The sequence below is a fragment of the Gordonia sp. AC31 genome (assembly GCF_031844505.1).
In the GTDB taxonomy this organism is placed as follows: Bacteria; Actinomycetota; Actinomycetes; order Mycobacteriales; family Mycobacteriaceae; genus Gordonia; species Gordonia hongkongensis.
The window spans coordinates 1-57485 of sequence record NZ_JAUZVK010000016.1 but is presented as its reverse complement, the minus strand read 5'-3'; the positions used below and the strand labels follow the sequence as shown (position 1 = coordinate 57485).

Genomic DNA, 57485 nt, shown 5'->3' with positions numbered 1-57485 from the left:
GTGGACATGCACGGGCGGCGCAGTCGCGACATCGTCGACAAGGCGATCATGGCGCTGGTCAATCTCGAGCACCGCGGCGCCGCGGGTGCCGAGCCCAACACCGGCGACGGTGCGGGCATCATGATCCAGGTCCCGGACCGTTTCCTGCGGGAGACCGTGGACTTCGAGCTGCCCGCGGAGGGCAGCTACGCGACCGGTATCGCCTTCCTGCCCCAGGGCTCGGAAGACGCCCGCCTCGCCTGCGAGGGCGTGGAGAAGGTCATCGAGGCAGAGGGCCTGACCCTGCTCGGCTGGCGCGAGGTGCCCACCAACGAGAACTCGCTCGGAGCTCTCGCCCGCGACGCCATGCCGACTTTCCGGCAGGTGTTCGTCGGCGGCGCGGAGGGCATGGAACTCGAGCGCCGCGCCTACGTCGTGCGCAAGCGGGTTCAGTACGAACTCGGCAACAAGGGCGCCGGCGCCGACGGGCCCGGACGCGAGACCGTCTACTTCCCCAGCCTGTCCGGCCGCACCTTCGTCTACAAGGGCATGCTGACGACCCCGCAGCTGCGGGAGTTCTACGTCGACCTGCAGGACTCGCGTGTCGAGAGCGCGCTCGGTCTGGTGCATTCGCGCTTCTCCACCAACACCTTCCCGTCGTGGCCGCTGGCGCATCCGTTCCGCCGCGTCGCCCACAACGGCGAGATCAACACCGTCACCGGCAACGAGAACTGGATGCGAGCCCGCGAGGCGCTCATCGACACCGCGGCCTTCGGGGCCGACGCGGCGTCGAAGATCTTCCCGATCTGCACCCCGGGTGCGTCGGACACCGCCCGGTTCGACGAGGTGCTCGAGCTGCTCCACCTCGGTGGACGCTCCCTGCCACACGCCGTGCTCATGATGATCCCGGAGGCATGGGAGCGTCACGAGTCGATGAAGCCCGCGCACCGGGACTTCTACCGCTACCACTCCGCGCTGATGGAGCCCTGGGACGGACCGGCGTCGGTGTGCTTCACCGACGGCACCGTCGTGGGTGCCGTGCTCGACCGGAATGGCCTGCGGCCCAGTCGGATCTGGGTCACCAAGGACGGGCTCGTCGTGATGGCCTCCGAGGTCGGCGTGCTCGACATCGATCACTCCGACGTCGTGCAGAAGATGCGTCTTCAGCCCGGCCGCATGTTCCTGGTGGACACCGCTGCCGGCCGCATCGTCGACGACGAGGAGATCAAGGACGAGCTCGCCGCCGAGCACCCCTACGGTGAGTGGCTCGAGCAGGGACTGGTCGCGGTCGACGACATCGAGGCGCCGCCGCATCAGCACATGCCGCACGACCGGGTCGCGTTGCGCCAGCAGGTGTTCGGTTACACGCGTGAGGAACTCGACCTGCTGGTCGCGCCGATGGCGAAGACCGGTGCCGAGGCACTCGGCTCGATGGGTACCGACACCCCGATCGCGGTGCTCTCCAAGCGCCCGCGCATGCTGTTCGACTACTTCCAGCAGCTGTTCGCCCAGGTGACCAACCCGCCGCTCGATGCGATCCGCGAAGAGATCGTCACCAGCGTCGGCGGCACCATCGGCACCGAGGCCGACCTGTTGAACCCCGGCCCCGAGTCGTGCCGTCAGATCGAGCTGCCGTCGCCGGTCCTCGACAACGACACGCTCGCGAAACTGGTGGAGATCAACTCCAACGACGCACTGCCCGGTTTCCGCAGCGTCCACATCCACGGCCTCTACCCGGTGGCCGAGGGTGGCGCCGGTCTGCGCAAGGCCCTCGACGAGGTGCGTGCGAAGGTCAGCGCCGCGATCGACGACGGCGTGAACCTGGTGATCCTGTCCGACCGCGAGTCGGACGAGACCTACGCACCCATCCCGTCGCTGCTGCTGACGGCTGCGGTGCACCACCACCTGGTGCGGGAACGCAAGCGCACCCAGGCCGGTCTCATCGTCGAGTCCGGTGACTGCCGCGAGGTCCACCACGTGGCCGCACTCGTCGGTTTCGGTGCGGCAGCGGTGAATCCGTACATGGCCTTCGAGTCGATCGAGGACATGACCGAGCGCGGTGTGCTCGGCAACCTCGACTTCGCCACCGCGCAGAAGAACTACATCAAGGCTGCCGGCAAGGGCGTGCTGAAGGTGATGAGCAAGATGGGCATCTCGACCCTCGCCTCGTACACCGGTGCACAGCTCTTCCAGGTCATCGGTATCTCGCAGGAGACCGTCGACGAGTTCTTCACCGGGCTCAACAGCCAGCTCGACGGCATCGGTCTCGACGAGATCGCCGCCGACGTCGCGACCCGCCACGCGCTGGCGTTCTCCGATCGCCCGTCCGAGCGCGCCCACCGCGAGCTCGAGGTCGGCGGCGAGTACCAGTGGCGCCGCGAAGGCGAGTACCACCTGTTCAACCCGGACACCGTCTTCAAGCTCCAGCACTCCACGCGCACCGGCCAGTACCAGGTGTTCAAGGAGTACACGAAGCTGGTGGACGACCAGTCCCGCCAGATGGCGTCCCTGCGCGGCCTGTTCGACTTCAATTTCGGTGACCGCGACCCGATCCCGATCGAGAAGGTCGAACCGGCCCGCGAGATCGTGAAGCGGTTCTCGACCGGCGCGATGAGCTTCGGTTCGATCTCCGCGGAGGCGCACGAGACCCTCGCGATCGCCATGAACCGGCTCGGTGGTCGCTCGAATTCCGGTGAGGGCGGCGAGGATCCGCGGCGCTTCCATCACGACGAGAACGGTGACTGGCGCCGCAGCGCGATCAAGCAGGTCGCGTCGGGCCGCTTCGGCGTCACCTCGCACTACCTGTCGAACTGCACCGACATCCAGATCAAGATGGCGCAGGGTGCGAAGCCGGGTGAGGGCGGGCAGCTGCCGCCGCACAAGGTGTACCCGTGGGTCGCCGAGGTCCGTGGTTCGACGCCGGGCGTCGGCCTCATCTCGCCGCCCCCGCACCACGACATCTACTCGATCGAGGATCTCGCGCAGCTGATCCACGACCTGAAGAACGCCAACCCGCAGGCCCGCATCCACGTGAAGCTGGTGTCCGAGGTGGGCGTCGGCACCGTCGCGGCCGGTGTCTCGAAGGCGCACGCCGACGTCGTCCTCATCTCAGGGCACGACGGCGGTACCGGCGCAACGCCGTTGACCTCGGTCAAGCACGCCGGTGCGCCGTGGGAGATCGGCCTGGCCGAGACCCAGCAGACCCTGCTGCTCAACGGACTCCGCGACCGGATCGTCGTGCAGGTCGACGGCCAGCTCAAGACCGGTCGCGACGTCGTGGTCGCCGCCCTGCTGGGTGGCGAGGAGTTCGGTTTCGCCACCGCGCCGCTGGTGGTCGCGGGTTGCATCATGATGCGGGTGTGTCACCTCGACACGTGCCCGGTGGGTGTCGCCACCCAGAACCCGCTGCTGCGGGAGCGTTTCGCGGGCAAGCCGGAGTTCGTCGAGAACTTCTTCCTGTACATCGCCGAAGAGGTCCGGGAACTGCTGGCGCGCCTGGGCTTCCGCACCCTGCAGGAGGCCGTCGGTCACGTCGAGGCGCTCGACACGACCAAGGCGCTCGCGCACTGGAAGTCGGAGAAGGCGGGCAAGCTCGACCTGTCGTCGATCCTGGCGATGCCCGAGTCGCCGTTCATGAACCAGGACCTGTACTGCTCCGGCGTGCAGGACCACGGCCTGGACAAAGCGCTCGACCAGCAGCTCATCGCGCAGAGCCGCGAGGCCATCGACCACGGCACGCGGGTGTCCTTCACCTCGAAGATCACCAACGTGAACCGCACCGTCGGCACCATGCTGGGCCATGAGGTCACCAAGGCCTATGGCGCACAGGGTCTTCCCGACGGGACGATCATCGTCGACTTCACCGGATCGGCCGGCAACAGCTTCGGTGCCTTCGTTCCCAAGGGCATCACGCTGCGCCTCGAGGGCGACGCCAACGACTTCGTCGGCAAGGGTCTCTCGGGCGGTCGCCTCGTGGTCCGTCCGGCACGCAACGCGCCGGACGACTTCGTCGCCGAGCACAACATCATCGCCGGCAACGTGATCGGCTTCGGTGCCACCGCGGGCAAGATCTTCCTGCGCGGCATCGTGGGTGAGCGCTTCTGCGTTCGCAACTCGGGCGTCACCGCGGTGGTCGAGGGTGTGGGCGACCACGGCTGTGAGTACATGACGGGTGGACGCGTCGTCGTCCTCGGCGAGACCGGCCGCAACTTCGCGGCGGGCATGTCCGGCGGTATGGCGTTCGTCTTCGACCCCGAGGGCAAGCTGGCCGACAACCTCAACACCGAGCTCGTCGACCTCGAGCCGCTCGAGGACGAGGACATCGAGTTCCTCGCCACGATCATCGAAGAGCACCGCGCCGAGACCGAATCCCCGGTCGCGGCAGCGCTGCTCGGCGATTGGGACACCGCCCAGACCAAGTTCGCCAAGGTCATGCCGCGCGACTACAAGCGTGTGTTGCTGGCCATCTCCGAGGCGGAGAAGACCGGGCGAGACGTGAACGAAGCGATCATGGAGGCCGCACGTGGCTGACCCCAGAGGATTTCTCAAGCACCCCGAGCGGGAGCTGCCCGACCGCCGCCCGGTGGAACTGCGTCTGCTGGACTGGAAAGAGGTCTACACCGACTTCGACAAGGGCCATCTGAAGACGCAGGCGAGCCGCTGCATGGACTGCGGTATCCCGTTCTGCCACAACGGCTGCCCGCTGGGGAACCTGATTCCCGAGTGGAACGACCTGGTCTACAAGGACCAGTGGCGCGACGGCATCGAACGTCTGCACGCGACGAACAACTTCCCGGAGTTCACCGGCCGCCTGTGCCCGGCTCCGTGCGAGGCGTCGTGCGTGCTGGGGATCAACCAGCCGCCGGTCACCATCAAGCAGGTCGAGGTCGAGATCATCGACAACGCCTTCGACAACGGCTGGGTGACCCCGGTCATGCCGTCGGAGAAGACCGGCAAGTCGGTGGCCGTCGTCGGTTCCGGGCCCGCGGGACTCGCTGCGGCGCAGCAGCTCACGCGTGCCGGACACGACGTGACGCTGTTCGAACGGGCCGACCGCATCGGTGGCCTGCTCCGTTACGGCATCCCCGAGTTCAAGATGGAGAAGCGCCACATCGACCGTCGTCTCGCGCAGATGGAGGCCGAGGGCACCGTCTTCCGCACCGGCGTCAACGTGGGTGTCGACGTCACCGTCGAGCAGCTGCGCGCCGACTTCGACGCGGTGATCCTCGCCAACGGTTCGACCATCGGTCGCGATCTGCCGATCCCCGGGCGTGAGCTCGACGGCATCCACCAGGCCATGGAGTTCCTGCCGCAGGCCAACCGGGTGCAGCTCGGCGACGAAGTCGAGGGCCAGATCTCGGCCAAGGGCAAGAAGGTCATCATCATCGGCGGTGGCGACACCGGCGCCGACTGCCTGGGCACCTCGCTGCGTCAGGGCGCGGAGATCGTCCACCAGTTCGAGATCATGCCGAAGCCGCCGATCGAGCGTGCCGAGTCGACCCCGTGGCCGACCTACCCGCTGATGTACCGCGTGTCGTCGGCCCACGAAGAGGGCGGCGAGCGCGTCTTCTCGGTCAACACCGAGCAGTTCCTCGGCGAGGACGGCAAGGTCACCGGACTCAAGGCGCACGAGGTCGTCATGCGCGACGGCCGCTTCGAGAAGGTGGAGGGTTCGGACTTCGAGCTCGAGGCGGACCTGGTGCTGCTGGCCATGGGCTTCGTCGGACCCGAGCGCGAGGACCTCCTCGACAAGATGGGCGTCGAGTACGACCCCCGCGGAAACGTCAAGCGCGACGGCAACTTCGCGGCTGTCGGTCAGCCGGGTGTCTTCGTCGCCGGCGACGCCGGGCGTGGACAGTCGCTCATCGTGTGGGCCATCGCCGAGGGGCGCTCGGCCGCTGCGGCCGCCGACGCGTTCCTCACCGGGGCGTCGGACCTGCCCGCACCGATCGTGCCCACGCAGGTCGCGCAGCGCTGATCGCGCGTCGCACTCAGCAGTACTCGACTCCCGCTCACCCGCTCAGGGTGGGCGGGAGTTCTGCGTAGGCAGATCCGTCGTTCCACGGGAGTTCCGCAGGCGGCAACACGCCTGCCGGATGCCCGACCTAGACTCGGCGGTAAAGCTGCCTCCTCGGCGTGTACGAAGGGAACGGACCATGCGTCGGATCATCGCGACCGTATGCGCCCTGCTGTGTGCGATCCTGGCCGGCGGTGTGCTCGCCGTCCCGACGGCGACCGCCGCGCCCCGGGGCTGCCCGGAGATCTACGTGCTCGCGGTCCCCGGGACCTGGTCCAACGGTGCCAGCCCGGGTGTGCTGGGGGAGGTCACCGCCGGGCTCGGACCGGAAACCCGCGTGCAGTACGTCGGATACGACGCGACGGCGTTCCCGTGGGAGAAGGCGATCTACGGCAAGTCCAAGGCACAGGCGGTTGCCAACACCACGGGGCTCGCCCTTCAGATGCTCCGACGATGCCCCGGTACCCGGATCGCGCTCGTCGGCTACAGCCAGGGCGCCGACGCCGCCGGTGACCTCGCATCCGAGATCGGCACCGGTCGCGCCGCGATCCGTCCGGGTCAGGTCGCGGGGGTCGTGCTGATCGCGGACCCGCGGCGGTCGAAGCGGGACAATCTCATCGGCCCCGCCCTGAGGGGTGAGGGAAGTGGCGGACCGCGCCTCGACGGCATGGGTTGGGTCCTGCCCAGGGCGTTCACCCTCTGCGAACCCACCGACGTCTACTGCAACGTGCCACGCGACTACTACGTGACGCGGATCGTCGGCTACCTCGCCGAGACCAGCGACCCGACGCCGAGCCAGATCGTGCAGTATCAGGCCGAGGCGGGCGCGATCTTCTCCGAACTGCTCACCCTCGGCGGCCCCGGCGAGATCGTGCAGGAGCTCGGTGACGCGCGCGCTCGCGAGCAGATCAGGTCGTTCAACCAATTCCTCCAGTCCGGGTCGCACGGCACCTACCGGGACTTCGAGGTCCGTCCCGGCGTCACTGCGGTGCAGTGGGCCAACCGGTTCCTCGCCGGCCTCGCGTGACGACGCCGGTCGGCTGACCTGCACGAGAACCGGATGAATCGGACGTCCGACTAGAGTGGCGGCCGAAGTGGTCACCGATCCCGGGGACCAGCCGCCCGCCCTCGGACAGACGGAACATCTCCTTGCCAACGCAGCTCGCCGCCGTACTCGCCCAGACTGACCCGTCGCAAGGTCACAGCGGTTTCATCGGCTGGATTCTCGACCTCATGGACACGCTCGGCGAGCTGGGCGTCGGGGTGGCGATCCTTCTCGAGACCTTCCTGCCGCCGATCCCATCAGAAGCCGTTCTCCCCGGCGCCGGGTTCCTCGCCTACGAGGGCCGCATGAACGTCTGGCTCGCCTGGGCCGCGGCGACCATCGGGTCGCTCGTCGGGGCCTGGCTCTGGTACTGGATCGGTGCGGCTCTGGGCCGCGATCGCACCCGGCGACTCGTCGGCCGGATGCCGCTGCTCGACTACGACGACTTCGACAAGGCGGAGGAGTACTTCGTCCGCTGGGGCGGAATGGCGGTTCTCCTCGGTCGGTGCGTGCCGCTCGTCCGGTCGTTCGTCTCCATCCCGGCGGGCATCGAGAAGATGCCGTTCTGGCGCTTCACCGCGTACACGACGCTGGGGTCGGGGGTGTGGAACGCGCTGTGGATCGGGATCGGCTTCGGCTTCGGTCCGGCGATCGCCCCCGCACTCGAACGGTGGAGTGGCGTGCTGAGCAACATCGTGATCGCCGTGCTGGTTCTCATGGTCGCCTGGTTCGTCGTGAAGCGGGTCCGCCGACGCCGCGCCAGTGCCGCGGGATAGCGGGCCGGGAGAGTGGGACGACCCGTGGAATACCTCGTGCGGAAGCGCGGTTGTACCCCGCGACGGTGACGGACTCAATGCCCCGGGTCCCACCCTTTGCCGCTTCGAGCGGCCTGTTTGCCGGGAGGCGCACTGACCGCCATCGTCGTCCATCACACCGAAGCCGCCGGCCCGAATCCCGGGTCGGCGGCTTCGGTCGTTCGACGGCGACCCGCGGGGGCGAGTGAACGCCTGGCCGCGCCCGGGTCATTCATGCAGGTGAGGGGCGCGTCGCTACGCGCGAGGTAACAGTTCTCGTGCGACGATCGATCTAGCCGTCGTGTGCGGCACTCGCCGTTTCGGGAACCGGAGCTGCGGGATTCACACGTGTCGGCAGTCGCGGGGGCGTGGCGAAAGCCACTGAGAAGTCCGGCGACACGACCGGAAACAGCCGCTACAGTAAAACAAAGTTCCAGTCCGTTGTAACGAATGTGAAGTATCAGGAAGTGATTGGTCATGAAGTTGGCTGACACATTTCACTCGCCCCGCCGGGGCTCTCTGCTGAACTCGCTGACCGGCTGGCGACTCGGAGGCCGCCGCGGTTCCACGACGATGTTCCCCGCCGAAGCGGAACGACTCATCACACCCGCCGAGCTCAGACGGTTCGGCGTCCGGTCCTAGCGCCCTTCGAGGCTCGTCGCTATCGCTCCTCGCACCTCAGGGAGCAATGGGGGACGCTTCTTCGGATCAGAGGGCAGGTGGCACGTCTCCCTCGGCGACGACTCGCACGCTCATCCCGCCGACCGACACCACATCGCCGATCGTCAGCTGACGGCCGCGCCTGGTCTCCACCTCGTCGTTCACGGTGACCAGACCGTCGGCGATCACCTCCTTGGCCTCGGCCCCTGACTCGATCAGGTTGGCGAGTTTGAGGAATTGGCCGAGTCGGATGGAGTCGTCCCGGATCGTCACGTCGTACACGGCTTCGATCATGCCGGTCCACCGCCCGCCTGGCCACCTCGGCCGTCGGGGACGCAAGACGATCTGTGCCGGGCGGGGCCAATCCGCGTGGAGTGCCGGGACATACCTCTCATCCCGACTACCTTTTACGCATGGCCACCGACACCCCCCTCGCGCCGGTCGACCCCGAGAATCCCGGCGAGCACCGCGACGTGGGACCGCGGACGCCCACCGCGGCCGACCGCAGGTCCCTCGCGCTGCTCGACAAGATCCGACGGCCCTCCGGGTTCGGGTCCCGAGCCCCGCACATCGCCGGCACGATCGTCGGTGTCCTGGCGGCAATCGCGTTGCTGTCCAGCCTCTTCCCGGCGATCCGGCATCTGATCCACGACCCCCGCCGCTACGTCGACGACTACATCATCACCCTCCCCGACACCAGCTTCGCCTGGGCGTTCGTGCTCGCCCTGATCGCCGTCGCGCTCTCGGCCCGCAAGCGGATCGCCTGGTGGATCAGCGTCATCTACCTGATCCTGTTCATGGCGACCAACGCGCTCTATCTCGTGCCGTCGCTGGCCGACGACCTGGGCGTGACGCGGTGGGACCGCACGAACATCTACCTCGGACTGTTCATCGACGCGCTTGCCCTGATGTTCCTGCTGTCGACGTACCGTCAGTTCTACACACGGGTCCGCAAAGGCGCCGTCCTGGCGGCGTTCGGCACCCTGATCGCCGGACTGGCGATCGCGACCCTGCTGGGCTGGGCCTTGGTGTGGGCGTTCCCGCACACGCTGACCCGAGGCGACCGGTTGCCGTACGCGTTCAACCGGGTCGTGGCGTTCGGCGCGATCGACCAGGATGCCTCGTTCGACGGTCGGCACACCCACCTGTTCGTCAACGGCCTGCTGGGACTGTTCGGCGCCCTGGCGCTGATCGCCGCGGCCGTCGTGCTGTTCCGGTCGCAACGGCTGCGCTGGCTCATCACCGCCGAGGACGAGGCCCTCATCCGGGCGCTGATCACGCGGTTCAACGACGACGATTCGCTGGCGTACTTCTCGACCCGCCGCGACAAGGCCGTCGTGTTCTCGCCCGATGGTCGGGCAGCGATCACCTACCGGGTGGAGGTAGGCGTCGGACTGGCGGGCGGTGACCCGATCGGCGATCCGGAGTCGTGGCCGGATGCCATCGCCGAATTCCTCACCCTGTGCGAGAAGTACGGGTGGCACCCGGCGTCAATGGGGTCGAGCCCGCGCGGCGCGGCCGCCTTCGACGCCGCCGGTTTCGTCTCGCTCAACATCGGCGACGAGGCCATCCTGCACACGCGCGAGTTCAGTCTCAGTGGGCCGGCCATGAAGGCGGTGCGCCAGGCCGTGACCCGGACCCGTCGTGCCGGGGTCGGTGTCCGTATCCGACGGCACAACGAGATCGGCGACACCGAGATGGCGAAGATCGTCGCGCGCGCCGACGACTGGCGCGACACCGACGAGGAACGCGGCTTCGCGATGGCGCTCTCGCGCATCGGCGATCCCGCGGACGGCGACTGCCTGCTGGTCGAGGCCGTGATGGGCGAGGGCACCCCCGACGAGCGGGTCGTCGGCATGCTGTCCTTCGTGCCCTGGGGTCGTCGGGGTGTGTCGCTCGACCTGATGCGTCGTGACCGGCACGGACCCAACGGCGTCGTGGAGACCATGGTCGCCGAATTGTGCCGCAACTCCGAGCAATTGGGCATCACCGAGGTCTCGCTGAACTTCGCGGCGTTCCGGGCGTTCTTCGAGCAGGGTCCCCAGATCGGGGCCGGGCCGGTGATGCGGATGGGCTACTCGATCCTCATGTTCGGCTCGCGGTTCTTCCAGATGGAGTCGCTGTACAAGTCGAATGCGAAGTATCTGCCGGACTGGCAGTCGCGCTACCTGTGCTTCGAGGACAGCCGGATCCTGCCCCGGGTGGGCCTCGCCGCGATCGTGACCGAGGGTTTCATCACGTTGCCGCGGTTCGGACGGGCCAAGCACTACACGCAGGGGCCGCCGTCGATCCCGCCCGGTGTCGACGCGCCCGCGCTCATCGCCGAGCTCGACGCCGAGGCAGCCACACCTGAGGGTGCGGTCGTCCACCGGCCGGAACAGGTGCGCGTCCGACTCGAGAAGATGGACCGGCTCGTCGAGCGCGGCTTCGATCCGTACCCGCCGGCCGATCAACCCACTCATACGATCGCGGCGGCCAAGGCCGAACCCGAGGGAACCGTCGTCACCGTCGCCGGACGCGTGACGCGACTTCGGGACTTCGGCAAGGTGGTGTTCGCCGACGTCCACGACTGGTCCGGCGAGGTGCAGGTGCTGGTCGAGGATTCCCGGATCATCCCGGGCACACCCGATTTCGGTACCGACGTCGACCTCGGGGATCTGATCCAGGCCCGCGGCGTCGTCGGCACGAGTCGTAAGGGCGAGCTGTCGATCCTGATCGATGCCTGGCGGATCAACGGCAAATGCCTGCGCCCGCTGCCCGACAAGTGGGCCGGTCTCACCGATCCGGAAGCGCGTGTCCGGCAGCGCTATGTCGACCTCGCCATCAACGAGCAGACGCGCAAGTCGCTGGCGACCCGCAGTCTCGTGGTGAAGTCGTTGCGTGACTTCCTCGGCGCTCGTGGCTTTCTCGAGGTCGAGACGCCGATCCTGCAGCAGATCCACGGCGGCGCGAACGCCACCCCGTTCCAGACGCACATCAACGCCTACAACCTCGACCTGTATCTGCGGATCGCCCCGGAGCTCTACCTCAAACGACTGTGTGTCGGCGGGGTCGAGAAGGTCTTCGAGATCGGCCGCAATTTCCGCAACGAGGGTGTGGACTTCAGTCACAACCCGGAGTTCACGAGTCTGGAAGCCTATGAGGCGCACAGTGATTACCTCAAGATGCTCGATCTGACGCGCGAGATGATCCAGTACGCGGCGACGGCGGCCTACGGGGAACCGGTCATCGTTCGCACCGATGCCGACGGAAACGAAGAGCGCGTCGACATCTCCGGGGAGTGGCCGGTCAAGACCGTTCATCAGGTGGTCTCGGAGGGCGCGGAGCAGGACATCACGCCGGAGACCTCCGTCGAGGAATTGCGCGCGGTGTGTGACCGCCTGGAGATCAATCACCGGCCCGACTGGGACGCCGGGCAGATCGTCCTGGAGTTGTACGAGCACCTCGGCGAGGATCGCACCACCTTCCCGACCTTCTACACCGACTTTCCGACGTCGACGTCGCCCCTCACGCGTGCGCACCGGAGCAAGCCCGGCGTCGCCGAGCGGTGGGACCTCGTCGCCTGGGGCGTCGAACTCGGCACGGCCTACACCGAACTCACCGATCCGGTGGAGCAGCGGGCGCGTCTCACCGAGCAGTCGATCCTGGCCGCCGACGGCGATCCCGAGGCCATGGAACTCGACGAGGACTTCCTGCAGGCACTGGAATACGCGATGCCGCCGACCGGAGGTCTGGGTGTCGGTGTCGACCGCGTGGTCATGCTCATCACCGGACAGTCGATCCGCGAGTCGCTCGCGTTCCCGCTGGCGAAACCGCAGGACGCCTGACCCGGTCGACCGAGTTCGAATTCGCCTCAGCCGCAGAGTGCTCCGACGGCGTCGTGGTCGTGGGTGGGGATCACGCGCACGGTGTGGCGGGCCAGGTGGAGCCGGTGCAGCATCGCGAACGCCGCGTCGCGGTTGTCGTCGACGAATTCGCCGGGGATGCTCGGCTTCTGGCGCAGGCGCGCCACCTGCTCGAAGTGCCAGGCCGCGTCGCCGGCGAGCAGGACCGGGCCGGAGGACGTGCGGGCCAGGACGCCGACGCTCCCGGGGGGGTGCCCGCCGAGGTCGACGACGACCACGGAGCCGTCGCCGAACAGGTCGTGGCTCGCGGCGAACGTGGACACGGGCGGGCCGTCGAGTTCGTAGTCGAGGATCGGTCGGCCGTCGGTCAAAGCCGCCCGCACCCCGCCGACCGGTGGTCGCGAGCCGGCCAGTATCCATTCGCGTTCGGCCCGTGGAAGCCACACCGGCAGGCCGGGCAGGTCCAGCAGGCCGCACACGTGATCCCAGTGAGCGTGCGTCGGCAGGGCGAAGTCGGGGGAGCGGTGCAGCGGCCGCAGCTCGAGACCGTCGGCGGTGCTGACCGTCGACCGCGGCGGGGTGATCAGCGGGCGCAAGATCGTCGGCAATTCGGGCAGGACGCGGTGATGGGCGTCGCGGCAGAAGCCGGGATCGACCAAGAACGTGGCCTCGGGGTGCTCGACCACGAAGGTCGTCATCGCCGACGACGCGCGACGCAGGGTACGAGCTCCCTCGACGAGGCCGGCGAGCGGTACCCGTCGCGCAACCTGGGGCAGGGCGCGCACCCGGACCGTCACCTCGCCGTCGGGGAGCCCGGCGTCCTCGATGGCGTCGAAGAGTCGCCGGTCCGGCGGGCGCGGACGGAACGCGCCACGCACGGCGAGCGCACCCGTGCGCAGCATCTCGGCCGGCGCCGGGCCCGGCTGGCGAAAGGTGGCCACCGCGTATTCCTACCCCGGCCGCCAGGTGTGCGCGCCGATTCCGGGTAAGCGGATGTCATGTGTAGTTCACCGAGGAGAGGTTCTGGGTACCACTCCGCCGTCGTTGAATGGTCCTGGCCCCTCGAAAGGCCTGCTGTCCTCCCAGCGGGCTACAACCGAACACAATGTGTAACGACGCGCTAGGGTCCAACGACCTACTCATCGACCCCCGACGTCTGACGAGAGGTACCGGAATGGTTGTCGAAGAGCTCGTACACCAGGACCGTCGGGCGGACCGTCGCTGACATGCACCCGACCCTCATCTGGTTCACGGCGACTCCCAGGCAGCCACTGAGCCTTCCCGTGCCTTGTCCTCGACCCGGCAATACCTGAAACCGTGGCGCCGAGGGAGAGCGACGCCACCGCGAATGCGGATCATGGGGGCGGGGGAGAATCGCAGGTCCTACGCGACCTGCTGGCTCTGGTGGCCGCAGGGGACCGAGCGGCGTTCACGCGCTACTATGACCTGACCAGTTCGCGGATCTACGGTCTGGCCGTCCGGGTGGTGCGTGATCGGCACTACGCCGAGGAGATCGTCCAGGAGGCCTACCTGCAGTACTGGCAGCGGGCGGCCGACTACGACCCGACCCGCGGATCGGTGATCACGTGGATGATGACGATCGCGCACCGGCGCGCCGTCGACCGGGTCCGTACCGAGGACATGCAGACCGAGCGGTTGTCGGAGTACGGCGTCCGGGCCGCCGAACCCGAGATGACGCAGGATCTTCCGCTCGAAGCGGTGCTGCGGTCGGTGGAGGTGAGCGCAGTGCACACCTGCCTCGGACATCTCACGGAACTGCAACGAGGAAGCCTCGAGATGTCGTACTTCGGAGGACTCACCTATCCCGAGGTGGCGGCGCGCACCGACACGCCCCTGCCCACCACGAAATCCCGTATCCGGGACGGCCTGAGACGGCTGCGGAGCTGCCTGGACGCGCAGGACGACCGCTGACGGATCGGCGGTGAGCGCGTCGTGCCGTCCGGCGACGCCGCGCCATCCGCGCGGGCACACTGGACGGGTGCACGAGACGACACCCGACGCGGGTCTGGATTCACCCGGTGAGTTCGTGACGGTCGGGGAGCATCGGCTCCACGTGCTCGACGAGGGGGCGGGTCCGCCGCTGCTGCTCATGGCGGCGCTCGGGAGCAACTGGTTCGACCTCGATCCGCTTGTCGCGCGGCTCGTCTCGTCGTGGCGGGTCGTGCGGTACGACCGCCCGGGTTACGGGCTGTCCGATCCCATCGGTCGGCGTCACCATCCGTCGCTGCTGGGCGAGGTGGAGCGGATGGCCGCGGTGCTCGACGCTCGGGGTATCGCCGAACCGGTTGTCGTCGTGGGGCATTCGCTGGCGTCGCTGTATGTGGAGGCGTTCGCACGCCGATATCCCGAGCGGACCGCGGGTGTCGTCATCCTCGACGGGTCATTCGTCTTGTTCCCGTGGCGGATCGTCCCGCTGTCGTTCCGGGTGGGCAACGCCCATCGGGTGGTCGGTGCGGCGCGCGCGGTGACGAGCCGCGTCGGGATACGTCGCTGGCCGAGTTTCCAGGTGTGGAGCCGCGTCGTGCCCGCGCCACCGGAGGGTCGAGGCGAGCAGCAGCGCCGATGGAGTACGCGCGTCTTCGGGCAGCCGCCCTACCTCCTGGCCCTTCTCGTCGAGAACGCCGCGTTCGGGTCGATGAACCAGACGTTGCGGAGTCTGCGACGGTCCGAGCCGATGCCGGACGTCCCGGTGATCGTCGTCGTGGCGTCGTCCAGGCTCCCGGGGTGGCGCCACTTCTGGGAATGGAAGCAGCGACGGTACGCCGAGGTGTTGAACGCTGATGAGATCGCGGTACTCCCGAGGGCGCGGCACTTCCTCGTGTCGGAGCGCCCGGACGACGTCGCCGAGATCATCGGCGGGGTGCGGCCCATCCCTACCCGCGAGTAACCAGCTACTTGCGGTTACACCTAAACTGTTCGGCATGAGCGAGCTGACCTTCACCCCGACGGCCGACCTCGTCGACGACATCGGCGCCGACGTCCGAAGCTGCGACACCCAGTTCACGCAGTTCGGCGGAAACCGGGAGTTCGTCGGACGGGTGTCGACGGTCAAGTGCTTCCAGGACAACGCCCTGCTGAAGTCGGTTCTGGGTGAATCCAACCCCGGCGGGGTGCTCGTCGTCGACGGCGACGCGTCGGTCCACACCGCACTGGTCGGAGACCTCATCGCCGAGCTCGGCCGCTCCAACGGCTGGGTGGGGATCATCGTCAACGGCGCCATCCGCGACGCCAAGACCATCGGCGGGATGGCGATCGGGGTCAAGGCCCTGGGTACCAACCCGCGCAAGTCGACCAAGACCGGCGCCGGTGAACGCGACGTCCCGCTGACCATCGGCGGCGAGACGTTCACCCCCGGCGACATCGTCTACTCCGACGACGACGGCATCGTGCTCGTCGCGGCGGGAGACAACCAGTAGAGCCCCGACCGCAGACCACGATCGACATCGAAGACCGGACACCCGCACAGCGCTGAGGAGCACCGCCATGCCGAAGCCCACCGCCGACTATTTCGCTCGCCTGGGTGCGCTCGTCGCCATCGACGACGCCGCGAGTCGTCCCACGCGCCCCGTCCTCGAGGCGTTCAGCGGGACGGAGATGGCGACCATCCCGGTCGCCACCGCCGACGATCTCGAGGTGGCGGTCGCCCGGGCCCGCCAGGCGCAGGAGGGATGGGCGGCCCGCACGCCGGCCGACCGCGCCGCGATCATCGACCGTTTCTCCGACCTGGTCCACCGCAACGCGGCGTCGTTGATGGACATCGCGCAGGCCGAGACCGGCAAGGCGCGCATCTACGCGCAAGAAGAGGTCATCGACGTCTCGATCACCGCGCGGCACTACGCGACGAACGGACCCAAGCTGCTGGCCGATCGCAAGGTCAAGGGCATGCTGCCGGGCGCGACCAGCGTGCGCGTGCGGTACCTGCCCAAGGGTGTGGTCGGCATCATCAGCCCGTGGAACTACCCGCTGACACTGGCCGTGTCCGATGCGGTGGCCGCCCTGATCGCCGGCAACGGCGTCGTGATCAAGCCGGACAGCCAGACGCCGTACTGCGCGCTGGCCCTGGCCGAGTTGCTGTACGAGGCGGGTCTGCCGCGTGAGCTGTACGCCGTGGTGCCCGGGCCGGGAAGCGTTGTCGGGCAAGCAATCATGGCCAGCACCGACTACGTGATGTTCACCGGCTCCTCGGAGACCGGGGCCACCCTCGCCGAACAGGCCGGGCGTCGGCTCATCGGCTTCTCGGCCGAACTCGGCGGCAAGAACCCGATGGTCGTCACCGCGAGTGCCGACATCGCCAACGCCGTGCGCGGCGCGGCGCGCGCGTCGTACTCCAACTCCGGGCAGCTGTGCATCTCGATCGAACGGATCTACGTCGACAAGAAGATCGCCGACGACTTCGCCGAGCGGTTCGCCGCGTATGTGTCGACGATGAAGCTGTCGGCCTCCTACGATTTCAGCGCCGACATGGGTTCGCTGGCCTCGGCCGCACAGATCGACACCGCCGAAGCGCACGTCGAGGACGCGGTCGCCAAGGGCGCGAAGGTGCTCGCCGGCGGCAAGCGTCGCGCGGACCTGGGCCCCTTCTTCTTCGAGCCGACGGTCCTCACCGACGTGAACGACGACATGGTGTGTTTCGCGAACGAGACCTTCGGACCGGTCGTCTCGATCTACCCGGTGGACTCCACCGACGAGGCGATCAAGCTCGCCAACGACACCGACTACGGCCTCAACGCCAGCGTCTTCGCCGGTAGCAGCGCCGAGGCGCAGGAAGTCGCCGAGCAACTGCGCGCCGGGACGGTGAACATCAACGAGGGTTACGCCGCGGCGTGGGCGTCGACGGCGGCCCCGATGGGCGGCATGGGTATCTCCGGGATGGGACGCCGGCACGGTGACGAGGGGCTGCTGAAGTACACCGAGCCGCAGACCATCGCCGAGCAGCGTTTCATCGGCATCGACCGCATGCCGGTGGTCCCGACGAGCATCTACCGAGCCATCACGCCGACCGCCGTGCGCGCGTTGAAGTACCTGCCGGGCCGGTAAGAGAGTAAGAGAGCTCACTCTTTGCTTGTTCGGGAGTGGGATGACTCGTTCCCTCGACGGCGTCGAGTAGGACGAATTTCCGTCCACCTCAGGGTGTGGGAAGGGCAGATTGCCCTTCGACCTCGCTCACAGGGACGCAAATTCCTCACCCCGGACGGCGTCGCCACCACCCGGTCGCTCCGGTCGGGCCGCGACGTCGCGGCATCTGGCGTGCCTGGGGAGCACGATTTCGCTGATCGAGACGCCCGATGTCCTGCCCCGTCGATGTGAGCGTGGTTACGGTAGGCCTTGTGACCCGAACACGTCATGGACGCAGGAGATCCGTTCGTTCACCGGCCCGTGGGCTTGTGACGATGACCGCGTCCGCGGCTGTCGTGGCTGGGTTGTTCTTCGCCGGCCCGGCGGCTCATGCTCGAGCGCCGCTGCAGGTCACTGCTGTGACTGGCGGGATGACCATCCCCTGGGGTGTAGTGGTTGCACCCGATGGCACCGTGCTTTCCGGTGAGCGCGCGGGGCGGTTTGTTGCGGTGCGCCCCGGTGGAAAACGTGTGAACGTCAGAGCAGACCTGTCGAAGATCTTCGCGGTCCACGAGGCGGGCCTCATGGGGCTCGCCATCGACCAACGGTTCTCGGACAACCGCCGTGTGTATTCGTGTCAAGCGGAGTACACGGTGCCCGGCGCCTTTGTCGTGCCGGAACCTCTTGCCGGCGCACCTCTTCCGGCCCCACAGACTGGTCAGACCATCAAGGTGGTGTCGTGGCGGGTGAGTGCGGACTGGACGCAGATGACCCGTGAGCGGACGGTCCTCGGTGGAATCCCCGTGACGTCCTCCGGCAGTCGTGCCGGATGCGGCCTTTCCGCTACCGCCGACAGCTTCTGGGTCGGTACCGGCGACACAGGCACACCATCTGTTGCCCAGGATCGGAAGTCGCTGGGCGGCAAAGTTTTACACATCAAATTCGACGGTACGCCCGCTCCGGGTAACCCGAACCCGCACAGTCCGATCTACAGCCTCGGGCATCGCAACGTACAGGGCGTGGCGGTCCAGCCCGGCACCGGTCGCGTGTACGCCATCGAGCAGGGCACGAGCCGCGACGACGAGCTGAATCGCATCGTCGCCGGGGGCAACTACGGCTACAGGCCCGATCGCACACCGATCATCTACGACGAATCGGTGCCGATGACCGATCCGGCGCGGGTCCCCGGCGCAATCGGTCCGGTCTGGAGTTCGGGCAACGAGACGATCGCTCTGCCGGGAATCGCATTCCTGCCCGAAACCGGTTGGGGCGCATACAACGGCGGCGTCGTGCTGACGGCACTCAAAGGCAAACGACTGGTGTTCCTGAAGCTCTCCGACGACGGACGCCACGTGGTGTCGCGAACCGAGGCCCTGAAGGACGAGCATGGTCGCTTGCGTGGCGTGGCCGTCGCGCCCGACGGTTCGCTGATCCTGACAACCAGCGACGGCGAAGGTGCAGACCGCATCCTGCGGGTGCGCTGGGACGGCTGAGCAATGTGCGACAACGTAGCCGTCGGATACGCAATCGACCGTGATCGTCGGCGCACCGAAGTTCGCCGGTGGTACCGGCGGTCCGGCGCGCGTGATCGCCATGGTGTGAATCGGACACAGAAAGGTCATCGATGACGACGCGCATCACCCGGTTCGAACGCGGACCCCACACCTTCGACGTCACCGACGAAGGTCCGATCGACGGTGAACCGATCGTGCTGTTGCACGGGTTCCCCCAGCGGGCCTCGTGCTGGGAACTGGTCGCGGAAATCCTGCACGACAACGGGTTCAGGACCCTCGCGCCGGACCAGCGTGGGTACTCGCCCGGTGCTCGCCCCGCACGCCGACGGGACTACGTGCAGAGCGAACTGACCGCCGACGTGCTCGCCCTGCTCGACGCCGCCGGCCTCGAACGAGCCCACGTCGTCGGCCACGACTGGGGCGCACTCGTCGGGTGGGCGGTCGCCGCGCACCATCCCGAGCGGGTGAAGAAGCTGACCGCCCTGTCTGTTCCGCACCCAGGGGCCTTCCTGCGCTCGATGCGCCACGGACAGATCTTCCGGTCCTGGTACATGGCCGCCTTCCAGGTTCCGGTCCTGCCCGAGAAGTTCCTCGGCTGGGCGATGCGAACACAACCGGACTTCGGGGAGCGGATGGGACTTCCGCAACCGTTCGCGTCGCGGATCGCCCGTGAGATCGGTGAGTACGGCGCCCTCCCCGGCGCGCTGGGTTGGTATCGCGCGATGCCGCTCCCCGACAAGCGATCCGCGCCCCGGCCGGTCCGCGTCCCGACCACGTTCGTGTGGGGCGACGCCGACCCGGCCATCGGCGAGGAGGCGGCCCGCCTGTGTTCGGGGTGGGTCGACGCGAAGTACGAGTTCATCGCGTTGCGCGGCGCCGACCATTGGCTGCCGGAAGCGCACGCCGACGACGTTGTCGCCGCGGTCCTCGACCGGGTCGGCGATCTCGCCCCGGCGAACGGTTCGACCACCGCCCCGTCGGCGGTGGGACCGTCAGCGCAGGACTCGGCGTAACACGACGAAGACGATCAGCGCGACCACTGCTGCGAGCCCGGCATACGCGGGCGTCAGGTTGGTGGTCGGGGGTTCGGTGGGCGAACCAGAGCGCAACTGCGCGAAAGTCGCACGGGCGGCGTCTGATTCGGCGACCACATCGACCGGCGGATGCGTGGGCGCGGGGGTGGGATCGGCGGGCGCGGGGGCCGAGGACGCGGTCGGGGCCGGCTTCGGGGAGTGCGTCACCGGCGGCTCGGGGGGCGACGCCGGGGTCGTGGCCGACGACACTTGAGGCGCTTCGGGTTCCGGGGTCGGAGTCGGCGGATCCACTGGCTCCGGGGCGGGCGGCGCCGACTTCGGCGGCGCCTTCTTGGCCGGTGCCTTCTTGGCTGCCGACTTCTTCGCCGGTGCGGCCCCGGCGGCCTTTTTCGCGGGGCTCTTCTTGGCCGGTGCCTTTTTCGCGGGGCTCTTCTTCGCCGCCTTCTTCGGCGGAAGCTTGTCGCCGCCGGATTCCGCGGCAGCCGTCTCCGGCGAGGCCTTCTTCGCTACCGGCGCGGCGGGTACGGCGTCGGGTACGGAGGCGGACTCTTCCGGTGCGGCAATCGGGAACAGCGCCTGCTCGTCTTGGTTCGACTCTCTGGCGGACGGCGTGGCGTTCGGATCCGGCTCGGTCATACGGCGCTCCCTCGCAAGTGTCCGGCAGGCGCCCGGCAACTGCTGCGCCGCGCGACACGTTCGCACCCATCCTAATGGTGTGCGCCGGAACCGGGCACCGGCGACCGGATCCCGCAGCCTGTTTCCACACGTGCCGCTGATCGCTCGCCGATATCACCCAAGCGGCCGCCCACCGGCACGGCGAGGACCCGGCTCGGACCGTGGGTCAGGAACGGACCCCGAGCCGCGCGAGGATGTCGGCGTCGACGGCTTCGAGTTCGTCGGCGATGGACTTGTGGGCGGTGCGGCGCTGACCGGCCGACATCGTCTCGGCGGTCTGCACCGCGATGTCCAGATTGTCGAGGCGCTTGGTCATCGCCGCGACGAAATCCGTGGAGTCGGAGCTGGTGTCCTGCGCGACGACCTTCTCCAGTGCCGTACGGGTGGTCGCGATCCGCGCGGACAGGGTCGCTCCGTGACCGCTGAACTGGCGCAACACCTCCGGTGAGACCCCCGCGCGGTTCGCCTGCAGTGTGGAGAGCTGTTCGCGTCCGGCGACCGCGGCCCGGTAGACGACGGGTGCGGCGATCGGTGCCACGAGCCGGGCGACGGTGAGGTAGCGCTTCACGCTGGCCGGGCTGAGAGCCTTCGCGTCGGCGGCGGCCTGCGCCTCGACGGCGAACTTCTTCGCCTCGGCCTTGCTCACCTTCGTCTGGGACTTGGCGAGCTGCTTGGCGGTCTTGCGCTCGGCTTTCATCTCCTTCTGGAAGTACTTGTGCTCGTTCTTGCGCCGGGCCTTTTGTTCCTTGCGCCGCGACTTGGCGTCGAACTTGGCCTCCAGCTTGGCTTTCGCCTTGAGAGCCTTGGCCTCTGCCTTGCGCTGAGCACGAGTCGTACCGTCGGAGGAGAACAATCCCATCGAATGCCCTTTCGCTGCTGCCGAGAAGACCGCAGTCGACCCCCGGCCTGCTCTCGTTCCGCTCCCGGCGCCGGTGTCGACCGGCTCGCTCGATCGCGTCCGGCGCCGCACTTCGTGGCCCCGCTCGCTTCGCTCCCGACGTCAGGCGCGCGTGATAACAAGTACAAGCATGACATGTGGTTGTATCCGACCACGTGTCCGTCCGTTCGAGCCCGGAAAGGGATGGCGTGGTCCCTGTCGTGTTGTCGCCGCGCGACCTCGCCGGTTGCGAGCACCGGGTCGCCCTCGACTTCGCGCACGACAGACGTCCCGCCGACGAACCCGATCCGCCTGGCGTGCAGCGTCGCAAGGAGGCCGCGGCCGACCATCGAGCGGCGATACGCGAGCTGCTCCGCGGGGTACACAGCGATCAGCCGGGCGCGTTCGTGGTCGTCGACGCCGATGCGAGCACCGCTGAGCGCGTCGCGGCCACGCTGCGTGCCTGCGCCGCCGGGGCGTCGTGGATCTGGAACGCGACCCTGCCGACCGACCGGGAGCACGGGCGCCGTGGCCATTCCGAACTGCTGGTGCGGGTCGGGGACGGCTACACACCGGTCATCGTCGTCAATCACCGGGTCAGCCAGCCGGCGAAATCGACGCCGGAACCGGACGGGCGTGCGCCCAGCCTGGTGACCAGTCCGTTCTGGATGTGGGCACCGAGCCCCGACCCATATCGGACCGGCCGGCCGAACCGACGGGACAACCTCCGGCTGGCTCATCTCACCGCCATGCTCGTGGAGATCGGCAGGGCGTCGTCGACCGACACGACGGAGTTGCGCGGCGGCGTGATCGGCGTGGACGCGGACTGCATCGTCGTCCTGGACACCGGGGCGATGCTCGAGGACTACTCGGCGATCCTCGAGCATCGGCTCGCGGTCGCGGGTGGGCAGGTCCCCACCGAGCCCCGCCGGATCAGCGAATGCCGTTCGTGCCCGTGGTGGGTGCGCTGCGGACCGGAGCTCGAGGAGAAGCGCGACGTCAGTCTCGTGGCGAGCGGCAACCAGGGTTCGGTCCTGATCGATGCCGGGATCACGACGATCGACGAACTGGCCGCACAGCGCGGGGCCCCACCGGAGGGCTGGCCGGGCGGCGTCCGGTTCGGCGACGCGATCATCAACGCGATCGCCTGGCTCACCGGCACCGAGCTCGTCCGGCGCGTCGACTCGCCGCGGGTCCACCGCGCCGACATCGAGATCGACGTCGACATGGAGAGCTACGGCGAGCACGGGGCGTATCTGTGGGGGACACTGCGCACCGACAACACCGACTCGTCCGCGCCCGTCGAGTACCGCCCGTTCGTCACCTGGGACCCGCTGCCCACGCGCGACGAAGCGCGGTCGTTCGCCGAGTTCTGGGGATGGCTCATGGCCGAACGCGCCGCCGCCCGCGAGGCCGGGAAGACGTTCGCGGCCTACTGCTACTCCCAGCAGGCGGAGAACCGATGGCTGCTGGGGTCGGCCGACAGATTTGCCGGCGAGCCGGGCATCCCGGCGCGCGCCGAGGTCCAGGCCTTCATCGCATCGTCGGAATGGGTGGACATCTACGAGGCGGTCGGCGAGAACTTCATCTGCCCGCGGGGCAAGGGCTTGAAACGAGTGGCGCCGGTCGCGGGGTTCTCGTGGCGCGACGACGACGCGAGCGGCGAGGCGTCGATGGAGTGGTACCGGGCGGCTGTCGCGCTCGGGGGCGGGCGCCCCGACGACGGGCAGCGCCGGCGACTTCTCGAATACAACGAAGACGATGTCCGTGCCACAAAAGTGTTGCGCGAGTGGATGACCGACGGCGCGGCCGCGCAGGTGCCCCACGAGCGGGATCTGCTCGACCGGTTCCGGGCGAGCTGACGACCTCAGCCGAACCGCTGGGTCGAACGTCTCGTCGCCGCGTGTCAGGGACGCATCGAGCGCAACGAGTCGAGGAACGACCCGCTGCCGAGCAGGGCGACGGCGCCGAGCAGCAACAGTGCTCCCGGCGCCACGCCGAGGACGAACTTTCGCACCGACGTCAACGTCGAGTCCTGCGGTACACCGGGGGAGGCCTGCGGCGGATCGACCGGCGGTCCCGCTGCACCCGCAACCGTCTGCGAGGTGTCGGTGCCGTCGGCTTCGACGTCGGTGTCGGGCTGTGGAGAACGACGATCGGTGTCCGGCCCGCTGCCGGAGCCGGAGCCGGAGTCCGGAGTCGGCCCGGTCGAACCACCTCCACCAGGAGGGGCGACCGTCGGTACGTCGGCGACGGCCGGACCGGTGTTCGGGGGGACCCTGGCCGGGTCGGACCCGCTCACATCGCCGTCGGACGCCGAGGGAGCGTCCTCCTCCCGGCGGGTGCCGGGGGACGGGTCGTCACCGTCGCCATCGCTCCCGGATGTGGTCTCGCGCATGGTGGTCGTCGGGTCCGGATCATCGGTGCTCGTCGTGGTGGTGGTGGTGGTCGTCGTCGTGTTGCTGGTCGTGCTCGTGGTCTCGCTCGTCGTGTCCGACGTCCCCGGCATGGGCGACGATCCACAACCGCAGCCCGTGGGATGAGACGGTGCGGAGGACTCGTCCGTGGTCTCGGGATCGGTGCTCTCGGGGTCCGTGGATTCGGGTTCGGTCGTCTCGGGGTCGCTGGTGTCCGAGTCGTCGGTCGGCGAGCCCGCGGGTGTGTCGGTGTCGGCGTCGTCGACCTCGTCCGTGTCATCGGGATCGCTGTCGGCGTCACCCGCCCAGTCGGCGCCTGGCGCATCGGGGCCGGGTGGGGCTGTCGACGCAACCCCGGGCGCGACGACGATGAAGAGAATCGCGGCGAGAGCGATCAGAAGGACGGCGAGACCACGCGGCTTGGCACGGGCGCCGCGGGGGGTCGGGAGACGGTGGCTCATCGTTCGTCAGGCGTACAGTCGAGGGGGTGAAACATCGTCGCTGACACCATGCGGCGGATCGACGCGCACCGCGGGCCGAACCCGAATGTTCATCTGACGGATCCGCGTCGGCAACCCATGACCCCCATGAATGTGAAGAACGCCACACTATCGATCGTTACACCATCTTTACAGGTGATACGCGCAGAGCGCGGCGGTCCGGTACTTTCTGATCGTACCGATCGTTGCAACGGCCGTGTACAGCGGGCTTTAATGCTTGCAAATTCAAATTTTGCGTTTCGGAGAAGATTGTCATGACTTCAGGAGGGGCGGAGAAGCCTATGGGCGACACCGGACGCACCGACTCCGATCGTTCGAGGACGACGGACGCGGATGCTCTCGACCCCGGGCTGTTCGCCCGGCGGCTCGAGGAACTGTTCCGGACGGTTCCTGGTCCGAACGGTAGGGCGTACAGCGCGAAGGCGATCGCGGCGCGATCGACCGAGCGGGGTTTCCGACTCGGCGAGTCGTATCTGAGCCAACTGCGATCGGGGAAGGCCAAGTCTCCCTCGTTCCGCACGGTGGAGGGCATCGCGGCCGCTTTCGGGGTCGACGTGCACTACTTTCTCGAGGATCGGGCCGCGCAGCGTACCCGCGACGAGATCGATCTGATGCGGTTGCAGGCCGACACGAACGTCCAGCTGGCGGCCTTCCGCCTGGCCGGGTTGTCGAGTGATTCGGTCACGGTGGTGAACGAGCTGATCAAGGTGCTGCGCGAGCAGCAGGGTCTGCCCAAGGATCCGCCGGACGTGATCGCGGCCGGTCTGAGCGACACCAAGCCGTCGGCCGATTCGCGGCTTCGCGTCGTCGGAGACCACAGCGACGACTGACCGCCGGTGAGGCGTTCGCGGAGCCATTCGTTCCGGACCGAGGGGTGTCGGCCCGGACAGGCCAGCGAAGTCGATCGCTGCGGGTGGATTCCGGCGTGGTGCGCGCTCGTGATTCGATGAGCTCATGCGTCGATCCGAGCGCGCATTGCGCGCATTGTGCCGCGCCGAGCTGAAGGGGCTCGATCTCGATCTGCCCCTCGACGTGGCTCAACTCTGCGAACGGTACGGTGACCGTCGCGGTCGGCCAATCCGCTTGATCGAGCATGCCTTGCCCGCGGGGGTTCCCAACGGCATCTGGCTGGCCGCGACCGACGCGGACTACTTCTTCCACCAGGCCCACACCTCACGCTTGCACCGCAACCAGATCGTCGTCCACGAGTTCGGCCATCTGATCGCCGGCCATCAGATCCTCGGTGAGGCCTCGGCGGCGGGGATCGCCGCCCTGACGCAGGACGAGTCGGCAGCCGCGCTCCGGCGCACGTGCTACTCCGACGACGCCGAGTGGGAAGCCGAGATGCTCGCCTCGTTGATTCTCGGCTGGGCCGAGGACGCCGGCACCGGCGTCGGGAGCACCGCGTCGCACGGCGAACTGCGTGGACTCCAGAAACTGTTGGGGGGTCATCGCGGATGGCTGTGACACGCCGGTCGGTTGCGGCACCGGGAAGAATGTGAGTCCCTGTTGGGCGTGATCACTGTCGCGGGCGGGGGCCCGACGGTCAATCTGCTGGCCTCCGGGGTGGACGTCGGGATCGGCGCGGTCAACGCCGTCGCCGCGGTCGTCTTCGCCCTCGCGTTCTGTTGGCGCCTCGATCAGATCCGCCGTGCGGGATGGGGGTTGCAGCCGCTGGCGATGATGATCGCCGTGGCGGCGCTGACCCTCGCATTCGTCGTCGTCGACGACTCGGTCGCCGACGTGCTCAACGAGGTCGGTTTCACCGGCCTGTCGAGGGTGGCGTTCTACGCGCTCCTCGCGATCGGGGTCGCGGCGCTCGTGGTGGTGTTCTTCTTCCCCGGCAAGGTCACGCGCGAACGCCGGGCCGGATGGGAGGCGTTGCCCCTCGTCGTGGCACTCGTCGGGCTGCAGGTGACCATGCTGGTCATCCCGGTCGAGATCCGGACCGCGACCATCGACGAATGGACCGTCCAGAACTGGGGTTTCGCGCTGTTCATGCTGATCGCCAGCGGCTACCTCGCCTACGGCTTCGTCGCCTGCGTCAACAGCGTCCGCAAGTTCTATGCGACGGCGGACGGCTATCTCCGTGTGTCCCTTGGCCTTCTGATGACGGGTCTGACGTGTCTCGCGGTCGGCGCGGTCTGTCAGATCGTGTTCGTGATCGTGTCCGCGACGAACGTCGTTCGGTCGCCGTGGCTCCTGACGACGAATCGGGCCGTCGCCATCGTCGGCGTCGTCACGTTCCTGATGGGGATCAGCTATCCGATGGTCTACGCGCGGGTTCAGTCGGTCGCGGCCAACCGGCGTCGTCGACGCCTCGACGCCGAACTCGTGCCCCTGTGGCGACTGGTGACCGACGCGGTCCCCGGAGTGGTGCTACCGGATGCCGGCCGGCTGACACCGACCACCCGATTGCATCGGCGCGTCGTCGAGACCCGAGACGCGTTGACGCAGTTGAGTCCTCGGGTCCCGGCGGTGTTCGGGTATGCCGAACCCGAGGTGCAGGCGAGGCTGTTGCGGGCCGCCGTGGCCGGACACGATCCGCGAGAGGGTGACGGCGGTGCCGTCCGAGACCTGGCGCCGGCCGATGGCGAGGGTCTCGAAGCTGATGCCGTGCCGTTGATCAGACTGGCCCGGGCGCTCGACGCCGTACAGTTGGTCGAGGAGCCGGCCGACCGGTGATGCGCCGGCCGGCCCTCGAACAGGCGAAGTCGCCTCAGGTGAACAAGGCGAGTCGGTCGGACTAGCGCGGCGCCATCCGGATCGCGCCGTCCATGCGGATGGTCTCTCCGTTGAGGTAGTTGTGCGCGACGATGAACTCCGCCAATTGCGCGTACTCGTCGGGCTCGCCGAGACGTTGCGGAAACGGGATGCCCTCGGCGAGGGTCTTCTGGAACTCGGGGGTGACACCAGCCAGCATCGGCGTGCTGATGGTGCCGGGGGCGATGGTGCACACGCGCACGCCGACGCGTGCGAGGTCGCGGGCTGCCGAGATGGTCATCGCGTGCACACCACCCTTCGACGCCGCGTAGGCGATCTGACCGATCTGGCCTTCGAACGCGGCCACCGATGCGGTGTTGATGATGACGCCGCGCTGACCGTCACCGTCGATGGTGGACTCTTCCTGCATGCGGTTGGCGGCCAGTCGCATGACGTTGAAGGTGCCGACCAGGTTGATGTCGATGACCTTGCGGAAGAGGTCGAGCTCGTGCGGGCCCTTCTTGCCGAGTATCCGTGCGGCCCAGCCGACGCCGGCGCAGTTGACCGCGACACGCAGCGGTGCCCCGGACTCGGCGATGGTGTCGATGACGGCCTGGACCTGGGTCTCGTCGGTGACGTCGGCCGCGACCAGCGTGACTCCGTCGGTGGGCGCGGCCTTGTCGATCGAGGCCTGCAGGTCGAGGCCGAAGACCTGGGCGCCGGCTGCGGCGAAACGCCGTGCGGTGGCCGCACCGAGGCCGGAGGCCCCGCCGGTGACCAGTACGGAAGCGCCTGAAACGTCCATGTGTGAGGTGATCCTTTCGCGGTACCCGACCCGTTCTCCTGCCGGCCGCGTCGCCGTCGTCGGCGACGCCGCTCCGGCTCGTGCTGCAGTTTCACGATAGTCAGACGGCTCGCACCAACTGCAAAAGACCCCCTGAATTACCGAACGAGCGCTCGGGCGCCCTCGTCGGAACGGAGGCGGTTCTCCCGGCGGATCAGCACGATGCCGATCCCGGTGATGATCACGACCGCACTCAGCGTGCCGGCGATCACAGGTACCGACGCACCGATCAGACCGTCGGTGATGAGCCAGGCCGCGAAGGCGAAGAAGAGAACTGCCGCGCCGATCGCGATGACGCGCTCGGGAAGGTGGCGGCCGAGCAGGACACCCACACCGATGGCGAGAGCGTCGGCGGCGACCATGCCGAGCGTGGACCCGATCCAGACCCCGAGCCAGTCGTTGTCGGTGGCCAGCGTGATGGTCGCGAGCATGGTCTTGTCGCCCAGTTCGGCGAGGAAGAACGCCGACATGACGGCGAAGAACACCGAGGCGCCGACGCGGGTCGCCCGGTTGGACTCCTCGTCGTCGAGCCGGTCTCCGCGCAGCGTCCAGAGGCCGAAGACAAGCATCGCCAGGCCGGCGAGGATCGTCAGGAGCGTGGTGGGTATCGACAGACCGAGGAAGTGGCCGAAGAACACCGAGACCGCGTGCACTGCGGTGGTGGCCACGGTGATCGCGAGGAGGATGACCCACCAGCGATAGCGCAGGGCGTAGGTCATCGCCATCAGCTGTGACTTGTCACCGAGTTCGGCCACGAAGATCACGCCGAAGCTGAGGAGCAGGGCGGCAATCACGGACGCCAGGTTAGTCAGCGCTAACTCGCGGAAGCAACTCGTCGAAGACCCGTATTTCCGCAGGTAGGGCCATCAAAATCAGATGTTCGGGGACCCGTATCCACGGGGTCGGTGACCCGTCGTATGGCCTTCGGACAGCCGCCCCGCCCTACGCTGCGAGAAGCATGGCCAGCACGGCGGTGTCGGGGTCGGCGTTGGGGTCGATACCCACCTGATTGCGGAGGTTGACCACCGTGCCGTCGGCCTCCGCCTCGGCCCATCCCGCCCGGTGTTCGAGCCCGAGTTCGGGGAGTCCGGGTAGCAGCACGCAGCCGGAGGCGACCTGGGAACACTCGGGCAGGGACGGGCGCGTCTGCGACGGGGGATGCAGCATGACCAGCGCCGGCGGATTGTTCAGGAAGCGGCCCGCCTCGACGAAGCTGTCGTCGACGACATTGCCGATCGCGACCATCATCCCGACGGTGTCCGCCTCACCCTGCTCCGGACGCTGCTCGACCACGCCGAAGATCGTCGTCGTGGGCAGGAAACCCGGCCGGCAGGCGATCCGGACCGAGGCCACCAGCGTCTGCGTCCACTCGAGCGTCGACTCCGGCCAGCGGCCCGAGATGAGAATGCCGTTCAGCGTGCCCTCGTGCTGGAACGGTGTGAGGCCGATCGGAATCGATTGCATCATGTCCTCCTCCGACCCGGGCACGACCTCGGGTGATCCACGGACTGGGGACCGACGGCCGACCCTGGTGAGAAGACCTTCCACCGGTGGCGAGGCGTCGACAACTCGAAACACCGTGTTGTGATGGATCTTTAACATGCGAACGAACGACAGCGGTGGTCGCGGAGCACTGTCCCCGCCGGTGGGGGCGACGACACCAGGCACACTGGACCGGTGAAGAACTCGCCCCCGCTGCGACCCATGGAGTTCGCGTCCGTCGCGATCTTCGGCGGACTGACCGTCGCGGCGGTGGTCATCGCGTCGGTCATCCCACTGGCCCAGGCCGCCGGACTGCTCGCCCCGGTGCCGCTCGCACTCATCGCGGCGCGTACGCGGCCGCGGGCCCTGGTCACCGCCACGGTCGCCACCACCGCGGTCGCGTTCGCGATGGCGGGCACCGGCGCGATGGCAACCGTCCTCGGATCCGCGCTGGTCGGCGGCCTGGTCGGCGACATCAAGCGCCGGGGCCGGGGGATCGGTGTGCTCGGGGTCGCCACGCTGGTCGCCTCGCCGGTGCTCGGTGGGATCTCCGTGCTGATCCTCCTGATCCTGGTGCCGCTGCGTGAGCTGACGATCGAGGCGATGACCAACTCCATCCACGGCGTCGCGAAGTGGCTGCACGGATGGGGCCCGACCGGCGGCGTCGCCGATGGGCTCGACGCCATGAGCCGGAGCATCGCCGACGACTGGTGGGTGTGGGTCTGGGTGTCGGGAACCCTCGGCACCGCGATCTCGCTGCTCGTCGCGTGGTGGATCCTCGGTTCCGTGATCAGCAGGCTGCGGGACGTGCCGAGCGAGGACACACTCGACGCCGTCCCGTCGGGGTTCGCCCCGGCCGCGGTGGTCGCCGCGGCCCACGATCCGGGCATCGCGCCGCTTCCGCTGGTCTTCGAACGCGTCGGGTTCGCCTACGCACCGGAGGCGCGCCCGGTGCTGCACGACATCGACCTGCGGATCGATCCCGGTGAGTTCGTCGCCGTCGTCGGCGCCAACGGTTCCGGGAAGTCGACGCTGGCGAAGATCCTGGCCGGGCGTGACCCGTCCACCGGTGTGGTCCACCGGCCGGGCCTGCCCGGTCTGGGCGCGCACGGCGGGACCGCGCTCGTCCTGCAGCGTCCCGAGATACAGATGCTGGGTTCCCGCGTCGCCGACGATGTCGTCTGGGGTCTGCCGCCCGGCGTCGACGTCGACGTCGAGGCACTGCTCGACGAGGTCGGTCTCGCCGGACTCGGTGACCGGGAGACCACGGACCTGTCCGGCGGTCAGCAACAGCGGCTGGCAATCGCCGCGGCGCTCGCCCGGGATCCGCAGCTCCTCATCGCCGACGAGGTGACGTCGATGGTCGACCCGGAAGGCCGGGGACAATTGCTGGCGCTGCTGGCGGGCCTCCCGGCACGCCGGGGGATCGCCGTCGTCCTGGTGACGCACCGCGGCAGCGAGGCGGCGGCGGCCGATCGGGTGATCCACCTGGCCGGGGGACGCCTCGTGCCGCACGCGCCCGACTGGATGCCGGGTCCCGACGCCGACCTGGGCGCGCCGAACCCGCGCCCGTCGCCCCCGCCCGCACCGACCTCGCGGATCGGCGGGCCGCTCCTCGTGCTCGACCAGGTGGGTTACGCGCACCTGCCGGGCTCACCGTGGGAGGTCGTTGCCCTGCAGGACATCTCGCTGACGGTCTACCGCGGCGAGGGACTCCTCGTCGTCGGCGGCAACGGATCGGGCAAGACGACTCTCGCGTGGATCATGGCCGGCCTGCTCCCGCCCGGGACCGGTACCTGCCGTCTGCTGGACATCCACGAGAAGATCACTCCCGGAGCGGGTTTCGACGCCGGAACACCGATGACGGAGCGGGTCGGCGCGGTCGGACTCGGATTCCAGCACGCGCGTCTGCAACTGCAGAAGGTCACCGTCGCCGACGAGATCATGGCGGCCGGTGGTGAGAAGGTGGGCACCGCCGAGGTCGCCCGGGTCCTCGAACTCGTCGGGTTGCCGCGCCGGATGGCGGTCACCAAGGTCGACGCGCTGTCGGGCGGACAGATGCGGCGCGTCGTGCTGGCCGGTCTCATCGCGCGCCATCCCGACCTGCTGGTCCTGGACGAGCCGCTGGCCGGTCTCGATCCGCCGGCACGCGAGGAGATCGTCGCACTGCTGGCCCGGCTCCGCGCCGACGGGATGACCATCGTGATCATCTCGCACGACTTCGAGTCGTTGGAGTCGGTGTGCACCCGGCGGGTCCGACTGGTCGACGGGCGTCTTCTGCCCGATTCGCAGCAGATGATCGACCAGGCTCCCGGCTGGGACGGAGGAACCCGATGACGATGCGTACCGTCCCGCTGCGGCAGGTGCCCGGCGACTCGTTCGTGCACCGGCTGTGGGCGGGGACCAAACTCGTGATCGTGCTGATCCTCGGGATCATGACCTGGGTGCTGCCGTCGTGGCCGGCGCTGGGCATGGTCGCCGCGGTGGTGGTGATCACCGCCCTCGTCGCGGGAATCCCGTTGGGCGCCATACCTCGTCCGCCGTGGTGGTTCTGGGGTCTGATCGGCATCGGCGTCGCGTTCAACGTGTCGTTCGCCGGCATCCCAGGCGCCCTGGTCTTCCTACGCGCGATCACCTTGGCACTCGTCCTCGTCGCCAGTTCAATCCTCGTCATCTGGACCACTCCCATGGCCGACGTGGCGCCGGCGCTGGCGCGGCTGATGCGCCCGCTGCGGTGGCTCCGGCTGCCCGTCGACGAGTGGGCGGTCGCGATCGCGTTGTGTCTCAGGGGTCTTCCGCTGCTCATCGAGGAGTTGCGGATGCTGCGTGCGGCGCATCGCCTCCGGCCGACGGCCAAGGGCCGCAGCGACCATCCGTCGGCAGAGATGGGGATCATGGATCTGATCACCGCGGCGATGTCGTCGGCGCTCCGACGCAGCGCCGAGATGTCCGAGGCGATCACCGCCCGCGGCGGCACCGGCCGCCTGACCGCCCATCAGGCCGGCCCCGGGCGCGCAGATGTGGTGGCGCTCATCGTGATCGGCCTGGCCTGCGCGGTCGCCATCACGGTCACGCTCGTTCTCTGAGGGTGACACTCGTAAGCTCGCTCCTCAGTATCTGCGGCCCGACGGCCGTCGTGGACCGCTACGGAACTCGTTGTCTCGGAGCGGGCCCACCCACTGCTCCCTGAGGAGGCCGGAGCTTGCGGAGGCCGTCACGAAGGGTCCTGGTGAGATGCGTCGCCAAACCCTTCGTGGCTCGTCGCTAACGCTCCTCGCACCTCAGGGAGCAGGGGGAAAGCTCGCAAGTCGCTACTCAGGGAGCGGAGGGAAAGCTCGCAAGTCGCTACTCAGGGAGCGGAGGAAAGCTCAAGTCGCTACTCAGGGAGCAGGGGTTTGCTTGCAGCAGAGAACGTGGCCCCGAACAACAAACAGCGCCGGTCACCCGAAGGTGACCGGCGCTGTTGAGGTTCGGCGAACCGGGATCAGGCCGGGACGACCAGGCCGCTGCCCTGGCTCTTCGCGCGGGCGAGACGCTCGTTGGCGTCGGCCCAGTTCACGACGTTCCACCACGCCTTGACGTAGTCGGGCTTGACGTTCTGGTAGTCGAGGTAGAAGGCGTGCTCCCACATGTCCAGCATGACGACCGGGATGATCGCGGCAGGGATGTTGCCGCTCTGGTCGGTCAGCTGCAGGATGACGAGCTTGCCGCCGATGGTGTCGTAACCCAGGATCGCCCAGCCCGAACCCTGCAGGGTGGTGGCGGCGGCGGTGAAGTGGGCCTTGAACTTGTCGAAGCCACCGAACTGTTCGGTGAGGGCGGCCGCGAGGTCGCCGTCGGGCTCGCCACCGCCGTTGGGCGACAGGTTCTTCCAGAAGATGGAGTGGTTGGTGTGACCGCCCAGGTGGAACGACAGGGTGGCGGAGAGTCCGTAGACCTTGCCGGCGATGCTGTCGTCGTCGCGGGCCGCGGCCAGCTTCTCCAGGGTGTCGTTGGCGCCCTTGACGTAGGTGGCGTGGTGCTTGCTGTGATGGAGCTCCATGATCCTGCCGGAGATGTGCGGTTCCAGTGCCGCGTAGTCGTAATCGAGATCCGGCAAGGTGTATTCAGCCACGATGTTCCTCTCTGAGGTGCTACTCGTTTCCCTGTCCACGCATGGCTCCGACGACTCGGCCGGGCGCCACGCGAATGCTTCCAGCCTTCCCCAGAGCATGGGTGATTGCAACAATCCCGCGCCAAGAAACATCAAGTGCGGTTGAGATGTCAACGATGCGAGAGTGCGTCGGCTGAGAGCTGACCAGGCCACATCGAGGCGGCCGGGTTCAGATGAGGACGAGCAGGATGAAGACCGCGATGAGCGCGAGAATGGTCAGGGCGCTTGTGCGGCAACTCCTCGCGACGTCGTAGTTGGCGCGTGGGGCGGTCCGACCGAGCCCGGGGGCGCGTCGGAGATCTCCGGTCGCGTGCGTCGCCATCGTCGCCTCTCGTCCATGGAACGGCTGCACATCCCTGCCGGCGGACGGGCCGCGATGGCGTTCGAGTGATCGGTATCACAGTGCCACGGATGTGACCGCCATCATAAACAGACTCGAACGGTCAGCTCAACTCGTCGTCGCCGGGCCGTATCCCACCGCGCGTAGACTCGGCGCATGCCATGGCTCGACCAGCTCTTCGCCGCCGGTTCACGCAAACAGGATCTCGTCGCCGCCGACGCTGCACTGCCCGGCCGCTCGTCCGAGATCACGGTCCCGGGCGAGCACCTCGTTCTCGGAACGCCCATGCGCGGTCGGGCCGAGTCCGACGGCTCCCACGTACACGGCATCGGACGCTTCGACGACGGCCTCGACGCGATCGTCCTGGCCGGTGGCTGCTTCTGGGGGATCGAGGAGATCTTCTGGCAGGTCCCCGGTGTGTACACGACCGCGGTCGGATACGCGGGCGGGTACACGCCGAATCCGACCTATGAGGAGACCTGCACCGCGCGGACCGGTCACACCGAGTCGGCGCTGGTGGTCTTCGATCCGGCCGTCGTCGATCTCGAAGGCCTGCTGAAGGTCTTCTGGGAGTCGCATGACCCGACGCAGGAGATGCGTCAGGGCAACGACATCGGCACCCAGTACCGGTCAGCCGTGTACGCCCTGACCGACGCGGACCTTGACGTCGTCCGCAGCACCGCCGCAACCTTCCAGACCGCACTCGACGCTGCGGGCGAGGGTGCGATCGCCACCGAGATCAAGCCGCTGGCGCAGGCGGGCGACGGACGGTTCTACTACGCCGAGGACTACCACCAGCAGTATCTGGCGAAGAACCCGCATGGATACCGCTGCCATGCCGCGACCGGTGTCGCCTACCCCGCCTGACGTCGCGGTGCGCGGTCGTACCCATCGGTCGCAGACCCGACGAGACACGCGGTGACCGAACGGATCTCGCTGCGGCAGTGGAATCGCACCCTGCTGCAGCGCCAGCACCTGCTCACCCGCGTCGCGGAGGACGCCATCGAGGTCCTGGACCGCTGCGTCGGACTGCAGTCCCAGGACCCGCGGGCGGCGTTCTTCGGATTGTGGTCGCGGATCGCGGATTTCGATCCCCTCGAGCTGGACGATCTGTTGACCGACCGCAAGGTCGTGCGCATGACGCTGCTGCGCGCGACGATCTTCCTGATCGACGCCGAGGACGCACGCTGGATTCGTCCACTCGCCGAGCCCACGCTGCGGCGTGGACTCACCGACATCCACGCCCAGCGACTGGTGGACGCCGACCCGACGCACGTCGTGCGGTCCGCCGCCGAGATTCTCGCGGGTCGCGAACTCGCCGTCGCCGACCTCGGGAGCGAGCTGGTTGCCCGCCATCCGGCGGAAGATGCGTCGACCCTGACCGCCATCGCACGGTGCGGGCTGCCACTGGTCCAGGTCCCCCCGCGTGGTTTGTGGCGCGGGCGGGGCGCTCCGACGTACCGCCTGTTCGACGAGTGGGCCGGCCCGGGCGAGCCGGCCGTCGTCGACGACGAAGCCCGTGCCGATCTCGTCCGGATGTATCTGCGCGGGTTCGGCCCGGCCACCGTGAAGGCCATCCAGACGTGGTCCGGGCTCACCCGGTTGCGACCCCTCGTCGAAAAGCTGGAGGCGGACTGGGAGCTCGTCCGGCTCGACGGCCCGAACGGCGAGGTTCTCTACGACCTCGACGGTCTCGCCCTCGCCGACCCGGATGCGGCGGCGGCGGCGCGGCTGATCGCCCCCTTCGACCACGTGATCGGCGCCCAGGCCGACCGAATCCGGGTCGCCGACCCGGAGATGTACCGGCGCACCGTGACTCCCAATGGCCGGTCGCCCGGATTCGTGTTCCTCGACGGATTCCTCGCGGGGACATGGTCTCTCGACGCCAAGGACGTTCCGGCGGTCGAGTACCTGCGTCCGGTGACCGCCGCCGAACGGCGCGAGGTCGACGCCGAGGTCGATCGGCTCCGTGAATTCCTGGTCGATACCTGAAGCTCGGAGCGGCAGGGCCCGGCAGATGTCGCACATCGTGGCGCCGAGCGCAACGACACACTACGTCTGCGGACCGGATCGAAGGAGCCCGCGACTCAATCGCCGGTGCGCGGGTTCCGCGAGGTGATGCAGTAGCGGCGACCGACCGGATCCGCCATCGTCGTCCAGTGCGGGAAGTGCTCGATCGCGCGGGCGCCCCAGTCCTCGTGCCGTGCGACCTCGTCGGGGACGGAATTCGTGGCGATGTCGAGGTGCGCTGTCGCCACATCGTTGTCTGACTCATCCTGCTTGCGCTGCAACAGGATTCCTAGGGTCACCGCGGGGTCGCGGCGAAGCGCGACCAGCTCGGGCCGACCCCGGGGCTTCGTCGGCCAGCCGGTGAACCCGGTCCAGAAGTCGACCTCGGCGTCGAACATGCCGGCGGGGATGTCGATGCACAGCTGGTCGATGATGCTGATGGTGTCGCCGGGCCAACGGATGGGCCGCGACCGCTTCGATTCGCCCTCCCACGGCACGAGGCAGAACACGAAACCGGCGGGTGACCGGAGGGTGAGGTGAGTCCCGGCGTCGACGACGAGGGTCGCACCGAGTGCCTGTGCCTCGGCGGTGGCGGCGTGCGGGTCGTCGGTGTGGATGTCGAGGTGGACTCCACCCGGTCCGTCGTCGATCCGCTGGACTCGCAGATGCGGGTCGCCGTAGAAGGGCTCCAGCGAGGCGAACTCGCGGTGCTCACCCCGCGGCGGGGAGACCGTGCTGCCCGAGATCGCGCGCCAGAAGGTCACCTCGCTGCCGAACACCTCCGCGGGGAAGTCGAGGAATGCGCTGAGCCACCGCACCTGCACCCGGCAGATTCTACGGTGCGTCCCACGTCGCGGACTGTCGCGGCGCGTGGGAAAACAGCAGGCGGGTCGCCGTCGTTACACTCGGACAGATGACTGCAGGACCGCTGGGGGCGGTGGGGAAGAAATTCTCGAAGGCGCGGACCGAGCAGGTCGCGGTCGTCCGTCTCGACGGCCCGATCGGGATCGCGGGGATGGGCAAGCACGGCGTCAACACCGAGTCCGTCGAGCCGGTTCTGAAGAAGGCATTCGCCACGGAGCGATTGCGGGCCGTCGTGGTCGTCATCAACTCGCCCGGTGGCTCGCCGGCACAGTCGGAGTACATCGCCGAACGCATCCGCCAGCTGTCGGCGGAGAAGGGCGTGCCGGTCCTCGCGTTCTGTGAGGACGTCGCGGCCTCCGGCGGCTACTGGATCGCCTGCGCGGCCGACGAGATCTTCGCCGCCCACACCTCCATCGTCGGCTCGATCGGGGTCGTGTCGTCGGGCTTCGGTTTCTCGGCGGTGCTCGACCGCTTCGGTGTGCAGCGCAGGCTGTACACGACCGGCGAGAACAAGGCGCGACTCGACACCTTCTCGCCCGAACAGCCCGAGGACGTCGAATGGCTGAAGGAATTGCAGGCACAGCTGCACGAGGCGTTCATCGCGTGGGTCAGGCAGCGCCGCGGTAAAAAGCTGACCGCTTCCGACGCGGAACTCTTCAACGGCGACGTGTGGATCGGTCACCGCGCCGCGGAACTCGGGGTCGTCGACGGGATCGGCGTGATGCGCTCGGTCGTCGCCGAGCGGTACCCCGACGCCGAGATCACCGTCGTGGAGACGCCGAAGCCGCTGCTCATGAGACTCGTGGGAAGCCAGACATCGGTTGCCGGATTTGCGGAGAGCGTGACGACCGGCATTCTGGCTGCATTCGACCGCGCCCCGTCGTTGCGGCTGTCGCTGCTCCACCGGGACTGAAAGGCCCGATCACAGCCCGTTCACATGGTTTTGCTTGTGAATTGTCCCCACGTTATCCACAGGTGCTGTTCATCGAAGGAAGAGTTCACGACGTTCCGGCGTGTGCACTTTCGTGAATTTCCTACGCGCACATTCGGCTAAACGAGTGATCGCGGTCACAAGCCGCGGGCCGGTGGCCAGCGTTTTTCCACAATTCCACAGTCTCATCCCCAAGTAGACGGTCAGTGCGCGAACGAGGGACAAATGTCCAGGACGTACATGTGGATAAATTTATGTAGGTCTACATAGCGCGTTGCTCCACACCCGTCTCGGTGATGACAGCGGGGCGCGCGGGCAGTGGTCCGGTCGAGCTGCCGCCGCGCCCGGCCGTCTCTGTGCCACCATGGAAAACGTGAGCATGGGCGACATCACTCAGGTGCCGGTGACCGACCTTCCGGATGACTTCACCGGGCAGACCGACGCGGTGATGCTCGACGTCCGTGAGGACGACGAATGGGCGTCCGGTCACATCCGGGGCGCCGTGCACATCCCGCTGGCCGAGGTGCCCGGCCGCCTTGCCGAACTCGACCCCGATCACGATCTGTACGTGGTCTGCCATTCCAGCGGCCGATCGATGCGCGTGCTGCAGTACCTCGCGCAGGTCGGTTACGACGGGATCTGCGTCCGCGGCGGCATGCTCGCCTGGCAGGAACACGGCAAGCCCGTCGAGATCGGTGATCCACGACCCGAGGGCGACGCCGGCCGATGATCGACCTGTGCCCGCGGTGTCGAATCCAGGCACCGCACCGTCCCGGCCGTAAACACTGCCCCCGATGCGGCGGACCGCTGAGCGTCGTCGAGGATGCCGCGCGGGCGCTGGCCGCCCGGCAGACGCCGGCACGATCGCCGGCGCCCGGCGCGGTGCGCCCGCCGCACGTCCCGTCTCGCTCCGGCCCGGCCCCGGTGTCCGCCGGACGTCTCTACCGCAGTCGCAACGTCCGGTGGGTGGCCCGCCGCCCACCCGAGGCGATTCCTGCCCGCCGCGGCCCCTCGGGTCGACGTGGCCCCCGACTGATTCCCCGGTACGTCTACATACCCACCTGGGGTCTCCACGACGAACCGGCGGAGGTCGACACCGCGCACCAGAAACTCGAGAGTTCGCGTGTCCGACTGCAGTTCGCCCTGAACGTGGCGGGCTCTGCGCTGGCCGCGTCCGCACTGGTCCATCTCGTGCGCTACCTCCTGCTGGTCGTCAACCGTGACCGTCCGCTGCCCGAATTCCTCATCGTCGCGTCCGACTGGCTGACCGTCTTCGTCGGTGTCGTCGCATTCCTCGGATTCGTCCTGGCGACGCTGGCTTTCATGCGCTGGGTCCTGGAGTTGCGCGCGGACACCTACGCCGCGGCCGGTCTCGTCGACCCGCGCCGGCCCGGTTGGGTCGCCGCGCTCGCCGGCCTGCCGCTGGTCAACCTCATCGGTGCGCCGCTGGTGGTGCAGGAGGTCGCCGTGCATCGGGTCGGCCAGGACCCCGCGCTCGATGCCGACCTCGTCGGCCGACGACTCCGCAAGTTGTGGGTCGCCTGGGTGGTGGTGAATGCGGCGGCCGGTGCGGCGATCATCGCCCGGCTCGTCGCGTGGCGCTCGGACTCGCTGCAGACCGGGGCGAACGCGATGGTGATGGTCATCGTCAGCGCAGCGGTCTCGGCTGCCTTCGCCTTCTGGATGGCACGCCGGGTGCGGACACTGTTCGACGCCGCCGCGGCGGCCCCGGTCCCGACGAGACGGTGGGTGGCGGTCGGATGAACTCAGGGGTGAACGTGGGCGCGGCCGAGAAGGTCTCCCGATCGGGCAAGCCGGCGGTGGTGGCGCACCGCGGGGCGTCGGGCGACTGTCCGGAACACACCCTGGCCGCCTACGAGCTGGCTCTCGCACAGGGTGCGGACGGCCTCGAGTGCGATGTCCGGTTGACCGCCGACCACGAACTCGTGTGCGTGCACGACCGGACCGTCGACCGGACGTCCGACGGCTCGGGGATCGTCAGCGAGATGACGCTCGCCGAACTGCGCGAGCTCGACTTCGGGAGCTGGCATGCGGCTGGTGGACCCGCGTCGATCCTGACGCTGCGGGAGCTGCTCACGCTGACCCTGGACTGGCGCCGACCCGTCCGCCTGTTCATCGAGACCAAGCATCCGGTGCGGTTCGGCAGTCTCGTCGAGCAGAAGCTCCTCGAGATGCTGCACGAGTTCGGGGTGGCGACGCCGCCGTCGGCCGATCACAGCCGCGCCGTGGTCATCTCGTTCTCGTCGGCCGGGGTCTGGCGGATCCGACGCCACGCCCCGATGCTGCCGACGATCCTCCTCGGTGACACCGCCCGGGTCCTGGGTGGGGGCGCCGCGACCGCCGTCGGGGCGACCGGCATCGGGCCGTCGGTGATGACCCTGCGGCAGTACCCGGACCTGGTCGATCGCGCCGCCGCAGCCGGTCGGGTCACCTACTGCTGGACCGTCGACGAGCAGGTCGACGTCCAGCTGTGTGCCGATCTCGGTGTGCGATGGCTGGCCACCAACCACCCGGCGAAGGTGCGCGACTGGCTGGTCACCGTCGACTGAGCTGCCGCCCGCACGACCTGTCGGGCGCCGCGGGCCGACGTGAGAGAGTGGACCGATGGGCAAGAAGAGCAAACGGGGTAGTGGACCACGTCCGGGAAGCAATCGCGCCGAGCGCGTCGCAGCACGTAAGGCACGCCAGGCCGCAGCTCTGGCGCCGCCGCCCCGGCCCTTCGCCGGGTTCGCGTCCGAATGCGATTTCGTCGCGCTGCGGACCTTCGTCGCCTCGGCGACTGCGCGGTTGGAGCTCACCGAGCCGGCCGGTTCCCGCAACGACGTCTCGATCGTGACGATCCTGCCGGGCGCGGTGCCTGCTCTCGCGCGCGACCTCGACGGTGCGACAGAGGGTTTCGTGGGTCTACAGACCGACCCCGATCGCTCGGCGCTGACCGTCGAACTCGCCGCGGCCATCGCGTGGGCCGCTCACGCCGACGCCGGCAGTGAGTTCGACCTCGAAGCTGCCGACGAGGCCCCCAGCCTCGACGAGGTCGTGAGAACCGACGCCACCCTGGACATCACGGTGCACCAGGACTTCGGCTGGTGGTTCGTGGAGGGCACCGAGGTCCCGGCGGAGATCACGGCAATGTTCGAGCGCGCCAACGACTCGGTGCTGCCGACCGCGCGGCTCGTGGTCGACAGCGGCGCCGGTGCGCCCTGGTGGGTCGATGCGGGCGAACGTGCGCACCTGCGCTGGATTCGACCCGAGCCGGAGGACGACCTGATGTCGGCGATGGCCCGGCTCCACGCGGCCGGTCATCTGACGATGGGTGAGGGTTCGCGGTTCGCCGGATCGTTCCGCACCCACGGGTTGCTCGTCCCGGTCTTCGACCTCGACAACGAGATGCACCACGAAGAGTGGTACGCCGGTCTCAACGAGCTCGATCGCCGCCTCGCCGAAGCACTCGCCGACACCTCGCCGCTGACGATCGAACAACGCAGCTCCCGCAACGGCATTCGCGGTCGCCAGGTCACGCTGCGCTGACCGTCGTGGTCCGTAATCGCGCTGTTTCTGCTCCCTGAGAGCCTTCTTCTGCTCCCTGAGGTGCGAGCGAAGCGAGCCACGAAGGGGCGTGGTGACGTCCGTCGCCAGCCCTTCGTGGCTCGTCGCTTGCGCTCCTCGCACCTCAGGGAGCGAGGGTTATGTCGTTCTCTCGGATCTGGAGCGGGGGTTTCGCGGCTCTTTCGGATTGGGGCGGATGGAACTCCGTCAGATGTTCCCGCCGGCCGCGACCGGTGCGGTGGCGTCGGATGTCTTCTCGCCGTTGAACTCTCGTTCGACGAAGTTCTCGAGGTCGAAGAGGTTCCCGTTGCAGCGTTCGGCGATGGTCTGCAGGGTCGTCATGGTCGCGACCTCCTCGACCTGTTCCTTGAGGAACCACTGCACGAACTGCTCGCCGAGGTAGTCGCCGGTGTCGCGGGCCGACTTCGCCAGGTCGACGACCTGCTGGGTCACCGTCTTCTCCTGTGCGAGAGCGAGATCGATGGGCGCACGGTAGTCCTCGAACCGGTTGTTCGGTGCCGGGATGCCGGGGATCTCGACCTCCATGTCGCGGTCGAGGAAGTACTGCACGATCATCATCGCGTGATTGCGCTCTTCGACGGCCTGGCGGTAGAAGAGCTTTGCCAGCTGGGGCATGTCGTGGTTGTCGAAATAGGTGGCGACCGCGATGTACTGCTGCGAGGCGTAGAACTCGTTGCTGATCTGGTCGTGCAGCAGCTGATGGAACTTCGTGTGTTCGGACATGCGGCCCATCGTAGAGCCGAAAAATGGCTCTCACCAGCAAGTTCAGGCTAAGTAAGGCAAGTCTGGCCTGCGTTTGGCGACCCTTTCACGACGGCCCGCCGGTGTCGACGAGAAGCTCGTCGGGGACGGGCTGACCTGCGCGGAGGTAGCCGAAGAACTCCTCGGTCTGCTCGGTGACGGGCAACGCCAGTCCTTCGTCGGTGAAGGTGCCCTCGCCGGCCGGCGTCGTCGTCGTGATGGGGTCGCGCAGCGCGAACATGAGGGACGCGAGGTTCCAGATGTGATCTCGCTCATCGACGGTGAGCGCGTCGATGGCGCCGCCGACGAACCCGAAGAGTCGGAACGGGTTGAGCAGGACCGACGGACTGGTCGCGCGAGACACGAGTGCGGCGAGGAACTTCCGCTGATTGACCACGCGCTCGAGGTCGGCGCGCGGGAATGCGCGGGTCCGGACCAGCCCGAGAGCCTGCCGACCGTCGAGACGATGACAGCCTTTCGCCAGGCGCAGACCGGCTTTGGGGTCGTTGAGCGGTTGGTCGAGACACATGTCGACGCCGCCGACCGAGTCGACGAGGGTGTCGAATCCGCCGAAGCCGATCTCGGCGTAGTGGTCGATGCGGATGCCGGTCAGGTTCTCGACGGTCTGCACGAGCAGCGCCGGACCACCGATGCTGAACGAGGCGTTGATCTTCAGGCTGCCGTGGCCCGGCACCTCCACGTACAGGTCGCGCGGGATGCTCACCACGATCGCCTTGCCGCCGCCAGGCGGGTTGTGGACGAGCATGATCGTGTCGGTGCGGGAGCCGTCGGCGTCACCCGTGGCCAGCGCCCGGCGTTGTTCCTCGGTGAGATCGGATCGCGAGTCGGTACCGACGATGAGCCAGTTGGTGCCGGGGGTGTCCGACGGGCGTCCGGCGTAGGCCGGCAGGGCGTCGATCCGGTCCAGTCTCGTGTCGTAGTAGAACAGCAGTCCCACACTGCCGAGGACGACGACGAGCAGCAGGATCATCAGGATCTTGCCCACCCGGACCGCGCGGCGCCCCGTGCGCCGGGGCCGGCGAGGACCGGCCGGCCCCGGGGTCGCGGGCGGACGTCCGACGGACCGGTCCCGGTCGCGACGGTCGCCACGCGGCGGACGAGGTCCACGAGACCGATTGTCGGGGATCGGCTCCGGCTTCTGGGTGGGCGCATACCCGCCGGGAGCGGGCCGCGCCGATGGTGGCGGCCGATCGGCCGGGGACGGGTGCGGGGGCCGGCCGGTGGGACCGGGGCCCGGCGCCCGGCGCGGGTCGGGACCGCGTGCAGGGATCCGCGGCATGGCCTGCGGATGAGCGGACGGACCGACGGCACCGGGAGGAGGGCGGTGGCCTTGTCCGGGTGGTGGCCCCGGGCGCGGAGACGGGCCCGCTGGCCGCCCGGGCGGCATCGGCGGTCCGGGGCGACCTCGCCGGAGGATCGGCGGGTCCTGCTCGTTCATCCCAACCAATGTACGCATGGGCGGTGGCCACGGATGTCGGTCGGTTGGTTGCCGACGTGGCGTCGAACCGCCCACCTGAGGTCTCGTTCCGGACCGAACGGGGTACAGGACACGCCATGACCGACAAACACGTCGCCGACGCCACGTCGCAGGACTCCGGGAACGATGACGCCCGGACCGACGGCGGGCACACCCCGCTGCGTCGCGCCATCACCGGCAAACTCCTGTTCCTGTTCATCCTGGGCGATGTCCTCGGTGCGGGCATCTATGCGCTCGTCGGGGAGGTCGCCGGTGAGGTCGGGGGAGCGATCTGGGTGCCGTTGGCGCTCGCCCTCGCGCTGGCGATGCTGACCGCGGCGTCGTATGCGGAGCTCGTCACCAAGTACCCGCGGGCCGGCGGCGCGGCGGTGTTCGCGCGGCACGCGTACCGCCATCCGCTCATCTCTTTCCTGGTGGGGTTCTGCATGCTGGCGGCCGGTGTGACGAGCGCCGCCGGGTTGGCGCTCGCCTTCGCGGGGGACTACCTGCAGGTCTTTCTGGACGTGCCCACCACCGCGGCGGCGCTGGTGTTCCTGCTCGCCGTCGCGGCGCTGAACGCCCGCGGGATCACCGAGTCCCTGCGGGCCAACGTGGTGATGACCGTGGTGGAGGTCTCCGGACTCGTGCTCGTCGTCGTGTTGGCCGGGATCGTGCTGGGTCGCGGTGACGGTGAGCCGCAGCGGGTGCTGGAGTTCACCGACGAGACCACCCCGGCTCTCGCCGTGCTGGGCGCGGCGTTGCTCGCCTACTACTCGTTCGTCGGGTTCGAGACCTCCGCGAACATGGCCGAAGAAGTCCGTGACGTGCGGCGGGTCTATCCGAAGGCGCTGTTCGGTGCGCTGATCGCCGCCGGCGTCGTCTACGTCCTCGTCGGTCTCGCCGTGTCGGTCGTCGCGCCACCGGAGCGCCTGGTGGAGTCGTCGGGCCCGTTGCTCGAGGTCGTCTCGATCGCCGATGTCGGGATCCCCGACCAGCTGTTCTCCCTGATCGCGCTCATCGCCGTCGCGAACGGCGCGCTGCTCACGATGATCATGGCGTCGCGCCTGACCTTCGGCATGGCCCGCGACGGGTTGCTGCCCGGTGCGCTGGCGAAGGTGCTGCCCGGTCGTCGGACACCGTGGACGGCGATTGTCGCCACCACCGCCGTCGCGATGATCCTCTCGGCAACCGGGACCGTCGCGGCACTCGCCGAGACGGTGGTGCTCCTGCTGCTGTTCGTGTTCGTCAGCACCAATGTCGCCGTCCTCGTCCTGCGCCGCGACCGCACGGACACCGACCACTTCCGGGCGCCGACGATCCTGCCCGTGCTCGCGGTGATCTCCTGCATCGTCCTGATGACGCAGCAGAGCGCGTCGACCTGGTTGCGCGCGGGCATCCTGATCGTCGTCGGACTCGTGCTCTATCTCCTCGCGCGTGTGACCGGGTCGGGTGGGCGCCGGGTCAACGACGACGACATCGACGACGACATCGACGACGACGATCGCTCCGGGCGCCTCACCTGACGCGGATGTTGTTCGCGCGGTAGTCGTATCCGTCCTGACTCGCTCGCTCGTACTGGAATTCGACGGTCTGCCCCGGCACCAGGTCCCGGAAACCGGTACCGACGATCTCGCTGTAGAACGCCCACGCCCCGCCCGGGGTGGCGTCGGAAGCGAGTACGCCCCATCCCTCTTCGCCGTTCCACGACCGAACGGTCCCGGTGGTGTTCGGACCGAGGGTAGTTGGTGGCGGTGACGTCGGTGTGTCGGTGAGGGCGGTCTCCTCGATTATCGTGAGTCCGTCCGGTCCGGCGTCACCGACGCTGTGCCACAGGGCAGTTCGGAACACGCCATTGTGCTTCGGATCCGGCCGGGCCACCTCGGTCGGCCAGACCGAGAGCGCCACATATCGGCATCCGCTTTCCGCTGGCACAGCTATCGCATGGTCGAAGTCGACGACGGTCCCCGGACGCAAGCCCGGCAGGGACAGCTCGTCGAGATTCTGAACGGCCCGAACACGGACGACGAAGGTGGACACGTGGACGGTGCCGGACAACGCTGGTGACTCGATGACACCCCAGCCCTCGTCGTGGTGCCATTCGCGGATCATCCCGGTCGTCGACATCGGTCCACCGTAGGCGCCGGACCCGTGGCGCGACAGTGAATTTCCGTTGGGGCACTTCGCGTCCGGGTGGGGCGAACGCCGCTAGGACAGGGGTGCAGGCTGAGGCCTGGGAAAACGTGGGATCTCGAGCCCGGAATCCGGACGCGGCGTCATACGGCTTCTCAACGCTCCGCGAGCGATCCGATCTCGGGGGCGTCCGGGCCGAAGTGGCGGAAGAGTGCGCGGCGTCGGGAACGGGTGCCGGCCCATTCCAGATAGCGCGGACCGGCCGGTGTTCGTGCGATGACCTGGTAGACAACAGTGTTGCGGACCCACGCGAGACCGAACGCCCACGGCACCGCGGGGCGGAGACCGAGGTCGCGCATGCCGCGCACGCCGAGAAAGCCCTGCAGCATGCTCAGCAGGCGGGCGCGGGTGTAGCGCGCGGCGAGGCGGGGGAACAACCGGTAGTGCAAGCGGCTCTGGGCGTCGACGATCGCTGTCGTGAGGGCCGCGCCGGCGTCGGTCACGTCGTGCTGCGCCAGTAAGACCGCATAACTCAGCTGATGCTGGTCGCGTTCGGAGTCGAAGAGCCAGTCGTCGTCGACGCCGATCAGCCAACCGACGTACTTCCAGAGGTGCATGAGGGCGCGGGAGTCGTCACGGCTCACCGGGACGCCGAGGGCGCGGACCCCCATCATCAGTGCGCCGCTGAAGAGGTTCAGCGTCGCGGCGAGGTCGGACTGGTTGATCGGCAGACCCCACTGGTCGATGTTCCAGCGGCCGTTGTGTTCGTACCGCTCGTTGACCAGGGCGTGCATGAGGCGCACGTGGACGGTGAGTCGCCAGCCGTCGCCGTCGCGTGCCATCCCGCCCGGTTCGCCGACCGCGATGGCCCAGGTCTGCGTCTCGCCGAGTCGTCGGATGACCGTGTTCCCGGTGAGGCCGCCGGTCGCGACCAGCAGGTCGGCGGGACCGCCGAAGCGGTAGCCGCCGATCAGGGAGAGCTGGAGCAGGACGTCGTTGGCGTTCTGGCCGAACCGTCGGTAGACGGCGGCCCCGCGGTCGCAGAGAGCGGGATCGACCCAGTCCGGTGTCTTCTCGACGAGTGCGAAGAAGTCGCGCAGGGCGTCGGGCGCATCGGAGGGCATGTCGCCGGCGAGGGCCCGCTCGAACTGGCGCATCGTGACCCGGCCGTCGGTGTCCCGCGGGAGGCGCATGGCCCGAACCAGCGCCGCGGCGGGTTCGTCCCGTGTGCGCAGCCGACGCCCGAGCTCCGCGAGCTCGTCGTCGCCGGGTTCACGGAGGTGGTTGTAGACCTTGAGCAGTCTGCCGATGCGCCGGCCGCGGGACTCGGCGGCTCGATGGCGTCGCGGGAAAGGGAGGCTCGCCGGCTCGGCGGTCGGGTCGGACGGCGCATCGACGGTCATGAGACGAATCTAGCGAATCATCTCACTCCGTTCAATGGTGGCCGGTAGGGGTGCACGGTCGGAGTGCGCAGTCGACGGGAAAGGCCGCACGGTCGACGATGTCTCGGTTCTCAGCCGACCCAGGACAGATGGTCGCGGAGCAGTCCGTAGCCGACGAAGGCGACCACATCGATGACCGCGTGGGCGATCACGAGGGGCCAGACGCGGCCGGTGACCTGGAAGAAGCGCCCGTAGACCACGCCCATGACCAGATTCCCGAGTCCGCCGCCGAAGCCCTGGTACAGGTGATAGCCGCCGCGGAGGATCGCGCTGGCGGCGAGCGACGCGTTGTCGGACACGCCGAGTTGTCGCAACCGGGTGATGAAGTACGCGACCACCACGATCTCCTCGGCGGCGGCGTTGCCGATCGCGATGAGCACCAGAACCGGCCACTCCCACCAGGTGTCGGCCTGGCTGGGCACCAGGCTCGCGTTGAGGCCCAGGGCCCGGGCCACGGCGACGAGTCCCAGGCCGGGCAGGCCGATGACGGCGGCGAGGACCAGTCCCGAGGGGATGTCGCGGCGCGGGGTCCACCGACCCAGACCGACACGTGACAGTCCGATCCCGCTGCGCCACAACAGGTATATGCCCAAGGCGGCGATGGCGAACAGTCGGAGGCCGCCCATGATCTGCCGGACGGCGTCGATGAGACCGAGGTCGGAGCGGCTGGGATTGAGTGCGACCGTGGTCTCGCCGATACCGCCTGCGAGCTGCGCCTCGAGCAGTGCGAGTGCCGCGGACAGCGCCGAGAACGCGAATGTGAGGACACCGACGATGACCAGTTCGACGATGATGCCGCGTCGTTCGGTCCGGTCGGTGACGACCGGGATGCCGTGGGGCGACGGTGTGAGGTACTCGCGCAAGGCCATGCCGGTCAGCCTAGGACCCCGCGATCCGTGGTGCGGATGCGTGATCCGCGGGCGGCGTTGCTACGGAAGCCGGGTCAGTCGGGCATCGAGTTCAGGAACGGGCAGCCCGCGAGATTCCGCAGCGCGCGGGACAGTTCGAACACGTCGGAGACCGGCCGCGCGAACGGGAGGCGGACGTCGGAGTCGCTGTCGAGTCCCTCGATGCGGAACCGGATGCCGAAGCGATCGAGGCCGAGCGGCCGCACCCGTCCGGTGCGCAGCTCGACGGGAAGCTTGCGGACCAGTTGTCCGACGATGTCGGCGTGGTCGCTGTCGAGATGTTCGAGCCAGCTGCCTTCGTGCTCCCAGAAGGGGTCGGGGTCGGCGTCGGCGAGCTCGGTGGCCGACACCGACGCCGCGCCGTCCGAGGACGCGATGACCGCGGTGTCGACCTGCAGGCGCATCATCGACGCGCCGTGTCCGATGTCGAGGAGACCGTCGTCGGGGTGTTCGCCCGCGATCTCGATGGCCAGGTCGCGTTCCAGGTCGCGCGGGACCTCGTGCAACGTGCCGTTCAGCCAGATCACCGAACGCACGCGTTCACGCAAGTCGATGGGTGCCCAGTCGGTGACCTCGAGCATGGCGGGCACGCCCTCGGCGCCGTCGACGGTCCGCATCGCGTCGCCGTCGGTGGGGACGAGGACGAAGGCCTGGGACTCGAAGAGGTGCACGACGTCGATCGGGGTGGCGTCCGCGCCCTCGACGGCCAGGATGGCGGAACCGCCGCGACGACAAGCCGTCTGGATCATCTCGGCATCCGTGGGGCGGTCGGTCGTCGTTCTCGTCATGACAGTCTCTCCGGTCGGCGTCGCGGGGCGCGGGTCGTATGAAAGGTAACCCTAACCTAAATACCCGGAGCGCACGCGTCAATGGTTTCGACACCCCTGCGTAGAGCCTGGGACACATGCGCGAAAGGGTCTCGGCAGGCCTGTTCCACTAGGCTCGTGTGGTGCCTGTGATCGCCTACTTCGGCCCGCCCGGAACCTTCACCGAGATGGCGCTCGACGCGGTCCTCGCCGAACAACAGTCCGCGGACGGCCTCGACCTGTCGGGCGGGGTCGACCGGGTCGCCGCGTCGAGTCCGGCCGCCACCATCGCCATGATCCGCACCGGAGATGCCGACTACGGCTGTGTGCCGATCGAGAGTTCGCTGGAGGGTTCGGTGCCGGCGACGATGGACGCACTGGTGCCGCCCGCGGCAGACGCCGTCGACGGTCGGGTGCAGGCCTTCGCCGAGACGGTGCTCGACATCTCGTTCGCCATCGCCGCAGCCGCGCCGATGGTCGCGGCCGATGTCCGCACGATCGCCGCCTACCCGGTTGCCTCCGCGCAGGTGCGTCAGTCGATCGGTGGGCTGTTCCCCAACGCCGAGTTCGTGATCGCGAGCTCGAATGCCGCTGCCGCGCAAGACGTCGCAGCCGGGAAAGCGGACGCCGCGGTCACGACGGGGCTCGCGGCGCGCCTGTCCGGACTCGTCGTGCTGGCCGACGGTGTCGCCGACGCGCGGGAGGCGACCACGCGATTCCTTCTGGTCGGCCGACCCGGGGTTCCGCTGCCCCGCACCGGCGCCGACCGGACCTCGGTCATCCTCGAGCTGTCGAACGAACCGGGGAGCCTGATGGCGGCGATGAACGAATTCGCTTCGCGCGGAATCGACCTCACACGGATCGAGTCGCGCCCACAGCGTGACGAGGCCCAGGGCCGCAGCATCACCGGCCGGTACCGGTTCTTCCTGGACGCGGTCGGACACATCGACGATGCGGCCGTCGCCGAAGCCCTTGCCGCCCTTCACCGCCGATGCGAGCGGGTGGTGTTCCTCGGCTCGTGGCCCGCGGCGCGCACCACCGGCTCCGCGCCGCCGGACCACACCGAATCGCTTGCATGGGTCGACTCGATGCGTCGGGGAGGGAAGTGATGGCGCGGCTGCATCTGGTCCGTCACGGTGAGACCACCTCGAACGTCATGCGCCGCCTCGACACCGCTCTGCCCGGTGCCGCACTCACCGATTTCGGTGCGCGACAGGGTGTTCGGTTCGGTCTCGAGAACGTGCCGGAACAGCACGCGGTGCTGCTCAGTTCACGCGCGCTCCGCGCCCGGCAGACCGCCGAGCTGATCGGGTCGGTGTGGGATGTGGAGACCGCGGCGATCGACGGCGTGCACGAGGTCCAGGCCGGCGAGCTCGAGGACCGCTCCGACCGCGAATCGCATGAGGTCTTCCAGGACATCATGCACCGCTGGCACGCCGGCGACCTCGACGCACGCATCCCCGGCGGCGAATCCCTCGCGATGGTCTACGACCGGTACCTGCCGACGGTCGAGGACCTCGCCGACATGTACCTCACCGGCCCAGACCAGCGCGATGTGTTCCTGGTGAGTCACGGTGCGGCCATCCGCCTGATCGCCGCGCGCCTCGCCGGGATCGACTCCCGGTTCGCCGCGGCGACCCACCTCGGCAACACCGGTTCCATCGAACTCGAGTACTCCGACGGCATCTGGGTGTGCACGCGATGGGGCGCCACGACGGCCCCGTTCGAGATCGCCGACGAGCCGCTGGTCGACGAACCGATGGGCTGACGGCGTCCCTCCGTTCCCTGAGGAGCGAGCTTCACCCCGTTCCCTGAGGAGCGAGCTTCACCCCGTTCCCTGAGGAGCGAGCTTGCGAGCGTCACGAAGGGTTACTTGATGATGGCGTCGACCGTCTTCTTCAGCGCCGACGGTTGCGACGGGCGTCGGGGAGCCTTCTCCCGCCGGCGCAGCATCTCCTCACCGATCTCCCGGAGTTCCTTGCGGCTCAGCGCCTCTCGGACCTTCGGGAACCACTCGTCCTCTTCCTCCTCGATGTGGTGCTCCACGTTCTCGATCAGGACGGTGGTCTTGGCGTCGAACCGCTCGTTGTCCGGTGAGAGAGCGGCCAACTCGACGACGAGCACGTCGGCGACGTGGTGCTCCTCGTAGGACTCGAGGATGTCGTCCTCGAGATCGGGGACCCGCTTGCGGATCTCGGGGTACATCACCTCGTTCTCGATGTAGGTGTGCACGGTGAGGGCCTCGATGATCTTGTCGACGATCTTGCCCTTGGTCTTCACGGCGTTGTCGCCCTGCGACCTGAAGTCGCGGAACAGTTTGCGGATCTCCTTGTGGTCGTCCCGGAGGATGACGATGGCGTCTGAGGACATGGACGTACTCCTGAGATAGAGGGCTGCTCGATCTGCTACCCCTCGTACCGCGTTCCGCCGCAGGTCAAACATCGAGTCGGCGGAATCGGGGCGCCGGCCACACCACTAGCCCCAACCGTTGGCGTGCAGCCACTCGTCGTCGATGCCGAAGTGGTGTGCGATCTCATGGACGACGGTGACCGCCACCTCGTGGACGACCTCCTCCCGCGAGTGGCACATCGCGAGGATGGGGTCGCGGTAGATGGTGATGGTGTCGGGCAGGAATCCGCCATAGTCGGTGGTCCGCATCGTCAGTGCCACACCGTGATACAGCCCGAGGATGCCGGGTTCTTCCGGGTTGTGCGGTTCGACGAGGATCACGACGTTGTTCATGGCGTCGGTCAGTTCGCCGGGGATGGTGTCCAGCGCGTCGGAGACCAGCCCGTCGAACTCGTCGTCGGACATGTACACGGCCATCGGGTCAGCCCGCCGGGGCCGGTGCTTCGGCGGGGTTGGGCGCGATGCCCGGCGGGAGCGGCACCGGCGTCGGCAGGGCCCGGCCCGGGGGCGCCTCCGGAGGTGCGACCGGCGCGCGCCCGTTGATCAGCAGCGCGCCGCCCTTGGCGTCGCCCACCAGGGTCGCGAAGCCGCCGCGCTTGTCGGGTAGCCCGAGGTAGCACACCACCTTGCGGCTTCCGGCGAGCCAACTCGGCTCGCTGAGCACCGACCACTGGACGTTGAGCGTGGTCGCGTCGAGCTGCTTGCGCCCGCCCACGAACCGTTCGGCCTGGACCGGGCAGATCGAGCCGAGGTAGCTGTTCTGGGCGCCGGTCGGCGGCCACGGCTTGTTCGACATCCGGTCGCCGAAGCGGACCGACAGATCGACGATCCCGGTCGTCTGGAAGGCATGCGGCTCAGCACAACTCACCGCGAAACCGGTCGGGGCGCGCGTTTCGGGATCGATGCCGACGCAGGTGCCCTCGGGCCAGACGTACGACTGGTTCTGGTCGGCGACCCGGCCGGAGAACTGGACCGGGGCTCCGTCGGCGCCGTTCTCCTGGACCCCGCACCGCAGCTGACGCGCGCCCTTGTCCCACTGCACCTGGGAGGGGTACATCATCCCGACGGCGAAGCGTCCCTGCGGGTCGAGGCGCCCGGCGAGATACTGGTCCACCATCACCGGGCACTGTTCGTCGCGGATCGTCGCGAACCGCTCGGCGCCGGGCCAGAGAGCGTCTTCGCCGAACTCCGCGCCGGGGATCAATGCGGTGTCGATGGCTCCCGCGACCTCGAAGCGGTGTTTCTGCTCGCACGGCACATCGACCGGCTGGCCGGGGTTGCCGGCCGGCCAGTCCAGACAGTCGCCCGCGACCGACTTGGTGAAGGCGTTCTCGACCAACCGCTCACCCTCGCCGATGTTGCTGCCGCCGACGCTGCCGCTGTCGTCGAAGACCCCCGCAGCGAAGGCGATCCCGCCGGCCACGAGTGCGCCGACGACGATCGCGCCCAGGACCACGAAGACCGGGTTGCGGGCGAAAGCGCCTGGTCGGCGAGGTCCGCCGGCCGGTGCGTCGGCGTCGGCGGGGTGGCTGCGGTCGGGGTCGGGCGCGTTCATCGGGATCCATCATGCCTAACGGATCGGACGGGGCACACCCTCGTGCGCCGATGGCCGGACCGGGCCGATGCACCGCATGACCGCGCCGGTCGGGTTCGGAGACCCGGTTCCTCACTCCCCGTCGGGTGCCAGGTGCCGGGCGGTGAGTCCGGTGAGCTCGCTTCGAAAGCCCTCGTACCCCTCGCGGAGCCGGTCCCCGGGCCAGGCGTCGGGGAGGAGTTCCGCGGGCAGGAGCGGGTCGCGGAGGATGTGCCGCACGATGGCGGCGGCGACCTCGAATCGATCGGCGACCGTCGCCGCGGCGGCGAGTGCGTCGAGCAATTCGTCCGCGGTCGCGGCCCAGGTCGACGGCGTGAACAGTCGTGCGGCCAGCTCGGTCGACGCCTCCTCGGGAGCCGCCCGGAAGAGGCTCAGACGGCGGCGCAGTTCGGGTGGGAGCTCGATGTCGAGGTTGGCCGGGCGGGCCCAGACGCCCTCCCGGATCTCGCCGAGCCGGGCCTTCCGCAGCGTGTCGCGCAGCAGGGCTCGTTCGGTCGAGCTCTCCGAACCGATCGTCACGATCGCGAGATCCCAGCTGCCGTCCCAGTCCCGTCGTGCCGGATGGAGTGCCCGATCCTGGCGCTGCTGTCGTTCGACCAGGCGGGGCGAGAGTCGGCATCTGCCGTCGATGCGTTCCAGGTCTCCCGCCGCGACCAGACGCGTCAGCGCCACCCGCACGGTCGATTCGCGGAGCCCGAGCTCGGTGGCCGTGGCCAGGAGCCCGTTGGTCGACGCCTCGGGGGAGTCGAGGCCGAGGAGGGCGCTGAGGATGACCGATCGCGCCGTGAGCTTGGGAATGTCCACGCGTCCGGGCACGGCGTCGATGCTATCGGGCGGGATCGGCTCGGCGGCGACGACGGGCATTACAAGACTCTGGCGCACCGAAGAATCATGTAATACCGTGGATCACGACCTCGACCAGGAAGCGGGTTCCGCCATGTCCACCCACGTCGTCACCAATCAGGTCCCCGAACTCGTCGACTTCGACGCCGCGGACACTCCGGCCATCTCCGAGGCGGTTCACCGCGCGGGCGCCGACCACATGCTCGAGGACCTGCACCGTATCGGCCGTCTCGCCGGTGGTGCGGAAGCGCTCGGGTGGGGCGACCTCGCCGAGTCCCACCCGCCGGAACTGCGGACCCACGACCGCTACGGCAACCGGGTGGACGAGGTCACCTACGACCCCGCCTATCACCACCTCATGCGGACGGGTATCGGTTTCGGTCTCGGTGGTACCGCATGGTCGGACCCGAGCCCGACGGCGCACTTCGAGCGTGCGGTGAAGTCGAGCGTGTGGGGTTCGGTGGACGCCGGGCACGGCTGCCCGTTGTCGATGACCTACGGGGTGGTGCCGGCACTGCGGGCCAACCCCGAACTCGCCGGGCTGTACGAGCCGCTGCTCGTCTCGACGACCTACGATCCCGGTCTCCGGGTGCCGCTGTCGAAAGCGGGGCTGACCGCCGGAATGTCGATGACCGAGAAGCAGGGCGGCTCCGACGTTCGCGCGAACACCACCACGGCCGTCGTCCAACCGGACGGGACGTACCGCATCACCGGCCACAAATGGTTCACCTCCGCACCCATGTGCGATGTGTTCCTGGTGCTGGCGCAGGCGCCGGGAGGTCTGTCGTGCTTCTTCGTGCCGCGGGTGCTGCCCGACGGATCCCGCAACACCTTTATGCTGCAGCGGCTGAAGGCCAAGTTGGGCAACCACTCCAACGCGAGCAGCGAAGTCGAGTACGACGACACAGTCGGGTGGCTCGTCGGTGACGAGGGCCGCGGGGTGGCGACGATCATCGAGATGGTGAACATGACCCGCCTGGACTGCACTCTCGGCTCGGCGACCGGCATGCGGGTCGGCGTCGCCCAGGCCGCCCATCACGCCACCCACCGCCGGGCCTTCGGCGCCGCGCTCGTCGACCAACCGCTGATGCGCAACGTGCTCGCCGATCTCGCGGTCGAGTCGGAAGGGGCCACGATGACAGCACTGTGGCTCGCGGAACTGACCGACAAGGCGACCGCAGGCGACACCCGGGCGGATGCGCTGCGGCGGATCTCGCTGGCGGTCAGCAAGTACTACGTGTGCAAACGCGCCCCGATCCATGCCGCCGAAGCGCTGGAGTGCCTGGGCGGCAACGGATATGTGGAGGAGTCACGGATGCCGCGGCTCTTCCGGGAGTCACCGCTCATGTCGATCTGGGAGGGGTCGGGGAATGTGGCCGCGCTCGATGTGTTGCGGGCGATGGCCAAACAGCCCGACACGGTGACCGTGTTCCTCGACGAGATCGACAGTGCGGCAGGGGCGGATCGGCACCTCGACGCCGCGGCCGACGAACTCCGACGCGAGCTGGGCGACCTCGACGCGATGCAATACCGGGCCCGGCGGGTCGTCGGCCGCATGGCCCAGCTCCTCCAGGCCTCCCTGCTGGTGCGGTACGGCCATCCGGCGGTCGCCGACGCGTTCGCCGCGAGTCGGCTCGGCAACGACCGGGGGGACGTGTTCGGCACCCTGCCGTCGGGGATCGACACGGCGTCGATCATCGAACGGGTGACGCCGAAGACCGTGCAGGACAACGTCCGTCATTGAGTCGTCCGGCTCGCGGCCGGCCGCGTGGCGCGACGACCTGCGCGACGGTGCGGACTCGTTGTTCGCCGGCCGCGCCGGACGCGAGCCGGATGCCGACTACCGCACGCTCACCTACGAGGTCACCGGCCGGATCGCCCGTATCACCTTCAACCGACCCGATCAGGGCAACGCGATCACCGTCGACACCCCGTAGAACTGTCGCACGCGGTGGAGCGCGCCGATCTCGACCCCGGTGTCCACGTGATCGTCGTATCCGGGCGGGGCAAGGGTTTCTGCGGCGGATACGACCTGTCGATCTTCGCCGAGAACGGCGGCGACCCGTCGCAGGACGTCGATCCCCATACCGTCAACCCACGGACCGGCACCGTGCTCGATCCCGTTGTGCAGGCACGCAATCACGACCCGGTCCGCACCTGGGATCGATCCCATGATCGACTACGCGATGATGAGCAGGTTCAACCGCGGTTTCGCCAGCCTGCTCCACGCGAACAAGCCGACGGTCGCCAAGCTGCACGGGTTCGCCGTCGCCGGCGGGACGGACATCGCCCTCTACGCCGACCAGATCATCTGCGCCGACGACACCAAGATCGGCTATCCGCCGACCCGGGTGTGGGGCATCCCCGCCGCGGGGATGTGGGCTCATCGGCTCGGCGATCAGCGCGCCAAGCGACTGCTGTTCACCGGCGATTGCCTCTCGGGCACACAGGCGCACGAGTGGGGGCTGGCCGTCGAGGCGCCCCCGGCGGACGAGCTCGACGACCGGACGGAGGCATTGCTCAAGCGGATCGCCCGCATGCCGATCAATCAACTCGTGATGGCCAAACTGGCGCTCAACAGTGCGCTCCTGGCCCAGGGCGTCGCGAATTCGGGCATGATCAGCACGGTCTTCGACGGCGTCTCCCGCCACACCCGCGAGGGCTACGCCTTCCAGCAGCGGGCCGCGACCGTCGGGTTCCGGGACGCCGTCCGCGAACGCGACGAGATCAACGGCGACTGGAAGCGTGCCCAATTCCGTTCGCCGACAGAGTGATCGACGCCGCACTGACGTGAGCGAAGTGCGCCCCGCTCTGCTCCCTGAGCTGAGGAGCGTCCGGAGCTTGCGGAGGGCGCGGCCCCCACCGCCCCCTGAGTCTGAGGAGCGTCCGGGGCTTGTGGAGGGCGCGTCACGAAGGGTCCGGCGTCCGAGGCGGTGCCCCCCGGTGCACCCCTCCGGCGTCTGTGACTGGTGGGGTTTCTGTTCACCACAGTCCACCACGGTTCACCGCTGGGGTGCGAGTGACAGCGACTGTAGTGCAACAGGATTCGATGACTATGAGGCCTGTGGAGAATTCTCGTCGTCGAACGTGATTGCGAGTAGCTTGGTGTTATGCCCTCGATCACCGAACTCCGCGACACCCTCATCTCACTGCCGTCACCACCCGACGACGGCAGTGGCTGTGCTCTGCACGAGCGGCTCGACGAGCTGCGGATGTTGCGCAACGTGCTCGATCATCAGATCGCCGTGCACGTAGCGCTTTTTGACGCATTAGGTGCCGCTGGGCGGGCGGGGTCGACCGCACGGAACGCGTTGATCGAGATGGGCATGCCGCCCGCGGCCGCGTACCGCTATGTGCGGATCGCCGGTGGGTTGGAGTCGGTGCCGAAGGTCGGAGACTGTGCCGCCGAGGGTTATCTGTCTGCCGAGTGTGTCGACGCGGTGATCCGCGGGCTAGCGCTCATCGACAAGCGTTCTGCCACAGCGCTGTCCGACGGCGATCGCAGCGGATATGAGAGCGAGTTGCTTGCGCAGGCGTTCTCCGGAGCCACCCCGGCCCAGATCGACGACCACGCCCGTGGGATCGCCATCCGGGTCGCCCCCACCGACCCCAGCATTGTGGCGGCGGCCGATGACGCATCGCTGAACGCCGTGCATACCAGGATCACCGAGGAGGGGCGGGTCGCGATCGCCGGAGATGTGACCGCGGTGGTCGGGGAGAAGTTCGTGTCCATGATCGACGAACGGTCCTGTCCGCGTCCCGAACCCGACGGCGCTGCCGATCGTCGA

At 68.5% G+C, this 57485-nt stretch carries 50 protein-coding genes and 1 pseudogene (1 of these 51 running past the window's edge); 30 read left to right on the top strand and 21 right to left on the bottom strand.

Going from position 1 to position 57485, the window contains the following annotated elements; translation table 11 throughout:
* The 4 genes from gltB to Q9R39_RS18200 all read left to right on the top strand — a co-directional run.
* Positions 1–4509, top strand: the 3' portion of a protein-coding gene (gene gltB, locus Q9R39_RS18215) for a glutamate synthase large subunit (protein WP_311277916.1). It extends 75 nt beyond the left edge of the window; 4509 of the gene's 4584 nt are visible here — the last part of the coding sequence; its start codon lies off the left edge, out of view; its stop codon occupies positions 4507–4509.
* The gene (locus Q9R39_RS18210) at positions 4502–5956 is read left to right on the top strand and encodes a glutamate synthase subunit beta (protein WP_247450871.1); all 1455 of its coding nucleotides are present in this window, start codon (positions 4502–4504) and stop codon (positions 5954–5956) included. The genes gltB and Q9R39_RS18210 overlap by 8 nt, the downstream gene beginning before the upstream one ends.
* Positions 5957–6134: 178 nt before the next feature.
* Positions 6135–7022: a cutinase family protein gene (locus Q9R39_RS18205; protein WP_265968473.1), complete on the top strand. Its 888-nt coding sequence runs from the start codon at positions 6135–6137 to the stop codon at positions 7020–7022.
* A 122-nt stretch (positions 7023–7144) separates the two neighbouring features.
* Positions 7145–7816 (top strand): DedA family protein, encoded by a 672-nt coding sequence (locus Q9R39_RS18200; RefSeq protein WP_058253696.1) that lies wholly within the window; start codon positions 7145–7147, stop codon positions 7814–7816.
* Positions 7817–8542: 726 nt separating this feature from the next.
* On the opposite strand, the gene Q9R39_RS18195 is transcribed toward Q9R39_RS18200, so the two are convergent.
* Entirely contained in the window at positions 8543–8788 is a 246-nt protein-coding gene (locus tag Q9R39_RS18195) for an RNA-binding S4 domain-containing protein (protein ID WP_265968471.1), read from the bottom strand.
* A 119-nt stretch (positions 8789–8907) separates the two neighbouring features.
* On the opposite strand from Q9R39_RS18195, the gene lysX reads away from it, so the two are divergent.
* On the top strand, positions 8908–12321 hold the full coding sequence (gene lysX / locus Q9R39_RS18190) for a bifunctional lysylphosphatidylglycerol synthetase/lysine--tRNA ligase LysX (RefSeq protein ID WP_311277915.1): 3414 nt from the start codon (positions 8908–8910) through the stop codon (positions 12319–12321).
* 26 nt (positions 12322–12347) lie between these two features.
* Here lysX and Q9R39_RS18185 read toward each other — a convergent pair whose 3' ends face one another.
* The gene (locus Q9R39_RS18185) at positions 12348–13280 is read right to left on the bottom strand and encodes an MBL fold metallo-hydrolase (protein ID WP_311277914.1); all 933 of its coding nucleotides are present in this window, start codon (positions 13278–13280) and stop codon (positions 12348–12350) included.
* A 376-nt stretch (positions 13281–13656) separates the two neighbouring features.
* On the opposite strand from Q9R39_RS18185, the gene Q9R39_RS18180 reads away from it, so the two are divergent.
* The 6 genes from Q9R39_RS18180 to Q9R39_RS18155 all read left to right on the top strand — a co-directional run bounded on the left by Q9R39_RS18180 (position 13657) and on the right by Q9R39_RS18155 (position 19942).
* Entirely contained in the window at positions 13657–14271 is a 615-nt protein-coding gene (locus Q9R39_RS18180; RefSeq protein WP_311277913.1) for a sigma-70 family RNA polymerase sigma factor, read from the top strand.
* Positions 14272–14338: 67 nt separating this feature from the next.
* On the top strand, positions 14339–15247 hold the full coding sequence (locus Q9R39_RS18175; protein WP_065631298.1) for an alpha/beta fold hydrolase: 909 nt from the start codon (positions 14339–14341) through the stop codon (positions 15245–15247).
* A gap of 34 nt (positions 15248–15281) precedes the next feature.
* Positions 15282–15776, top strand: a complete 495-nt coding sequence (rraA, locus tag Q9R39_RS18170; protein ID WP_078111901.1) for a ribonuclease E activity regulator RraA — start codon at positions 15282–15284, stop codon at positions 15774–15776.
* Positions 15777–15843: 67 nt separating this feature from the next.
* Entirely contained in the window at positions 15844–17397 is a 1554-nt protein-coding gene (locus Q9R39_RS18165; protein WP_269553050.1) for a succinic semialdehyde dehydrogenase, read from the top strand.
* Positions 17398–17687: 290 nt separating this feature from the next.
* Positions 17688–18908 (top strand): PQQ-dependent sugar dehydrogenase, encoded by a 1221-nt coding sequence (locus Q9R39_RS18160; protein ID WP_311277945.1) that lies wholly within the window; start codon positions 17688–17690, stop codon positions 18906–18908.
* A gap of 131 nt (positions 18909–19039) precedes the next feature.
* Entirely contained in the window at positions 19040–19942 is a 903-nt protein-coding gene (locus Q9R39_RS18155; protein WP_311277912.1) for an alpha/beta fold hydrolase, read from the top strand.
* Here the strand turns inward: Q9R39_RS18155 and Q9R39_RS18150 are convergent.
* Positions 19922–20599: a hypothetical protein gene (locus tag Q9R39_RS18150; protein WP_311277911.1), complete on the bottom strand. Its 678-nt coding sequence runs from the start codon at positions 20597–20599 to the stop codon at positions 19922–19924. The genes Q9R39_RS18155 and Q9R39_RS18150 overlap by 21 nt on opposite strands.
* A gap of 205 nt (positions 20600–20804) precedes the next feature.
* On the bottom strand, positions 20805–21497 hold the full coding sequence (locus Q9R39_RS18145) for a DUF6474 family protein (RefSeq protein WP_068969999.1): 693 nt from the start codon (positions 21495–21497) through the stop codon (positions 20805–20807).
* A gap of 227 nt (positions 21498–21724) precedes the next feature.
* Between Q9R39_RS18145 and Q9R39_RS18140 the strand changes: the two genes are divergently transcribed.
* Positions 21725–23377: a TM0106 family RecB-like putative nuclease gene (locus Q9R39_RS18140; RefSeq protein WP_311277910.1), complete on the top strand. Its 1653-nt coding sequence runs from the start codon at positions 21725–21727 to the stop codon at positions 23375–23377.
* Positions 23378–23421: 44 nt separating this feature from the next.
* Here Q9R39_RS18140 and Q9R39_RS18135 read toward each other — a convergent pair whose 3' ends face one another.
* Positions 23422–24393, bottom strand: coding sequence for a hypothetical protein (locus Q9R39_RS18135; RefSeq protein ID WP_311277909.1), 972 nt, complete (start codon positions 24391–24393; stop codon positions 23422–23424).
* A gap of 293 nt (positions 24394–24686) precedes the next feature.
* Between Q9R39_RS18135 and Q9R39_RS18130 the strand changes: the two genes are divergently transcribed.
* The 3 genes from Q9R39_RS18130 to Q9R39_RS18120 all read left to right on the top strand — a co-directional run bounded on the left by Q9R39_RS18130 (position 24687) and on the right by Q9R39_RS18120 (position 27117).
* Positions 24687–25262, top strand: coding sequence for a helix-turn-helix transcriptional regulator (locus Q9R39_RS18130; RefSeq protein WP_058253707.1), 576 nt, complete (start codon positions 24687–24689; stop codon positions 25260–25262).
* A 124-nt stretch (positions 25263–25386) separates the two neighbouring features.
* Positions 25387–25899: a hypothetical protein gene (locus tag Q9R39_RS18125; protein WP_058253708.1), complete on the top strand. Its 513-nt coding sequence runs from the start codon at positions 25387–25389 to the stop codon at positions 25897–25899.
* A gap of 42 nt (positions 25900–25941) precedes the next feature.
* The gene (locus Q9R39_RS18120; RefSeq protein ID WP_311277908.1) at positions 25942–27117 is read left to right on the top strand and encodes an MAB_1171c family putative transporter; all 1176 of its coding nucleotides are present in this window, start codon (positions 25942–25944) and stop codon (positions 27115–27117) included.
* Between the two features lie 61 nt (positions 27118–27178).
* Here the strand turns inward: Q9R39_RS18120 and Q9R39_RS18115 are convergent, their stop codons facing one another.
* The 3 genes from Q9R39_RS18115 to Q9R39_RS18105 all read right to left on the bottom strand — a co-directional run bounded on the left by Q9R39_RS18115 (position 27179) and on the right by Q9R39_RS18105 (position 29443).
* Positions 27179–27940, bottom strand: coding sequence for an SDR family NAD(P)-dependent oxidoreductase (locus tag Q9R39_RS18115; RefSeq protein ID WP_165629234.1), 762 nt, complete (start codon positions 27938–27940; stop codon positions 27179–27181).
* Positions 27941–28077: 137 nt separating this feature from the next.
* Positions 28078–28773, bottom strand: coding sequence for a TMEM165/GDT1 family protein (locus Q9R39_RS18110; protein WP_311277907.1), 696 nt, complete (start codon positions 28771–28773; stop codon positions 28078–28080).
* 148 nt (positions 28774–28921) lie between these two features.
* On the bottom strand, positions 28922–29443 hold the full coding sequence (locus Q9R39_RS18105; RefSeq protein ID WP_058253731.1) for a hypothetical protein: 522 nt from the start codon (positions 29441–29443) through the stop codon (positions 28922–28924).
* Positions 29444–29656: 213 nt separating this feature from the next.
* Between Q9R39_RS18105 and Q9R39_RS18100 the strand changes: the two genes are divergently transcribed.
* Entirely contained in the window at positions 29657–31798 is a 2142-nt protein-coding gene (locus tag Q9R39_RS18100) for an ABC transporter ATP-binding protein (protein WP_197414703.1), read from the top strand.
* Entirely contained in the window at positions 31795–32547 is a 753-nt protein-coding gene (locus Q9R39_RS18095) for an energy-coupling factor transporter transmembrane protein EcfT (RefSeq protein ID WP_065631284.1), read from the top strand. The genes Q9R39_RS18100 and Q9R39_RS18095 overlap by 4 nt, the downstream gene beginning before the upstream one ends.
* 398 nt (positions 32548–32945) lie before the next feature.
* Here the strand turns inward: Q9R39_RS18095 and Q9R39_RS18090 are convergent, their stop codons facing one another.
* Both Q9R39_RS18090 and Q9R39_RS18085 read right to left on the bottom strand, forming a co-directional pair.
* Positions 32946–33575 carry a superoxide dismutase gene (locus tag Q9R39_RS18090; RefSeq protein ID WP_004021423.1) on the bottom strand — a complete coding sequence of 210 codons (630 nt, stop codon included), beginning with the start codon at positions 33573–33575 and terminating at the stop codon, positions 32946–32948.
* Between the two features lie 208 nt (positions 33576–33783).
* Positions 33784–33936, bottom strand: a complete 153-nt coding sequence (locus Q9R39_RS18085; RefSeq protein ID WP_165629232.1) for a hypothetical protein — start codon at positions 33934–33936, stop codon at positions 33784–33786.
* A gap of 174 nt (positions 33937–34110) precedes the next feature.
* Here Q9R39_RS18085 and msrA point away from each other — a divergent pair, with 174 nt between their 5' ends.
* Positions 34111–34821, top strand: a complete 711-nt coding sequence (msrA, locus tag Q9R39_RS18080; RefSeq protein ID WP_311277906.1) for a peptide-methionine (S)-S-oxide reductase MsrA — start codon at positions 34111–34113, stop codon at positions 34819–34821.
* Between the two features lie 51 nt (positions 34822–34872).
* Positions 34873–35946, top strand: coding sequence for a winged helix DNA-binding domain-containing protein (locus tag Q9R39_RS18075; RefSeq protein ID WP_311277905.1), 1074 nt, complete (start codon positions 34873–34875; stop codon positions 35944–35946).
* 95 nt (positions 35947–36041) lie between these two features.
* On the opposite strand, the gene Q9R39_RS18070 is transcribed toward Q9R39_RS18075, so the two are convergent.
* On the bottom strand, positions 36042–36788 hold the full coding sequence (locus Q9R39_RS18070; RefSeq protein WP_078111894.1) for a VOC family protein: 747 nt from the start codon (positions 36786–36788) through the stop codon (positions 36042–36044).
* 89 nt (positions 36789–36877) lie between these two features.
* On the opposite strand from Q9R39_RS18070, the gene Q9R39_RS18065 reads away from it, so the two are divergent.
* The 5 genes from Q9R39_RS18065 (at position 36878) to Q9R39_RS18045 (ending at position 41308) form a co-directional block, all read left to right on the top strand.
* Complete coding sequence (locus Q9R39_RS18065; protein ID WP_078111893.1) at positions 36878–37741, top strand: S49 family peptidase; 864 nt, start codon at positions 36878–36880, stop codon at positions 37739–37741.
* A gap of 397 nt (positions 37742–38138) precedes the next feature.
* Entirely contained in the window at positions 38139–38489 is a 351-nt protein-coding gene (locus Q9R39_RS18060) for a rhodanese-like domain-containing protein (protein ID WP_058253732.1), read from the top strand.
* Positions 38486–39523, top strand: a complete 1038-nt coding sequence (locus Q9R39_RS18055) for a DUF4328 domain-containing protein (RefSeq protein ID WP_078111892.1) — start codon at positions 38486–38488, stop codon at positions 39521–39523. Before Q9R39_RS18060 ends, Q9R39_RS18055 begins: the two co-directional genes overlap by 4 nt.
* The gene (locus tag Q9R39_RS18050) at positions 39520–40329 is read left to right on the top strand and encodes a glycerophosphodiester phosphodiesterase family protein (protein WP_058253733.1); all 810 of its coding nucleotides are present in this window, start codon (positions 39520–39522) and stop codon (positions 40327–40329) included. The genes Q9R39_RS18055 and Q9R39_RS18050 overlap by 4 nt, the downstream gene beginning before the upstream one ends.
* Positions 40330–40384: 55 nt before the next feature.
* A complete protein-coding gene (locus Q9R39_RS18045; RefSeq protein ID WP_058253720.1) occupies positions 40385–41308 on the top strand; it encodes a DUF5926 family protein in 924 nt (307 codons plus the stop codon).
* 225 nt (positions 41309–41533) lie between these two features.
* Here the strand turns inward: Q9R39_RS18045 and Q9R39_RS18040 are convergent, their stop codons facing one another.
* Positions 41534–42070, bottom strand: coding sequence for a ferritin (locus Q9R39_RS18040; protein ID WP_058253734.1), 537 nt, complete (start codon positions 42068–42070; stop codon positions 41534–41536).
* An 85-nt stretch (positions 42071–42155) separates the two neighbouring features.
* Positions 42156–43079 (bottom strand): LCP family protein, encoded by a 924-nt coding sequence (locus tag Q9R39_RS18035; RefSeq protein ID WP_058253735.1) that lies wholly within the window; start codon positions 43077–43079, stop codon positions 42156–42158.
* A gap of 584 nt (positions 43080–43663) precedes the next feature.
* On the opposite strand from Q9R39_RS18035, the gene Q9R39_RS18030 reads away from it, so the two are divergent.
* A complete protein-coding gene (locus tag Q9R39_RS18030) occupies positions 43664–45088 on the top strand; it encodes an APC family permease (RefSeq protein WP_058253736.1) in 1425 nt (474 codons plus the stop codon).
* Here the strand turns inward: Q9R39_RS18030 and Q9R39_RS18025 are convergent.
* The 4 genes from Q9R39_RS18025 to Q9R39_RS18010 form a co-directional block, all read right to left on the bottom strand.
* Positions 45081–45689, bottom strand: coding sequence for a cold-shock protein (locus Q9R39_RS18025; RefSeq protein ID WP_058253721.1), 609 nt, complete (start codon positions 45687–45689; stop codon positions 45081–45083). The genes Q9R39_RS18030 and Q9R39_RS18025 overlap by 8 nt on opposite strands.
* Positions 45690–45850: 161 nt before the next feature.
* The gene (locus tag Q9R39_RS18020; RefSeq protein WP_058253722.1) at positions 45851–47098 is read right to left on the bottom strand and encodes an oxygenase MpaB family protein; all 1248 of its coding nucleotides are present in this window, start codon (positions 47096–47098) and stop codon (positions 45851–45853) included.
* A gap of 110 nt (positions 47099–47208) precedes the next feature.
* Positions 47209–48006, bottom strand: a complete 798-nt coding sequence (locus Q9R39_RS18015; RefSeq protein WP_058253723.1) for a CPBP family intramembrane glutamic endopeptidase — start codon at positions 48004–48006, stop codon at positions 47209–47211.
* A 74-nt stretch (positions 48007–48080) separates the two neighbouring features.
* Positions 48081–48833: a DUF2470 domain-containing protein gene (locus Q9R39_RS18010; protein WP_058253724.1), complete on the bottom strand. Its 753-nt coding sequence runs from the start codon at positions 48831–48833 to the stop codon at positions 48081–48083.
* A 158-nt stretch (positions 48834–48991) separates the two neighbouring features.
* On the opposite strand from Q9R39_RS18010, the gene pheA reads away from it, so the two are divergent.
* Both pheA and Q9R39_RS18000 read left to right on the top strand, forming a co-directional pair.
* The gene (pheA, locus tag Q9R39_RS18005; protein WP_058253725.1) at positions 48992–49960 is read left to right on the top strand and encodes a prephenate dehydratase; all 969 of its coding nucleotides are present in this window, start codon (positions 48992–48994) and stop codon (positions 49958–49960) included.
* Positions 49960–50619: a histidine phosphatase family protein gene (locus Q9R39_RS18000; RefSeq protein ID WP_058253726.1), complete on the top strand. Its 660-nt coding sequence runs from the start codon at positions 49960–49962 to the stop codon at positions 50617–50619. Before pheA ends, Q9R39_RS18000 begins: the two co-directional genes overlap by 1 nt.
* Positions 50620–50720: 101 nt before the next feature.
* Here Q9R39_RS18000 and Q9R39_RS17995 read toward each other — a convergent pair whose 3' ends face one another.
* The 4 genes from Q9R39_RS17995 to Q9R39_RS17980 all read right to left on the bottom strand — a co-directional run bounded on the left by Q9R39_RS17995 (position 50721) and on the right by Q9R39_RS17980 (position 53718).
* Positions 50721–51221, bottom strand: coding sequence for a hemerythrin domain-containing protein (locus Q9R39_RS17995; RefSeq protein ID WP_058250908.1), 501 nt, complete (start codon positions 51219–51221; stop codon positions 50721–50723).
* A 105-nt stretch (positions 51222–51326) separates the two neighbouring features.
* A complete protein-coding gene (locus Q9R39_RS17990) occupies positions 51327–51677 on the bottom strand; it encodes a metallopeptidase family protein (protein ID WP_058250909.1) in 351 nt (116 codons plus the stop codon).
* Between the two features lie 4 nt (positions 51678–51681).
* Entirely contained in the window at positions 51682–52815 is a 1134-nt protein-coding gene (locus Q9R39_RS17985) for a septum formation family protein (protein WP_058250910.1), read from the bottom strand.
* Positions 52816–52926: 111 nt separating this feature from the next.
* Positions 52927–53718 carry a PaaX family transcriptional regulator C-terminal domain-containing protein gene (locus Q9R39_RS17980; RefSeq protein WP_311277904.1) on the bottom strand — a complete coding sequence of 264 codons (792 nt, stop codon included), beginning with the start codon at positions 53716–53718 and terminating at the stop codon, positions 52927–52929.
* Positions 53719–53791: 73 nt separating this feature from the next.
* Here Q9R39_RS17980 and Q9R39_RS17975 point away from each other — a divergent pair, with 73 nt between their 5' ends.
* The 3 genes and pseudogenes from Q9R39_RS17975 to Q9R39_RS17965 form a co-directional block, all read left to right on the top strand.
* Entirely contained in the window at positions 53792–55441 is a 1650-nt protein-coding gene (locus tag Q9R39_RS17975) for an acyl-CoA dehydrogenase family protein (protein ID WP_311277944.1), read from the top strand.
* Positions 55437–56471: pseudogene (locus Q9R39_RS17970) on the top strand (crotonase/enoyl-CoA hydratase family protein). The gene Q9R39_RS17975 and the pseudogene Q9R39_RS17970 overlap by 5 nt, the downstream one beginning before the upstream one ends.
* Positions 56472–56807: 336 nt before the next feature.
* A partial coding sequence (locus Q9R39_RS17965; RefSeq protein WP_311277903.1) for a hypothetical protein occupies positions 56808–57485 on the top strand: 678 nt, incomplete at its 3' end.

What these genes read in the sequence shown, in the direction of transcription:
- Q9R39_RS17975 (WP_311277944.1), top strand. Translation starts at nt 53,792, where the DNA reads ATGTCCACCCACGTCGTCACCAATCAGGTCCCCGAACTCGTCGACTTC.
- Q9R39_RS17980 (WP_311277904.1), bottom strand. Translation starts at nt 53,718, where the DNA reads ATGCCCGTCGTCGCCGCCGAGCCGATCCCGCCCGATAGCATCGACGCC.
- Q9R39_RS18035 (WP_058253735.1), bottom strand. Translation starts at nt 43,079, where the DNA reads ATGATCCTGCTGCTCGTCGTCGTCCTCGGCAGTGTGGGACTGCTGTTC.
- Q9R39_RS18055 (WP_078111892.1), top strand. Translation starts at nt 38,486, where the DNA reads ATGATCGACCTGTGCCCGCGGTGTCGAATCCAGGCACCGCACCGTCCC.
- Q9R39_RS17985 (WP_058250910.1), bottom strand. Translation starts at nt 52,815, where the DNA reads ATGAACGCGCCCGACCCCGACCGCAGCCACCCCGCCGACGCCGACGCA.
- Q9R39_RS18145 (WP_068969999.1), bottom strand. Translation starts at nt 21,497, where the DNA reads ATGGGATTGTTCTCCTCCGACGGTACGACTCGTGCTCAGCGCAAGGCA.
- Q9R39_RS18125 (WP_058253708.1), top strand. Translation starts at nt 25,387, where the DNA reads ATGCGTCGATCCGAGCGCGCATTGCGCGCATTGTGCCGCGCCGAGCTG.
- Q9R39_RS18010 (WP_058253724.1), bottom strand. Translation starts at nt 48,833, where the DNA reads ATGACGAGAACGACGACCGACCGCCCCACGGATGCCGAGATGATCCAG.
- Q9R39_RS18065 (WP_078111893.1), top strand. Translation starts at nt 36,878, where the DNA reads ATGACTGCAGGACCGCTGGGGGCGGTGGGGAAGAAATTCTCGAAGGCG.
- Q9R39_RS18020 (WP_058253722.1), bottom strand. Translation starts at nt 47,098, where the DNA reads ATGACCGTCGATGCGCCGTCCGACCCGACCGCCGAGCCGGCGAGCCTC.
- Q9R39_RS17990 (WP_058250909.1), bottom strand. Translation starts at nt 51,677, where the DNA reads ATGGCCGTGTACATGTCCGACGACGAGTTCGACGGGCTGGTCTCCGAC.
- Q9R39_RS18015 (WP_058253723.1), bottom strand. Translation starts at nt 48,006, where the DNA reads ATGGCCTTGCGCGAGTACCTCACACCGTCGCCCCACGGCATCCCGGTC.
- Q9R39_RS18195 (WP_265968471.1), bottom strand. Translation starts at nt 8,788, where the DNA reads ATGATCGAAGCCGTGTACGACGTGACGATCCGGGACGACTCCATCCGA.
- Q9R39_RS18130 (WP_058253707.1), top strand. Translation starts at nt 24,687, where the DNA reads ATGACTTCAGGAGGGGCGGAGAAGCCTATGGGCGACACCGGACGCACC.
- Q9R39_RS18085 (WP_165629232.1), bottom strand. Translation starts at nt 33,936, where the DNA reads ATGGCGACGCACGCGACCGGAGATCTCCGACGCGCCCCCGGGCTCGGT.
- Q9R39_RS18105 (WP_058253731.1), bottom strand. Translation starts at nt 29,443, where the DNA reads ATGCAATCGATTCCGATCGGCCTCACACCGTTCCAGCACGAGGGCACG.
- Q9R39_RS18040 (WP_058253734.1), bottom strand. Translation starts at nt 42,070, where the DNA reads ATGTCCGAACACACGAAGTTCCATCAGCTGCTGCACGACCAGATCAGC.
- Q9R39_RS18045 (WP_058253720.1), top strand. Translation starts at nt 40,385, where the DNA reads ATGGGCAAGAAGAGCAAACGGGGTAGTGGACCACGTCCGGGAAGCAAT.
- Q9R39_RS18135 (WP_311277909.1), bottom strand. Translation starts at nt 24,393, where the DNA reads ATGAGCCACCGTCTCCCGACCCCCCGCGGCGCCCGTGCCAAGCCGCGT.
- Q9R39_RS18155 (WP_311277912.1), top strand. Translation starts at nt 19,040, where the DNA reads ATGACGACGCGCATCACCCGGTTCGAACGCGGACCCCACACCTTCGAC.
- lysX (WP_311277915.1), top strand. Translation starts at nt 8,908, where the DNA reads ATGGCCACCGACACCCCCCTCGCGCCGGTCGACCCCGAGAATCCCGGC.
- Q9R39_RS18115 (WP_165629234.1), bottom strand. Translation starts at nt 27,940, where the DNA reads ATGGACGTTTCAGGCGCTTCCGTACTGGTCACCGGCGGGGCCTCCGGC.
- Q9R39_RS18060 (WP_058253732.1), top strand. Translation starts at nt 38,139, where the DNA reads ATGGGCGACATCACTCAGGTGCCGGTGACCGACCTTCCGGATGACTTC.
- rraA (WP_078111901.1), top strand. Translation starts at nt 15,282, where the DNA reads ATGAGCGAGCTGACCTTCACCCCGACGGCCGACCTCGTCGACGACATC.
- Q9R39_RS18050 (WP_058253733.1), top strand. Translation starts at nt 39,520, where the DNA reads ATGAACTCAGGGGTGAACGTGGGCGCGGCCGAGAAGGTCTCCCGATCG.
- Q9R39_RS18025 (WP_058253721.1), bottom strand. Translation starts at nt 45,689, where the DNA reads ATGTCGACGACCGGGATGATCCGCGAATGGCACCACGACGAGGGCTGG.
- Q9R39_RS18030 (WP_058253736.1), top strand. Translation starts at nt 43,664, where the DNA reads ATGACCGACAAACACGTCGCCGACGCCACGTCGCAGGACTCCGGGAAC.
- msrA (WP_311277906.1), top strand. Translation starts at nt 34,111, where the DNA reads ATGCCATGGCTCGACCAGCTCTTCGCCGCCGGTTCACGCAAACAGGAT.
- Q9R39_RS18205 (WP_265968473.1), top strand. Translation starts at nt 6,135, where the DNA reads ATGCGTCGGATCATCGCGACCGTATGCGCCCTGCTGTGTGCGATCCTG.
- Q9R39_RS18095 (WP_065631284.1), top strand. Translation starts at nt 31,795, where the DNA reads ATGACGATGCGTACCGTCCCGCTGCGGCAGGTGCCCGGCGACTCGTTC.
- Q9R39_RS18150 (WP_311277911.1), bottom strand. Translation starts at nt 20,599, where the DNA reads ATGACCGAGCCGGATCCGAACGCCACGCCGTCCGCCAGAGAGTCGAAC.
- Q9R39_RS17995 (WP_058250908.1), bottom strand. Translation starts at nt 51,221, where the DNA reads ATGTCCTCAGACGCCATCGTCATCCTCCGGGACGACCACAAGGAGATC.
- Q9R39_RS18165 (WP_269553050.1), top strand. Translation starts at nt 15,844, where the DNA reads ATGCCGAAGCCCACCGCCGACTATTTCGCTCGCCTGGGTGCGCTCGTC.
- Q9R39_RS18000 (WP_058253726.1), top strand. Translation starts at nt 49,960, where the DNA reads ATGGCGCGGCTGCATCTGGTCCGTCACGGTGAGACCACCTCGAACGTC.